Below are 57671 nucleotides of genomic sequence, written 5' to 3'. Positions count from 1 at the left end.
TCGCAATTAACTTTTTTTCAGATAATTTCCTTGGTTCCTTTTGTGAGAATTCCCTCAAGAGATTCATTGCATCCACATGATATCGAACTGCCTCCGAATATCCAGATATCCCTGCAAGTTCGGGATTATCCTCCGTCCCTCTCCAATACGCACTTAAAATTTCTATTGCTTTTTGAGGATTTATTTTAATAGTGTTTAAGTATAAATCCATGAACATTATCATATACTGCTTGACTGTATTCTTTCCATATTGCTCTAAATCTGAGTTCCATCCTTGCAAAATCTTGACAAAGTATTCTTCCTGCGACAGAAAATCCCTCTCTTTAACGAGTGAGCGTACATCTTCGCCAAAAAATCCTTCGAATGTTAATTCGTCTAACTCATCTGCTACCTCTATAAAAAAAGAGTACTTTTCTTCCATTTATCTCTTTCCTTTCGTGTCTAAACACCCTATTTCTTCCATTCTACTCCTGCTTACATTAATTGAAAAGACTAGCAAATTCAAATAAAAATAGCCCTCCCCGGAGTCTATATCCGAAGGAGGGCTATCTCTTTTAGAATGCAGCCAGTATTACCTCAAGTGCCTGCTGGATAGCCTTGGCTTGCTCATCTGTCAGTAACCCGTACCCCGCTCCTACAATTGCAAGCGTTCCCCCTATGATCATCAAAATTCCTTGTTTCTTCTTGTTTGTTTTATCCATGATCTCATCCTCTCAGTATTACTGTTTTTGTGCTTCCATCCCATTCCACCTGTAGGCCAAGTGCTGCAGCAATCTCCCGAGCTGGTGCGTAAGATGTGCCTGCTTCGATTGTGACTGTCAGTTGCTTGCTGTTAACTGTCACGGCCTTGTTGTCTGGGCACCATCCTGGCGTGACTCCTACAGCCTCAGCTACCGCACGTACTGGCAAGGTTGAGACGCCATCTTTGAGGTAGCCTTGCATTGGCAGAACCTTTCCGTTAATCTCGATAGAAACTTTATCCATAGGTTTATCAACAGGCTTTGCCTCTGGATGTGGATTTTCTGTAGGAGACTTGTAAGGAACGCCAATGAAGTCGCAGAAATATTTCACAATTGACTCTGACCATATCTTCCAGTCCCTCTGAATTTGCTCTACATCATCCTGCTTCGAGTCAATGAATCCATATTCCACAATGACTGTTTCAACATTTCCGGTTTGACGATGCATAAAATAATAGTCGTAATTCGGCTTACCCTGTCGAGAAAAAACACGTCTGACATTTTGTCCAGACGTGCTAAGAGCTTCTGCTAATTTATTTGCAAGTTTGCCATCGGAATGAATGGAGTAGATCGTCTCAGCTCCATCGCCTCCGCCAGCGTTTATGTGATTTGAGATACAATACTTGGCTCCGCTCTCTCTTACCAGTTTTGTTCTTTGATCCGGCGTCAGCACGATATCGGATGCACGTGTAAGAACAACCGGTACGCCTAACGCCTGAAACCTTGCGTATTGATACAAACTAATTTGTAAGCTGAGGTCTTTTTCTTTGAGTCCATTTGCACCGACTGCTCCGGGGTCGCTTCCACCGTGTCCCGGATCAATAATCAGTATGGGAAGTGGCATGGTTTGTCCTCCTTGTGAATCGTACTGATAAAGCTCATATTTCTCGATTCGCTTGATTAACTCTTGAGCATAATTCGGATCGGTTGCATATCCCGCGTCTTGCACCGCGTGGCAAGTCGCTATGTAGCTTGCCCCCAACACCTTCGCGTATTTGGGTTCCAACAGTTTGGCTGTATGGTCCTCTATGCTTTCCTGCCAGTTGTTGTACTTCCGGAAATCTGATAGCTTTTCGATTTTTTTATGGTCTACATATTCGGTTGAAACCTTCTGATAGATTCCAGCAGGACCCGTTCCTTTGATTCCGAACAGATTGTTCGCTTTGGTCGCTAGTTCAGAGGTTCCCCATCCTGATTCAAGGATGGCCTGTGCAATTGTCAAAGAAGCAGGCACACTTGTGCGCCGCATTTCCTCTACAGCTGAAGTTGCGATCTTGGCAATAAACTCTTGTGGGGTCATCGTTGCGCCTCTCCCTTCCCTTTTAACACTTCTACAGCACGTTTGATTAACTCGGGGACAGGCAGGCCAATTCGTCCAGCGTTCTCGATGATGGATAGTAGTTCATTTGCCAGATAGAAAAAAATCGTTGCATCACGAATAAAGTTTTGGTCACCTAAAGCAACGTCCACAAGGTGTGCCACTGCAACCATACCGAAAATGAAAACCTTACGAGCAATACCAATAAGTCCGACTTTGCTTTTTAGCTTGCCTTCAACCCCAGCAGCTATTAGCCCACTTACAAAATCGAAAATGACGAACGCAACCAGGACGCTGAGCAACGCCGACCAACCACCAAATAAGAATGTAACTGCTGCACTTCCACCTGCGAACGCTACCTTGTAAAAAACATCCATATACACTTTCCTCTCTGCCTCATCAGGCAATAAAAATAGCCCCGATAGGTTCGAGGCGGACTCACAGTCTTGATGATAAAAAACACCCCCGGGATTTCCCGAGGGCCGTCGATGGGATCTCAAAATGGACTACTAAATGGAGTTTCATACGTAATGTTCCCACTTTTATCTTTTACTGACCCGGAAACAAATTTAACTTGATAGGAAAACCCAGTATGCCAAGTATCAGGATTATAACCCATGTAAATCTTGAGAATGGGCTTTACAGGATCAGTTGTATCCCATTCGATACTTTGATTGGCATTGGGGTGTTTTAAATTTGCTCCATTCTGATTGTTAATGTGGGTAATCAACTGATTCATATCAGTAATAGATAAGGTATCATCTGATAATGCTTCATTAAAGTTAATTAGCAAAATGCTCGCATTAACAAGAGTGATTGTACCAACTGCTGGGGTTTCATCGCTATTCTCGACTTATTCCCTTCTATTGAGGGCTTTCGTTCGAGCCTACACCGTGCAGGCGACTTTCAACGCACACGGCGTTCCATCAACGGATAAGAAGTTTTTTTTTACAACGGGCAATTTCATGGTAACCAAAACACACTTGATTGAACACTAACTAAAGTTAGCTGCTCCCCTATGAAACCCTTATTTTTTTGAACCTTCTTGTTCAAGTTTCTCGATTCGTTCCTCTAATTCGCTCATTTTTTTCTTGAAGCGTGTTCGAATGAGAAAATAAGTGATTACACTCACTGGCAGCCATACGAAAATGATTAACCAAAGAAAACTTCCCCAGTCCCATGTGAATCCAATATCACCATTCATGTATTGTCCTCCCCTAATCATTTTTAAAAGATAAGACGCTCTGGGTTCTGGGAAAGTCTCGAAGGAGAAAGAACAGCTCCCCATGGAAAAACGCCCTCCTGTTTAGGAAAGGCGTTATGCCAAAGGCTTGCCGTCTATACCCAGCCCTAATGCTTCCAGGTCAGATTTTACATCTGGTTGGAGGCTCACTGGAATCTGTGCAAAGGTACGGCGACCGTTAATGATCAAGCTCACGCATACTGTTACCATCGTTGCTTCACCTCCTTTCAGGCATAAAAAAAGAAGCCATATCCATAGTCGTTTCAGCATCTCTGCTCCCCCTATGCGGGCTTACTTGGGTTGTGGTTGTGAAACCATTTCGTATAGTTGTAAGACAGCTTCTTGCGTATCCAGATTGGCTTGTTTATTTTCAGCGCTGACCTTTTCCATTTGTGTTATCCGCTCCTCAATTGGTGCAGGAACGTCGACATACTCATACCACAATTCCTTGGTTTGCGGATTGAAATATAGCTTTGCATCTTTTCCAGCTTTCCGCTCTACTGCTGGTAATCCCTCAATCAATAAGCCTGTCCGTAATAGCTCCTCTTGCGTCTTTCCTAATCCTTCTGTTGGATCGAGAGGATTGTAGTGAATGAAGGTTACAAAAGCCCGCACTTCCGTTTCTTTCTCGAATTGAATGTAAATCATGAAAAGATTCCTCTCCTTTGCTAGCCCACTGTAGGCCAAGATAGATCGAAAAATCTAATGACGTAATTGTTGTAAAGAATCGGATATCCGTTGCCCTCTATCCCAATTACAGATGAATGAGCTACTCCTGGTATTTTATATGTAGCTCTCCTTGACATGTCTTTGTTCAAAGCAATTAATACCAGATTTTTAGTGTCGTCGTCGGCGATATACAAATTGTCATTGGCGTCTTTTACGAGATTTGAGCCATATCTGAAACCTTCCATCCCGTATGTTTGTGTGAATGTTAGTAAATCTTTGTCATACTTAACGATCGAACCACCATTTGAGAAGTAAATACTGCCATCTTTTGTAACTACGCCCTTACCTCTAACGTCGCCGATTGATCTACTTGTGATTAGGCTACCATTTAGGCTTATTTTATACGCTTTGTCCGTGAATACATACAACGCGTCAGTGCCTAGTGCACTTCCAAAAAGGCTTGAACTACCTGTTGAGTATTCCCACCGTTTGCCCCCCCCCACTGGTCATGCTAACAGCCTTTCCATTTGAGCCAAGTATATAGAGATTATCATTGGCATCTATGTGAATATGTAGGCCGCCTCCCATCGCTGTGTAGTCTGTGAAATTACCATAAGAATCGAATTTCCGTACCTTGTTATATGTGAGTACCCATAAATTTTCTTTAGAATCTACTACCGCATCCTGTATCCCGTCTGACATTTCAATACTCCATTGGAGGATGCCCCTAGTCATTTCCCTTTTTTCCAGTACGCTCGTGCCATTGGTCATATACAGGTAAATGTTATCCTTACTTGGTACAAAAAACTTTGTGTAACCAGCCGTAACGCTCCAATAATATTTTTCTGTCCATATCGGATTACCTAGATTCATGTTTCGCAAAACCGCTGTACCATTGACACCGAAAATGTTCTTTCCGGCTACGATGTTACCAGATACTAAATCAGGATCGCCTTCAACAGAGAATGCTTGATAGTACCCACCTCCAAAGTTCTGTCTTGCAGTTGTGGGCATGATTACACCTTTTGCCCCGTGGTTTGGCATTGTTCCTGTTTGTTCGCCAGCATCGTTTGAAAAAGTTTTCCCTACTAAAACATCACTTGGGATTGCGTTACCTGTCCCCCCTTCACCCTGTAGAATAAAATTTCCTGTTGTGGCGTTGTATCTAAAGGTGTAAATACCATTTGCTTTCAGGTTGGTTGCATCATTTCCGTTAGCCTTTTTTAATGACTTCACTCCGAGATTGTTGATATTGATTGTCGAAGCTCCTGCCTTCGAATCCGAGTGGAGTTTTAGTACAACTTCCATTCCATCCGTATATCCGCTAGGTTGTGGGGAGAAAGAAATCACATAAGCATTGGCTGTACCTGTTGTGACTCCATATAACGGGTGCTTTTTGTTGTCATTAACGTGATTGTCAAAATTGAGTTTAGCAGCAGCCTTTTCCTGCAATTCTTTCAAAGCAAGATAGGCACGATGAAACAGCCAGTTAAAATAATATGCTGGCGGCTTATCAGCTGGAGCCCATCCACTTACTTTTTTGCTTTCTGGTGGCTCCGTTCCAGGAGCCAGCCACTCTGGAAGTTTTTCATTGAACGACATTGGGAATCACTCCTTTAAATCGGCAGATCAGAATCATCGGAAGGAGTATAGGCATAGCCAAGTGTTCCGCCGATAGTTCCTTCTAAATTGGAGAATCCGCGATTTTCATCTACTTCTGTCTCGCTTCCGCTTGCAAATTCAAACGTTCCTGTGAGCTCGATTTCTCTGACGCGTACCCCCGCAACTACTGTTTTTTGAACCAGCCGGACAAATTGCCCTGGCGGCATTCCTGCCTGATTAATAGCTTCGATAGGTAATCGGATGATACTGATTCCAGCTGGCTCGGGATCAACAGGATCATTCCACGTCTCTTTGATCTCGATCTTACTAGGGTCAGTGGAAAGCGCCAGCGCTAGGATGCGGATGATCGTATTAATGTCCCCCGTGGAAAGGTTGCGAGCGATTTTCGACTTCAACAGGATACGGTAAACCTCATCCGTGGCCACTCCACGGGGTTGATTGACGATGGTTCCAATATTGTCTAATGTGGTGCCTTGTGCCTCGTCAATGTCTCTCCATGCTTGTATCCGTTCATGCGTCTCTTCAACCTGCCGGATCTGCTCAGCCAAAATGGCAAAGAGTTTGCCGAAAATGCTGTTTGGGGTCTTCGCGAACACATCCATTAGCTTTTGAAGAAAATCCTTTGAGGTAGTCATGATTGGATCACCACGCTGATTTTATCGAAAGATGTCTGGGCCACTTGGTGCGGAGCAATTGCGATGTTTCCTTCCGTCCACGTAGTGCCGTCTTTGCTCAGCTCAACGATCAAATCCGTGATTCCTTCCACTTCTGTTCGAACAGCGACGAGAGCAGAATGGATGACTGGCATACCAAGGTTTAGTCCTGTGTAGATGATTCCATCCTCGTCTTCGCCACCGATGTATTTGATTGCAGCTGTTTTAAGCAAAGAAGCCCCATCGGAGGGGAAGCTCGTAGATCGAACCACCGTCATTCGCAACTGAATAGGCACTTCAATGGCATATCTGAACCTTACGATGTGTTCAAATCCTGCGTCATCTTTTACGGTCTCGGTCTGATTGCCATACGGTTCGATCCCTCCGGCTTTGTTTTCAAAAATCGCCTCGGCAATCTCTTTAGGATCTCCACCAAGCACGTATATTTCAATTGATTTCGGAGGACGGCCATCGCTGTCAGTAACATTTTTGTAGTTCTCAACGACTGCTGCAGCTCGTACGCCCGTAACTTCCAGCATCGCCTTTCTAATGGCCGGAACCGTTGCTTTCCCGCGCCCCTCAGAAGATATAGAGAAACGCTCTCGAAATTCGAGAGGAGTCTCTAGGTTGCTATTTTAAGCAGCTTCTCCAAGTCTTCTTATGAGCACAGGTTCAATGCCTGTTGCTTCGAAGAACCTCCTCTTGATGACATCACAGAATTTCGTATCAAGTTCCATGGTTCTACAGCTACGCCCCATTTGTTCGCAAGTCATGAGTGTTGAGCCGCTACCGCCGAAGAGATCTACAACGATGTCACCCTTTTGACTACTGTTACCGATAGGAATTGCCAACAATTCGAGTGGCTTTTGGGTTGGATGAACGTACTTGCTGACGTCACCACGTGAGATCTCCCAGACTGAATCTGGCTCTTGTTGCTCACCTAGTAGACCTGACCGCCAAACAGTAGTCTGCTTGCGATCCCCATACCATGCCGGTACTTGTCCTTTCAAATACGCGTAGAATACTGGTTCATGTTTGAATTTGTACTGAGCAAATCCAAAGGTAGCTGCATTCTTTACCCAGACACATTGCGTACGGACCACAATACCTGCTTCGTTCATTTTCGTTTCAAACTCACGTTGATAGCTGGACGGATGGAATACATAAATAGCCGCTTTGTCATCCATTAGCTCCGAATAGTTCTGAAATGTGTACCCTAGAAACTCCTCAAATTTCTCCATTGGCATATCATCGTTCATGATGCTCGCCCTGCCATCTGCAGCAAGCTCTGAAGAATCACTCTTGAATGCAACGTTATAGGGCGGGTCAGTTACAACCAGGGCGGCCTTTACTCCATCCATTAATGCTTGGACATCATGTCGACTGGTAGAATCTCCACACATCAGTAGATGCCTTCCTAGTCTCCATATATCTCCCTGTTTTGTCTCGGGCTCCTGGATCTCACCTAAAGCCTGCTGAACATCGAAATCATCGTCAACGACCGGCTCCTCTATATGGATATCCAGGTATTCACTAAGTAGTTCCGTGACTTCTTCATCGTCAAAACCAGACAGTGAGATATTCAAATCACTTTCCTTGAGATCAGCCAGTACATAAGCTAACTTCTCCTTATCCCAATCCCCGCTGATTTTATTCAATGCTAGATTGAGTGCTTTTTCCTGGTTGTCATCCAAATCAACGACTGAGACCTCAACCTCTGTGGCCTGCTGTTCGTTAATGAGGATTTTTAAACGCTGATGGCCACCAACGAGGTTTCCTGTTCGTTCATTCCAGACAAGAGGCTCAACATAGCCAAATTCCTCGATGGACCGTTTCAGCTTTTCGTACTCAGGATCACCCGGCTTCAGGTCGATGCGTGGATTATATTCTGCAGCTCTGATCATAGAGACTGAAATTTTCCGTATGTCCATGCTATTCAGTCCTTCCTTAAGACACAGTAAGAATGAAAAAGCCAGCCTTAGCGAGTGACAGCTTTCTGAGCCGTCGCTTTGCCTTTTGGCTGGCTTTGATCTTCACGAATTTTGAGCTGCGGCCTACAGGTCGAAAAACTTTTACAATCTCGTCAGACCGGCGCAGCACTTCCTCCGTGTAGTATATTTCTCCAGTAGTTGAGTCGACATACTGGCGCACTACATCTCACCCACCTCCATAAAAAAAGCACAGCTAAATTGCTGCGCCAAAGTTGTACACACACTGTTAATTAACTACAACATACAACATAGTCTGCTTTGTCTTTCTCATTTAACCAAAGTGATCCGTCTTTTTCTACCCTAACATCTAAACCGTTTTCCTTAAGGTACTTTACATATTCAGGGGGAGCAGTTTCAGACAACTTATAATATTTCTCCTCTTGGTTTAAAAAAAGATAAGTTAAGCTGCCAAGGAAAAAGAAAACTAATGTAAAAACGATTAATTTTCTCACAATGTTCCCCCTCATAATCCTTTTTTCTATGTGTTTACTCTTAATTAGTATCTTGGATCGTTTTCATAATCAGATGATTTACCAGTGAATCTAGTTAAATCTAGCTTATTCCAATCCCGTGGGTACTTATCCCAGTTTTTCAGGTATTTCAGCTTTCCGCTCTCATATAGTTCATGGGCTGATTCCCTCGCATCAGTAAAGTGATCATTAAAATCCAATCCATCTTGAGCAGCTTTATATCTGCCTTCATCATTGTTATGGAGGTCCATTTTCACATGAGGGTTATTTTTTGAGTAGTCTGCTGCCCCTAATTCATGGGCAGTCGCCCAATCATCAGCCCACTGATCATTAACCAACATTACCATTGTGATGTTCCAGTACGCGTGTCTAAAGGCATCATTTTTGCCTCCAGGCCATTTTGTGCTACCAAATAGGTAATCAGTATAATCGTAAGCTTCCACTCCAGCCGCAATAGACCAATATCCTCTTTTCGGATTATCATCAAATAATACTTCTTCGTATTCATTTAATTTAGGGATATCGTAATCCTCTAATTCATATTCACCATCACTTTTAGCAATCCTTGTTTCTGATCCTTCTTTACTATACTTTTTTGCAGTTTCCATAAAAAATTCATTTAATTCTTCTTCCGTTGCATCAGGATTATCTTTTTGATAATTACTTAGTTCTTCCCCAATGACTTTAAAATTTCTTTTAAAGTTCTCATTCTTCAAATAATTATGTGCACCTTCATAGTCCTGATCATCTTTGCTCAATGCTATGTAAAGATAAGAATCTTCTTTATCATTATTTTCTAGTAAGCTGATGACTTGTTGCTTCTTTAGCTTTTTACCTTTTGAAGAATCCGTCGTTTCTGCAAAGGCACCTCCTGAAAGTATAGCCATGCTGGCTGTAGCAAGTGACAAACCTGCCAATAACATTTTCTTTCCTGACATAAAAATACCTCCCTTTGATTTACGGTACAAATTTACTATAAATTCCATTTTTTACATGTAAAGCATTTTCCTACAATCCACACATTAGTAACAATTTATAATAGGTTTCCACACAGCAACATTTAGTTTATTTGATATTGAGAGGTACTGGACAAGGGGCGAGAAGCCGAAGCTTTACATCTCGCATGTAATCCCCTGTCCGGTATATCCCAGCAGAGTAATTCGCGATTTTCTAAAGCTCCGAGAGGGGTTCCCAAAACTTGAAAACCGCTGTAACACAATGCAAAAAAAATAATTGCATGGTTCCCTGCTACGCTCGTCGCAACTGGTGCGTTCAGGCTCAGAATGTCCCCCTCTCGTAAGGTCACATTCGTCATCACCCATAGATTCGCTCAGGTACGCCATTGATAAGGGATAGACGGTGTCTCCCAAGAGCAGTTGATGCTTGCTCTTGACTCAAGATTACCGATTCCACCATTTCAAATCGTCCTGCCTTTTATCCCCGGTTTTGTCCGGGTTTTATCCTACCATTTGTCGAGGTTTTTTAAGAGCCTCACCTATATTTGATCTACAGTCAAAATAATAACCACCTCAAAGGTGGTTATTTGCGCTACTATATTCAGCTATCGAGCTCCGTTAGGTCAATGACCAGATTGGTTGTTATGTTTAGCGTTTAATAAACGGTTCATAATCCTTTTGGAACGATAATTTTGTTTCCTCGTATGTCGGAATCTCCAGCAACTCTACATTGTCTATCTCCATATGCAAAAATTCTTTCACAATTATTCTTACACTTTTTTTAATCCCATCGATGTCCCAAGATGTTGACAGCTTGGACCACATATCAATGTAAATTGGTTTGTGACCATTTTCATTTATTGGAGCAAAGTGGTTAACTTGATGTAAAACATCCTCAGAATCTCTTGGATATATATAGCTGTAATGAACATCGTTTTTACTATTTAAGAACTCCTCAATTTCATCACAGTATTCCTTATCCTCAGTCTTATCAAGTTCCTTTTCTAACAAATTTTTTAGGCACTTTTCGGTTGTAAGCTCGAAATACCCTAAAAAATTTTTTTGCTCTTCATCAGCATAAAGTGTAATTTCATCGTTACAACTTTTATCACATAATCCGTATACTCCATACCAAAAAAGGCAGTGTCGAACATGAACATATACAATATCTATAACTTTCCCAACCCTTCGTTTGTTGTCGAATCCTGCCCGTTAGCTAAACAAAAGCTGCCGTTAAAACCTTGGAGCCTTCTCAATTTCTCTCTTATTCTTAGCTTGTTTTTATTCTATTCAATTTTAGAAGGAAATGATATTTTCTCTTCAAAAACATCTTGATCATTTACGTTAAATAGAAAATTACGAATGATTTCCGGCTCTTTATAATCATCCAAAGTAACATATTGTTTTGCAATTTTTTTAGAATCCTTTAAATTCTCATTTGTTGGTTCTAGGAAACTACAATCAATATAAAAATCCCTAATCTCAAGTAGACACGAAAGTTCATAAGACTGGACTCCGTGTACTCCGTTCTCAAAATCCATTTCACATTTCATCGACATTCTTATGTAGCGTTCCGTTCTCTCACCAAACTCCATGTTAGAAATAAAGACTGGACTATAATAATAAGACAACAAAACTGATGCATCAGGCATTGGAACTTCGTAATCCTCGAAAGCGATGTCGGTAAACTCGTAAGCCTTATTCTCCAAATCCCTCCAGCTCCGAACACCTGGTAATTTAAGAAATGCAATATTGATCGTTGTATTTATTGGGTTCTCTATACATTCATTTCCTTCAAGTTCAAAGGGACTTAAATTTACATCGATTGAATGATAAAACTTCCCATCATATAAATATGAGGAATACTTACCGTTTAGTGCTACTAATTTTACAGGTTTCATGAATACCCCCAGCATTTTCACGATATTTTTTTTGCAGTAATTAGTTTGATTCTACATCCAAAAGTTGGATTTTTCATCAGATAAAAAACACTCATTCTGGCTAAAAAATGAAAATTTAGCGCAAAACTGCCTGTAGAGTAATATCGTTAGATAGCCGATGCACACTTGTTTAATAAAAAAAGCACTCAGATCATCCCGAGTGCCGTAGCAATTTGCATAATTGCCTCTTTCTTTTTTGTATAGAATTGGTCTTTTGTCAGACCTAAGTCAAGATATACGTTGATGTCTTTTACTCGTGATGTGCTGAGATACTTCTCTTCAATGATCTGACGCTCTACTTCATCCAACGAGTACTTCAATGCCCTTTCAATCTGTCTTGCTTTCAACTCATTCGTGGACTCAGACTTTTGAAGCCGTGGAAACAGTTGATCGATACCCTTCTCCTGTCGCTCCTGTTTATTTTGTACAGCAACACGAAGGGCCTTATACTCTTTTAATGCTTTGACAACAGCCTTTCTGACTTCTTTTTCATCTACTGGTTCCAGAAATGACAGTTGCTCTTGTGCGCTCATCTTTCCAATTCCCCCTCGTTGTTAGCCCATGATATAATTAGATTAGGCGAACATATATACGGGCTCCCGCCTGGGGGCTTTTTCTTTTTTACTCCCGAAATATTGTGTTAAGCATACTATTCTAAGTTCAAATCAACATTATATCGTGGTCTCGGATTACTCCTCCCGATCATGTATGCCTCGTAAATTGCCCTATCAACTGCATCTTCTACATAGATAATTTGTATTTGTGAGACTTCTTTATGCCATGCCATCGTATCTTTGTTTTTACCCGTTGTGTGACTTCGTACCCTTCTGCGTAAATTTCCCGATTTGCCTACCCATAAGAGTTGATCGTGTTTGTCAAACAAAGCATAGATCCCACCTCGATGCCTTGGTATAACTCTAAGACTTTTAATGTCTCTGTAGATAATAATTTCTTGATAATCAGGCACTGTGATGTTGATCATTTTAGTCTCCCTCCTCTTCGCAATTTCTCTTATGTTAAGCAGTCTGGATAAACTCGGGGTTGTCGTAGATGTTTTCCAATCTTCTTTACTTCCTTCCGCCCACCACCGCATCTAGTGCAGCCTACACCGAAAATACATTTACATTTTTGGTAAAATTTGTAATAATACAATCGTATCACAATAAAGTTATTTAAGGGAGTTGTCACTATGAAGAAAATGTCCATTCTCTTAGCTTCACTAATGGCAGTTACTTTGCTCGTTCCCACTGTATCGTCTGCAAAAGCAATTTCAAACCCTACATCATCAGTTATCACTCAAAATACTCCGCCCGATGTAGAGGTTTTCTCCCCACCATCAAAGGATCCGTACAACCCTACAATCCTAAAGTACGGAGACCCAATTTTAATAACGTGGTCTCAAACAGATCCTGATCCAAATACTGTTTTTAAAACCTTCTGGGTTGAGGTCATTGATAATGATACCGGTCGTGTTTATAGTTCAGGAGTTCTACCACAAAATACAAGCAATAACTTTCAATCCTTTGTGATTCCAAAAGACAAATTACCAAGTAATAGACTTCTGTACGTAGGTGTTAGCATACAGGATGAAGCTGGTAATTGGAATTATGGTTCCAGTGTGAACTATTTTAAAATTCAACAACCATAAACCGATTTTGGTAACTTTATTTTTGATGCCTTTTAATGCCAATTGACAGGCTTCCTTTTCAGAAGTGTCAGGCATACGGAGCTTTCTCCCATACTCCAGTTTGTAAAAGAAAAGATATTTATATTTTTTGTAAAAATTAATGCAAATTACACACGTGTTCTTTACTAGATTTTAGGAGGTTACATTTATGAAGTTAAAGAAACTGATATCAATGATCGGACTGACAACCTGCCTACTTTCCATGTCTTCTTCTGCATTCGCTTTAGGTACTGCCATAGAGCCTGATAGTATCGACTCACCGAATTATTTTCAAGGAATTAATGATGATTTTGAAGGTACTCTTTACAAAGCATATCCAGAATTTGAAAAACCAATGGATCGTGATTGGTTTCAATGGACAAACGACACAGGCCAAGGAAAAGCATTTTATATTAACTTCGACACCTATCAAAATCGCAGCCTAGACTACCAGATTCAAAGTTTGTATGTTGGTGGTCAATCACAACAAGTTTTAAAAGATACTGGACGCGAATCCTGGTACGTATATTTGCCCGCTGGCGAAAAAATTAAAATACAAGTTTCTTCCCAAGATGCAATGAGAGTGGACCCCAATGTGAAATACCGCATTTCCTTAAGTACGCATCCATTGGCTTATTAAAGAAATGTTAGATTTGCTGTAAGATTTAGAGGGCTGCTAAAAAACGTGGTATATACAGCCCCTCTAAATCACTTCCTTTCCAAATCCCTCTTCCTTTAACATACCTTCACTTGATTTATCACAAGTAATGAAGTGTTAAGTCCATACCTCTTTGACACGAATGCTTTCAGGATCGATGTCTTCGTTCTCGCACAGTTCTATCAAATCAACCGCTATTCCGTTAGATAAAAGCGTTACGTCGAGACCACCATCGTCCAGAGCATATCGACCGATCAAATCTTCGAATTCTTTGATTTCGGTGAAGTGTAGCAAAAGGAGCAGCTTGTCGCCGCGCCAATCCAATTCCTTGTCTTCACAAAACTTGCGCAGATCTCATTCCGGCATTTGCCCCACTCCTTTACAAATCGTGTGTTGTGTTACCCATTTGGAAGTACCAGCTTCACCATCCTTACTCTCTACAAAACTAAATATCTATTAATGTACTTTACTAAAAACCGTTATTAAGTTACCATTTATTGTAAATAAAACCATATTATCAGGAGGGACTAACAATGCAAAAACAAGATTTGTTTGATTTAGATGTACAGGTTAAATTCGTAAATCAAGTTAAAGATGGATTTCCATTGTCTGAGTATGGTTGTACTGGTGGATGCCCAACTTTTTGGCAATGCCCAAATTTTTCCTACAACGGCTACTGCTAAGCAAATTATAAGTTTTAAAATATTAACTCACTGGCGACAGTGGGTTATTGTTTTGTCTTAAGTAGGTAATTGAACCATTTTCCTCAATTACCGTTGTGTTAAGCAGCCACTTTTATAGCAGCTTGGCAGATCGATATTGGTAATGACTTGCACTCCTAGTATTCGATGAAAATAAAGTTTGAGACTGAAGACAATTTACCTTAACGGGCAGGATTGATTTTTTTATTTCACGAATACCTTATTATGGGAATTGCAGTATGAAAATTAAGTGAAACTGCAAACAACCAGATAAGGAGTTCACCAAATGAAGAAACCAGTAATAACTTTCTTATTAGCCATGATTCCGAGTATAGTTACCATACTCTTATTGATCGAATACTTTCCTTATACAGGTCTTGGCAGAATTGTAAGTATTCCAATAACATTAATTTTAAATATTGCTATTTTGTTATTCTCTCTGCTTCTCACTCAAAAATTAAAATCAAGAGGATCCAAAAGTTTTATTTGGATTGCAGCCATAACCATAAGTGTGTTGATTGCAGTTCTTATGCATCCACAAGAATACTTACCTAGTGTTTTAACGCAACTTCGAGATCTGATAATTTCTCAGTTAACTACAGTGTTAATATAGTTGAATATTTCCAAAAAGCAGGTGCTCTAATGAACGATCTAAAAGCATTGTTAACACAAGATCAAATTTCAGAAATCGAACTTTCTAAAGAGATGTGTAACGGAATGAGTGTAGATGGTGAACCAATTATTTGCTTCGAAATTCTCTCCAATATCCTTCACAACAATTTGTCTATTCGAGAATTGTCAAAAGACGAAATCCATACTGTGCTCGTACAGTTAAAAGGTTACAAAGACTTTTGGAAAGATGCTATATGGTTTCAAAGCAGTAATATTAATCAGATATACGTTGTCTTTAGGGAACTAGTAAAAAATACGCTTCGTGAAGACAACCTAACTTGAACACTGTACACATTTTGTTAATTGAAATTGCTTCTACTTTCAATCAAACCTGTTTTTATTTAACATTGAACCATCGTTATTGTTGTACTTTCGGAGTTTCAAAAAGTAGGGATAGGGACAAGAATTATGGACAATCTCATGTCCTATCTTAAACGGAATGCTCCTGATAAAGCTTTTATAGGTCACTTTTCTTCTGTCGAAGGTAAACATCTGTATGAGGAATACGATTTTAAGAAGGACCCTGCTTTGACAGGAATGTCTCGAGTAGCGCCAGTTGTTGGTGGTGTATCAGGACCTGGGGCTCGTCCTATGTAGGAAGAAGGGCTTCGTTATATCTTTCAATTTTTGGGGAATCTTAATGGTTCCCTTTTCTTGCGCTAAGCTCTTGATGCACCCTTTTGACATTACTATCTCATTCTCAATACAACGCGCAGCATACGTAGCCAGCTTGGTGCCCTTATCCACCTGATAACTCTCGATTGCTTTGATCAGGCCGATGGTACCGATGGAAATCAGATCTTCACTGTCCTCACCCGTGTTCTCGAATTTCTTCACAATATGCGCCACCAAACGCAAATTGTGCTCAATCAGCTTGTTGCGGGCGTAAGGGTCGCCTTTGGCCATGAGTCGGAGGTACTTTTCTTCTTCGGTGTCCTGAAGCGGTTGCGGGAAGGCATTGTTCTTGACATAAGCCACAAAAACAAGAAGTTCTTTAAAAACAAGGGAAAGCGCCGCGATAATGCTGGACATGGCTGCCACCTCCACGTCTGGAATAGCTTACTTCTATCCTTATGTGGGCGGTCGCCTATATGTGCATGTACGCTAAAATAACCGAGTGAATAAGCGAATCCTTCTTTGTACAAAGACGTACTCGGTTAGTGGCTGATTAAACGAAGGTAAATGAACACGAGCGAGTCAGATATTCCAAAAACCGCATGGTCATCCCAATCGTCTTTTATCGAAATAATTTCAAGATTACTTAATTGCGGTTGTAAAAATTGAATAAACTCCTCAGACACACCATCTTCTCTCAGTTCCTTATTCTACCATCGACAATTAAAACGCTATCCAATGGGAGATAAATGACGTAAATCTCCCTCTGGCTTAGTTGAAAATGTAACCATTTTTCGGCGAACACCTCTGTGTATTCAACTAAGTTTTTTATGTTGTCGGGCATATGAGCCTCCCTATCGTTTTCGTTACAATATTTTTAAAAAATTATATTTTTTGGTACAATAATCCAAACGAATTGGCATATCTAAACCAAACTTATTGGAGTGGTCACCCATGCTAGATTTTGGCGCTGTGTCGATCGAATGGGGTACTTTACTCATTCTGCTCTTTGTCTTCCTCATGCCTTTAGCCCTTTTCATTGCTTGCTGCATTTTCATCGTAAAACGCACAGGAACCAAGCAAAAAGCCTTCGACGAGCTGGAAAAACGCGTCGCAGCACTCGAACAAGAAAGAAAGCGTCCGAAATTATAACGGACGCTTACCTTTCCCCTATTCAAATAATGCCATCATCTCTTCGTCTTCTCTCTCGCGCGCTATATCGTATGGTGTTTGCCCCTCTATGTCCTTTTTGTTAGGATTCGCACCTTTAGCCAGCAGCAACTCTACCACATCCACACGCTCCTCTCCATCCGCTACCTGTGTGTGCAGCGGGGTACTTCCATCATGAGCGCTGGCATGTATGTCTGCACCGTGGGCGATGAGCGCCTCTGCAACCTCTGGATAGAGTGCAATATGCAACGGGGTAATGCCCTCATCGTTTTTCGCATGAACATCTGCTCCCTGTGCCACCAAGTACGCAATAAGGTCGACATCGTCTGTCATCACAGCTCCATGCAGTACGGAAAACTCATACTCATCCTTTTCATGCAGCAATTCCGGCTGTTGCGTGACGATCTTCTTTACGAGCTCAATATCTCCCAGTTCAGCCGCATCGTATAAATCTGCGAATTTGTAAGCCATGTCTGCCTCCCCTAACTTATGTATTCCTCCCTGTTCCTTACCGCTCCTCTGTTTCAAAGACAAGTTTGGCGAGCAGGACCAGCGGTGAGTCTTTTTCTTGCCCATCCTCAGTGAGTTCGAACAGTTTTTCGTTAATCGGACCGTACCTCGATTCATTGCCGTACAGCAAAATGACATGTGGGTACTTGCCAATCTCCTCTGTTAGCTTTTTCGGCCATTCTTTTCTGTCGAGTGTTGCATTCATCGCATATTCGTTTTCCAAATACGTCAAAAAGTCCGCTCTGGCCTCTGCATCCTGTACCTCATGCACTTCAAAAAAATCCTCGTCTACCCATTCAAGACCCGATGCTGTTAAAAAGCCAGACGGTATCACTTCCCCGTCCTCGTCGTAAACCGGAGTCAGAAAATCCGCTAGCTCATCAGAAGACTGCAAGGTTGTTCCCCATACCGTTACCACATTTCTCATTGTAATTTCCCCCCTCGTCTACTGCTTTACTGTTTCCAAGGAAGAGCGAATGCGATCTACACGCTCCTTTTCCTTGCGCAGAATGGCTTTCTCGTACGCTACATCCAACAACCGATTAATTTCTTCCCAATTCGCCTCACCGGAAGGCGATTCACCGCTTGTCAGCATTTTGCCCCAAGCACTTAATGCAATCTGCCGCTGTGCTTCATTTCCGTCCAGCCAACGAATCAGATCATCCCATTGTGGACGTGACACCGCGAAAAGCTCATCCCAGCCTTCAATCGGGTACGCCACATGCGGTTCCATCCATAAAATGACTTCTCGGGAGCGAAAGTGATGCAAATGACTGTTGGCAGCATATCCTACCAAACATTCTTTTCTGGCAACGACTTCATCCATTTCAGCCAAAACTCGCTGTAACCCCTCTTCTTCGGGCAAACAAGCTGCCGTTACATATGCACGCAAGGTTGAGCCTATACGTTCATAATGTGGCCCGGACTTCCATAGCGAGCGCACCCAGCCCTCTGCCTTCTTGCCTACTGTCTCGACAATGAGCTGGCACCAAAGTAACAGATTGCTTGATGAGGTTTCCTGCTCGATTTGCGTTACCCATTTTTGTAAAACTGGCTCCCAATCGTACTGAGTAAATGCCTCTTGGATACGCGAATCTCCTGCACCATGCATTTTGGCAAACAAGACTAGCTTTTCGAAATCTTGTGCTGCCTCTTCAAAGGTTAGCGTCCGATAGATTTGCAGCCATTCTTTCCACTCTTGTGCGACTTGTCCCTCGACATCGAGTCCATCTGCACCGGCGAGTGCTTCATAATTCCAGCACTCTGCCCCAATACAGCCCAGCTCCGTGACCCGCTCTATGAACTCTGTGAAGCTTTTGCCGAGCAATAGGAATTCGTCTGTCTCATGCCCCCAGGAATAAACGGGCGGGTCATCCACGCCTGTCGACAAATCGATGAGCAGCATGTCGCCATTCCCGCCGACGTGAAAACAGAGATACCTTTTCTCGTCCTCACTCTCTTCGTCCCCACCAAAGTACGGCCACTCAAACGCATCCAATGACCATCCCAAATCCCCACTCAGCGAAAAAGGGTCTAACGCTCGAGATGGCAACGACCAATTTATTTGAACCTGACTACTGCCCGCAAGCAAAATAGTCCGGATCGTCGCGGGAAATCTGATCCCGAGACTTTCCTCTCTACTCTCGATTTCTTCCAGCCTTGCTGGTGGTTCTATAGTGAGCGGCCAAACCTGAGCACCTTGTCGCTCCATATCATGCATAAGTAACTTCCACGTTTCAAACCACTTTTCCATTCGCTGCTGCATTGGCATAACGACCTCTCTCGTCTGTCGTTTTCTATCTTAGGAATTCTATATCTATTTTCGTTATCTAAAATTCGATTTCATATCCTACTAAAGCACCAATTATATCCATTTTTTTCATGGTAAAATTATCTACAAAGTAACTATTTTTGCCGATATTAGTAGAAAAAACTCGGAAATGAGGACCTAGCTGATGACCACCATAGGAATTGATTTGGGCACGACGAACAGTCTGGTGGCCTACTGGACTGAAAATGGACCCGTGCTCATTCCAAACGCGCTCGGAGAAACACTGACTCCTTCTGTTGTCAGCGTCGATGAGAATGGCGAGATCTTGATTGGAAAAATCGCCAGAGAGCGTCTCTTGACTCACCCAGATCGAACAGCTTCTACCTTCAAACGGTTTATGGGGACAGAAAAAAGATACCAACTGGGGAGATATTCCTTTTCTGCCGAAGACCTTTCCTCCTTTGTGATTAAATCTTTGAAGGCGGATGCAGAGGCTCATTTAGGGCATCCCGTTCACGAAGCGGTTATCAGTGTGCCTGCCTATTTCAACGACACACAACGCAAAGCAACCAAGCGAGCAGCAGAGCTTGCTGGACTAAAAGTGGAGCGCTTAATCAGCGAACCGACTGCTGCCGCGATCTCATATGGGCTCCATCAGGAGGAATCGGAGACACAATTCCTAGTATTCGATTTAGGTGGCGGAACGTTTGACGTTTCTATTTTGGAAATGTTCGAAGGTGTGATGGAAGTAAAATCAATCGCTGGAGACAACTTTTTGGGCGGCGAAGACTTTACCGATCTGATCGCCTCTTATTTCATAGAAGCCCATCGACTCGATATCAACACGCTGGACAGTAAAGCGCGTTCGTCCATTCACAAACAAGCTGAGTTGTGCAAGCGTGCCTTGTTTGTGGACCAAGAAGGGAAAATGAGTGTCAATATCCAGGGAGAGCTGGTTGAATCGACTCTCAGCCGGAATCAGCTGGAAGATCTCGCGTTTCCCCTGCTGCAACGACTGCGTCAGCCAATCGAGCGCGCTTTGAGAGACGCCTCCATCTCACCTCGGGAATTGGACGCAATCGTGCTTATTGGTGGTGCGACGCGGATGCCGCTTATCAAGTCCATCGTAAGCAAAATATTTGGGCGACTGCCCTATTCCCATATTAATCCCGATGAGGCTGTTGCATTGGGAACAGCGATTCAAGCAGCACTCAAGGAACGCAACGAGGCGTTAAACGAGCTAGTTTTAACAGATGTTTGCCCATACACACTCGGTACGGGTATTGTACAAACCATGGCAAACGGCAAACACGAGGATGGCTACTTCTTTCCGATCATCGAGCGCAATACGCCAATCCCGGTCAGCCGGGTAGAACGGTTATACACCGTTCTCGATTATCAACGCTCCATTCTCGTTGACGTGTATCAAGGCGAAAGCCGACGGGTCGAACATAACCTCAAACTTGGCGAACTGGATGTAAAAGTTCCCCCTGCCAAAAAGGGCGAGGAGTCTATCGATGTTCGTTATACATATGATATCAACGGGATTCTCGAAGTCGAAGTGACTGTCGTATCTACAGGGGTCAAAACCAAGGCCGTCATCGAAAAAAACCCGGGCAGCCTTTCACCAAAAGAAATTGAGGAGCGTTTTCAAGCCCTCCAAAACATTAAGATCCACCCCAGGGAACGAACCGAAAATCGATTGCTTCTGGCAAAAGGCGAGCGTATGTATGAAGAAGCGTTGGGCGAAAACCGTATGATCATTGCGAATTGCTTACGCCGATTTGAAAGTGTCCTGTCCACCCAAAATGATAGAGACATTGCCAAAGCAGCAGAAGAATTGAAGCAACAGCTGGACATGTTTGAAGGGTGGAATGAGTATTAATGGGGATTTGGGAGATTCTCGGGATTGAACCGACGGACAATCCTGCCCAGATAAAAAAGGCTTATGCCAAAAAGTTGAAGGTGCACAATCCGGAAGTTGATCCTGAAGGATTTCAGCGATTGCGAGAGGCATACGACCTCGCCCTGAAGTTCACGGGCAATGACAAGCGGAATCGCAGGATCGAAGAAACGCCCCTACCTGAAAAAAGACAGCTGGATAGTGAGGAAAATCATGAATCGCAAGAAGAGACGATTCACCTCCAGCCGCCGAGACGACAATATGAGCTGTTGCATTCGAAACCAGCAGAAGAAGAGCAGCCTACCTACGATCCACCGCAGCGGCTCACACTGTTTGACAGGTTTTTAGAGGAAACAACGCAAGAAGTAGTCTCTGTAGAAGAAACCCCTATTCCCAAGCGGTACGATTTCACGGAGAGCTACGATCATTCCGAACGCTCCATGAACCCCGATGATATGGTGGAGCGTTTTTTCCGCCGTACGCAAATGTTGTACGACAACTATCACGAGCGTATCCAGCTTGAAAACTGGCGTGAGTTGCTGAATGACGAGGCGATGTGGAATGTCGGCTGCCATCAACTCATCGATACGCGATTTCTCCACTTTTTAGAAGAACACTATCACTTGCCTCATGAGGTGTGGAAGTTGCTCGATTCCCATTTTCAATGGCGGGAGAAATCGGAAAAGCTCGCAAGCCAGCTCTCAGGACGTTTTGTCGCGTACCTGAACGGCCAGCTCAATCAGACCTTCACGCTGCGTTACCACTCTTTTGACAATCGCGATGACCTGGATATTGAAGCGTTTCTAGAATGGCGCAGCGATGCGTTATTTGCCCTCATGGAGAATGATTGCGAATCGGCTCAGAACTATTTGGCAAAAGCACATGCTCTGTACGCGCTTGACCCCGATTTGATCCGTTTACAGGGCGAATATTTTTTGCGAACCGGAAATAAGAATCGAGCCTTTCATACCTTTGATCAATTGATACGTCTTGACCCAAATAACATCGATGCGTATTTGTGCCGAGCCCGACTTTTCCTCGAAAAGGGAGATGCCGCCGATGCGATCAAAGATTGCGAGGAAATCCTCACTCGCATGCCAGAACTGTGGGACGCTCGCAGCTTGCTAGGGAAAGGTTATCTTCAGCTGGGCGAATGGGAGAAGGCTCAAGTGGTTTTTCAGGAGATGCTTTCGCATAATCCCTCCGATATCGACGCAAAGATAGGTTTGACGCAAATACATTCTCCGTTTAACAAGAGGTCCGAACCGGCTGTGAACAAGCAAGCCAAAGCCGCTAGAAGAAAAACGTTGAAAGCCCTCGGGCTTCCTGGCAAGCTAGCAAGGTTCAAGCAATTTTTTTCCCTCTACACGAGACGTAACATTTGGACGATTATTTTTCTCCTTCTGCTCCATTACGCTATGTTTGCTGTCGTATCCATGAAGCTGGAGATGACTTCGGAGCAGATGTTTGACTCCTTGGTCAATAAATATAATCCTGTCCAATTGAAGACGATGGATGAGTTGAAACAAACTCGACTTGGCTACCAGGTGGAGTTTACATTGACCAAAGCATCTTATATCAATTTGCTCCGCGTCTATGACACAGAGAAGCATCCCGAGCCAAAAGCTGAGTTCATTCCTGCCGCCAAAGCCGAAGAGCGAGATCTGTTAAACTCTGAGACAGGCTATGTAAATATAGGTTATCTGGATCAACAAGCGATCATTGTCATTACGGACTACGACCATGCCAAGGAAATTCATGACAAGCAATCCATAACGATGCGAGGCACGCTGAAGGCGATACCGGATGGGGAGATGTTGCCTGTCATTGTGAATGCTTTGGAAAAACGAAAGCACCCCTACCAGTCGATTCTTTTGACTGATATGTATATCAATGCCAAGCCTGACTTGGAGGAAAAAGGATGGACGGGATCATGGCTTCTGGGCATTCTCGCGATGATTTCCATGTTGTATTACATCCGCATCATTCGTGAGATTCCCAAAACTCGCAAAGCATTGACATTCCACTAAAGGAGGCAGAGACGACTTCCATGACAAAAGAAGCAGAAAACGAAAAAGAGATCGACCCAAAGTTAAGCCGCTACTTGCATGCCCTCTCCTCTGTTTGCCTAAATCAGAAGCGGCTCGCCTATTATTTGGCCATCCACGAATACAACCGCCTGCGCGATACGTTTTTGCGGCTTCGTATTGATAACAGATGGGATACCGGGGACGCCGTGAAAACGAAAGAGCGCTTAACTTGGTTTTTAGAGCATGGGCGAAGAATTGAATTTGATCGGCATCGCCACGTATTATCTGCACTAAGCGCTGCCAATCGCTCCAACTACATCGCGTCCTTAAAAAAAGGGGATATGGAGTCAGCCCGGCAGTTGATCGTGTACGCGTACATGAACAGACTCCCACATGCCGGCATTGCCGCGTTTGATTATGCCTGGTATCTCATTATTTGCAAAGCAGGCGCCCAACAGTCCTACCTTCCCAAGGCAGATGCCGTAGAAGGCATGCTGGACGTAGCCAAGCGAATCCAACTCGCTTATTCAAGTTGGGAAGAGTATTTATTTGCCTATGCATGTGGCAATCTATACGATGAAGCAGGCGCGTCTAAAAACACGAGTAAAGCAACCGAAGCTCATATTTTGAAGCTCCTGACGGGTAAGTACAGTCCCATCCGTGAATTTGACTGGAAGTTTGATCTCACACCTTACCTGCCCTCACCCCAAGTACAAAGCGTGCCTTCTTTTAGCAGTTAAGCTTACGAAAAACGTTTCCCTCGGACTTTAAGCTCTATGTCCAATGGGAAACGTTTTTGGTTCTTGTATCAAGCCTCGATAGAGGTCTTCTTACGCCTTTTCCGAAATGTCCTTCACCATATGGCTCAATTTATGGCCGCTTACGATCACTGTCCCATCCTCACGATAGCCGAGCGATTCATACAGCTTGCGCGCACGCGGTTTTTCCTCGTCAACGAGCAAAGCGATTCGGTCATGCCCGCGCTGAATTGCTTCTTTTTCAAAAGCATCCAATAGAAGTGATCCGATCCCCTTCCCTCTGCATGAGGAATCAACCGCGACAGAATCCAAATAAAATTCGTCATCCTTTGCTTCTTTTACAAGCGTAATCGTCTCGCCAGTCAAACGTTGGACATGCTCAACGAAGGGACGATCAAGCACCTCTGTTTGGCTCCCATGATAAAAGAGCGCCAGGCCTACCGGTACATCTCCATCCATGGCAATCACCGCGTTTTCGTAGCTCAGTCGGTTATTTTCCTTCGCAAAAAACTCCTCCATCATGCGAATCGCTTCCCCTGCCTCCGTCGCACCTGTCAACGTATGCGCGATATCTCCAATGGCATCATAAATTAAGGGCGCAGCAAAAGCTGCATCTGTGGGTTCCGCTTTGCGTATCATGTGTTTCCTCCTTGCGTTTCGAGCATTCGCACGACACGTTTCTTTTCGTTTCTTAGACTACCAGATACTCTATCATTGTGTCACAATCTGCCAGGCTAATCGAGCTTTCCCGACGATCGTTCACAGATCAGCAACAATGAAACCGCTCTCATTTTTCAAGAGCGGTTTCATCTTTTTCGCATCGATTTTCTATCCAATCATTTTTTCAATCGTCAGCTTGCGATCATGCCGCAAATCGAGGAATTCACCCATTCTTCTTACCAATGGACGCATCGGTTCATCTTGATGAATAAGAATTACTTCGACTTCTTCCCCGCTACTCAATCTCGCCTTTGCCCCTACGTACAGCAAAGCAATGTAGCGGACAAACTGCGCAACGATCTCCACGTTCAACGTTCCGTTACATGCTTCCTTCCAGAGGAGCTGTGCCGCCTCGAATGGGGACGACCTTCCTTTGTACACACGATCAGAACAGATCGCATCAAACATGTCGGCAACGGCGAGCACCTGACATTCGATTGGTATGCTATCGCCTTTTCTTTGCTCCGGATAGCCAGACCCGTCGAGTCGCTCGTGATGCAGTAAGGCACACAATGCCAACAGCTCAGATCCACCCTTCATCTCACGGATCATCTCATAGCCGAAAACGGTATGCTTCTTCATGATCGCAAATTCCTCTTCACTTAGCTTGCCTGGCTTCAGCAATATTTCCTTAGGTACCCTCATTTTCCCAATGTCATGCAAAAATCCGGCTGTCCCCATGAATGCTACTCGCTCTTCATCCCATTTCATCAAGCGAGCAATGAGCGAGCAGAGAATGCCTACATTTAATGAATGGCGGTATGTATAGCTGTCTGCTCCTTCCAGTACGTACAAGTTCCGGAACAACCCCAAATGCTTCCTCGATTTTTCTGCTACATCAAAAAAGATGTTGGAAAAATGATCAAGACTTGGTGCCCCGCCAACTGTCAGTTCATCGAAGAGTAGTCTCGTTTTGTCGAGGGCTTGTACATAAGCTGCAACGGTCTCAGAATCTGCCTCTAGTTGGAATAGTTGAGAAGTAACTTCCTCACCAGTTCCCTCTGTAAGACTCTGTATGATATCAACCTCACGGACTCGTTGCTTTTGCAATAGGATCACATGGGCAGGCGTAATCGTCGTGTTTTGTCCCAGCAGCAATATTCCTTGTTCGGTGTACAAATCAACCGCTAATACTTGCCCAATCAGTGAGAGATCAACAGGTGCCAAAGGCATACAATCAACCTTTCCAGTCTCCGTCTTTTTAGAGGTTGTTCAAAAAGCCGACTTTTTGAACTCACACTTTTACTCAAATTATAGAAAGGAAGAAGGTGAGTTACAATCCTTTTTTCGACAATTCCTAACTTTGCTGGCGCCGGGACATTTCACTATTCGCGTACATATGATATCAAGCAAATGTCAGTGGTTTTATCAAGGAGGGACGAATGTCTCATGACGACGCTGTACATCACACCAAAAGCGTGGAAACAAATTGAGCAGGCCGTACGAAAAAAACCCTCGCTGGAAACAGGAGGGATCATGATGGGATACCCACTTGGAGAGGATAGATGGGTCGTAACGTATGCAAGTGAACCAGGCCCAAATGCGATTCACCAGCCACATTCTATATTTTTCGATGACATACATCTCAAAAAGCTCGTCCGCAAATTAAGCAGGCATCGACAATGGAAATACATTGGTGATTGGCATAGCCATACGGTAAAGCGCCTATCTCCCAGCAAAGGTGATAAGAGAACCATTTGGTCAAAAGCGTCACAATCCATGTACATGTCCTCCTCTCCCCTCATGCTGATCGTTGGACTAGGTAAAAACAATCAAATTAACGCAAGAGGATTCATCCTCGGAAATACTCTTCGCGAGGTTGGGAAGATTGAGCTGTATGATCGGCAAGCTCAGCGACAACCCGGTGAAAAAGCTCCATAGCCTGGTTTTTTCCCCAACTCGGCTGATTTTCTGCCACGACACAAATGGCGTAGCGCGGCTCTTCTAACGGAGCATACCCGAGAAACCACAGATGATTGTTTCCATTCGCATCCCCGATTTGCGCAGTCCCGCTTTTGCCTGCCACCTGCCAAGCGGAATTCATGAGCATCTGTCCTGTTCCCTCTGTGACAACTTTACGCATCATTTTTCGCAATTTGTTGGCTGTGACGTAGTCAATTCCGTCCAAAGAGAGCTCCTGCTGGGGAAATGTATGGAACGACTGACCATTTCGGTATGCGATCTCCTTTACCAGTCGTACTTGAGAGCTTTGCCCGCCACGCAAAATCGTTACCATCATATTGGCTGCTTGCAAGGGGGTAATGCGTACATCCCGCTGACCGATGGCGCTTTGAATCAGGACGCCTTCATCGTCGCGGGATATCCCCTCTGCAAAGACTCTACCCGGCTCTTCACCATCCAACTGCTTGAAGTTTTTGAGTTTATACAGATTGGGAGTAACATGCCCCACTTGAGTGGTCAAGCCCAGCTTTTTTGCATATTCCTCCAACTTTTCTCCGCCTACCATCTTGGCGATATGGGCAATCGCAATGTTGCAGGATTGGGCATACGCTTCTTCCAATGTCACACTGCCGTGACCTTCTTTTTTCCAGCAGGAGAATTGATACTTCCCGTACTCCCCTGTACATGTAAAACGGTCAATGGGCGAAACGATTCCTTCCGCCAGGGCTGCTGCCGCAACCACTGTTTTATAGACAGAACCAGGCGGGAGTTGTTTGAACGCGCGATTCTTCCAATCGCTCGTGTTTCCCGTGACATTTGTTTGATCATAGGTAGGGCGACTCACAGCTGCAAGAACGTCGGCTGTTTGTACGTCCAAAACGACGATACTGCCCTCTTTGAGACCTACTTGATCGGCTGCTGCTTCCATGCTTCTCTGGATTGCTGCATCCAAGGTCGTCGTTAATGAAAGCGGATAGTATTGATTCGACTGTTTTGTATAGCGAATATCCAGTCCTCGGAGCGGTTGTCCGTGCCCATCTACGTAATAGGACAAGACAGACGGCTCTACCCCCTGTAAGAACCGATCAAAGCTTCGCTCCAGACCCGATGCCCCCAGCGTGCTCTCGGCATTCATTTTGCCGCTGGTCCATTCATCTGGATACAGCTTTTGCACCATATCGGGATTTTTATGGATAAAACCAATCAAATGCTTGGCTACCTCATCAGCTCGGTATCTCTCTGTCACCGCCAATGCCACAACTCCCGGGATGGCAAGGGCATTGATTTCCTCGGCCTGCCGCTCGGTGAGCATCACCAGCTTGCCGGACGCCTCTCGCATGAGCAGCGGTGCTTTCGCCTTTTCCATGGTCTCCGACAACCGTTCCTTGGATTCTCCGGTTATTTGTGCCACCCGCTGCAAGCCATCTGTTCCTTGCAGGCTCCCACGCGCCAACGGGAACAAAATCAAGGCGAGATGCTCTTCTCCGGTAAAGGCGTACCCATTCCGATCCACGATATCGCCACGACCGCTATGCAGTACAATGCTTTGCTGTCTTTGCTTTACTGCTGCCTTTACCAAATCAACGCCATGCCGAGAAAACCGATGGGGCGATCCGAGTTGAATCCACCACAAGCGCACGATCAAACCGAGCCATAACAACGACATGGATAGCAATACAAGAAAGTGACGTCTTTTGATTCGTCGATCCAGCTGCATCGAATTCCCTCCCTGGCTTTTTTCACCAGTATTGCCGGAATGTACGCGACAGAAACAACGAACAAAGAAAAAAGCACACCGTACGTCACGGTGCACTTGTAAGTGTTTATGATTGATTGGAGAATTGTTGCTTCTCCAATAAAATATTGCTGATTTTCGTGGATAACAGATCCAATGCTACACGGTTGTAGCCGCCCTCTGGAATGATGACGTCTGCATATCGCTTCGTCGGCTCAATAAACTGCAAATGCATCGGTCGAACGACGTTTAAGTATTGCGTCACCACTGAATCGAGGGAACGACCGCGCTCTTCGATGTCACGTACGATTCGGCGTGCAATACGCACATCCGCATCGGTATCGACGAACACCTTGATATCCATTAAATTACGAATCCGCTCATCCTCCAGAATCAGCATTCCTTCCAGAATGATGACATCCTTCGGGTCGACCTGGATTTGCTCCGGCTTGCGGTTATGCACCTTGAAGTCGTAGATCGGTTTTTGGATCGCTTTTCCTTGCATCAGCTCCTGCAAATGCGCAAGCAACAAATCATTGTCAAAAGCGAAGGGATGGTCGTAGTTTGTCAACGCCCGCTCTTCTGGGCTCAAATGGCTTTGATCCTTGTAGTAGGAATCCTGCTCAATCATCGTTACACTATCATTTTGGAACTGGCGGTACAGCTCCTTTGCTACAGTCGTTTTTCCGGAACCACTGCCTCCCGCTACCCCAATCAATACGGGGTTACCCATGCTTCATGTCCCCTTCCTCATGATGCTTAACACCTATACGACCCTAAGTTTTTACCTCTTTTTCATACTGATAGCCAGCCCGTCTCCCACTGGAATAAATGTCGTTTCTAAATCAGGACGCTCCATCAGATGTGAATTATAAGAAAGCAGCTTGTCCACCATCGGACGCTGGCGCTTGCCCGCTTCTTCTGGGGTCGCCACCAGTCCTCGGAACAGGACATTGTCGCTGATTACCAAACCGCCTTCGCGAAGTAGCGGTAGATACAAATCGAGGAATACTCGATACTGACCTTTGGCCGCATCGATAAACAAGCAGTCAAATTGATACGACTCCGGCAGCCCTAAAGTAGCGTCACGTGAGAGTATTTCCACACGATCTGCACAGCCTGCTTCTTTTATATTTTCCCGTGCTCTCACCAATCGATCTTCATCTATGTCCATCGTGACAATTCGCGCTTCCGGTGCAGCTTCTGCAAGCCAAATAGTGGAATAGCCAATTGCCGTACCCACTTCAAGAATCGCTTTGGGACGATGCAGCAATAACAACATCCGCATGACTTGAGCGGACGGGAGCTGCACAATCGGAATGTTTTCCTCTGCCGCCTCCTGCTCCAGTCGCTTGAGCAGCAAAGAACGCTCGGGAACCAGGCTTGACACGTAGTCGTCAATTGCCGGATTGGTAATCATGATTTCACTCCTCTTTCGTTACAACCGAATTATTATAGCACACCTTAGGAAAACTTGGCTACGTCAAGCACTGTTGACCGTATGCAAAAAAAAGAGGAAACCTGGTTAGTTTCCCCTGCTTTTCTTATCATTTGCTTCATGCTCTTGCAGTGTTTTGGAAAAGTAATGCTCGGACGTTCCGTCTTTTTTCGTCACGTAGAAAAAGTAATCATGCTTCGCCGGATTGACGACGGCTTCAAGCGAAGCTCTACCTGGGTTGGCAATCGGCCCTGGTGGCAATCCAGGATTTGTGTACGTGTTGTACGGGCTTTTTACTTTTAGGTCCTCAAAGGTCAGACGGTCTCGTTGTTTGCCGAGAATAAATTGGACGGTAGCATCAGCCTGCAATGGCCACTTGTCACGAATCCGATTGTAGTACACGCCTGCTACAAGCGGACGCTCCTTGTCTACTGTTACTTCACGCTCGACAATCGATGCGAGATTCACTGCTTCATCCAGTGTTAAGTCGCGCTGCTTCAACTGCTCTGTCCACTCTGGCTTCCATTCCTTTTGGAATTGAGCGAGCATACGCGAGACGACATCATGTGCCGTAGCGTCTTTGCCCACCTCATACGTTTCCGGGAACAAATACCCTTCCAGACGGTGTTTTCGGTCTGCATGCTTCGGTATGGCTGCGACAAAAGGATAGTCCGGGAATGCTCCTTCATTTACTTCTTTTAAAAATGCCGCTTTCTCTACAATGCCTTCTTTATCGAGATGATCTGCGATCTGTTCGACATTCCAGCCTTCCGGGATCGTAAATCGGTTCGCATTGATCACCGTGTTTCCTTCCACCATGGCGGTTAGGATCTCGTCAATGGCTTGGCCAGTCGTAAATTGGTATTCTCCCGCCTTAAGATCAGGAGCCATGCCTTTATACTTCACGTAGTAATTAAATACATCGGCATTTCGGATCAGACCTTGTTCTTCCAGTAGTCGACCGATTTTTTGTACGGAGGAACCGGACGGAATCGCTACGTTCTTCACCGTCTGTTCACCTGCAACGGGCTGCAATTGCTGGTACACGTACCACGCTGCTCCCCCTGCAGCCAAAATGATCAATAACAAAAAGGTAACCAGCCACATCACAATTCGTCCGCCGCGTCTGCGTCGATGCGTCACAGGGCGGCCGGGGTTAAAATCAGGCTTCGCTGACATTGGTTTCAAGCTAGAAATCCTCCCTTTAGGGTCTCTTTATCTCCATCCCATTCATTATACTAGAGGCTTATCTACCTGTCACTTCATGGGTGATTTTGGCGAAAAAAGACAAAAAAAGAGCCCGCCAGTTGCGGACTCTCTTTCCACTCGTCTATTAAATTCCGTCTTTCTCCAAATCAGCAATCAATGTTTCGAAGGTAGCTTCTACTTGCTCCCACTCTTCGTCATCCTCGATTGGCTGGAGCATGTCTGTACCATCATAACGCAGGAAGTGAACCTCGTACTCTTCTTCCTCTTCCTGATCTACTGGTACGAGCACCAAATAGCTGCGGTCTTCAATGTCAAAAATGTACATGATACGAAAATCTCGCGGTTCCTCGGTACCTTCTTCCGTCAGCGCGATCACATCGCCCACTTCGAACTCTTCCATCATCTCTTCACTCATTGTGGTCACCTCGATTTCGCGTCCAAATATCCTTGGAGGATTAAAGTGGCCGCCATTTTATCTATCACTGTCTTTCGCTTTTGACGGCTAACATCAGCAGAGATCAGCATACGCTCTGCCGCCATTGTCGTCAAGCGTTCGTCCCACATGTGGACAGGAAGAGACGTGCGTTCCTCCAAAAGCTTGCCAAATGCTTGACACATTTCAGCACGCGGGCCTATGGTTCCGTTCATGTTTTTGGGCAAACCAACGACGAAAGCCCCAATTTGATACTGCGAAACTAATTCGCTCAGGCGGGCAAGATCCTTTTCCTTGGATTGTCGCTTGATGGTCTCTACTCCTTGCGCAGTCCATCCCAGCTCATCGCTGACAGCCACTCCAATCGTCTTGTCGCCTACATCCAACCCCATCAATCGTGTCATCGTTAAGGTCTACTTGCGCTCTGACAAGTAAACGGTCACCAACTCTTCTATAATTTTGTCCCGTTCCAATTTGCCGATCAGGCTCCGCGCGTTGTTGTGGCGTGGGATAAACGCCGGGTCGCCAGAAAGCAAGTAACCTACGATCTGGGTGATCGGGTTGTATCCTTTTTCCTGCAGGGCTTTGTACACCTCTGTCAATGTTTCTTGCACATCCGCCGCATTCGCTTCCTTGGGCACCGTGAATTTCATGGTATTATCCAACGAACTCACAATCAACACCTCGATTTCCTTTTGAGACTCTTTTGGTTACATACTCTTTTTTGTATTCGACTCGGATTTCGTTTACTCCTGTCGATTATACAAATTTCTCTTGCAATCGCACTATTTCGCTACTACTTGACTCTTCACGAAGTCAACCACAGCGTCCAGAGCTTCTTGCAGCTTGGATGGGTCCTTACCACCGGCTTGTGCCATATCAGGACGTCCACCACCGCCGCCACCGCAACGAGTTGCGACTTCCTTGATGATCTTGCCAGCGTGAATGCCTTGATCCATGAGATCTTTGGTTACACCTGCAACGAGGTTCACCTTGTCGCCATCGACCGCACCCAACACAATGACAGCGGAGCCGAGTTTGTTTTTCAGCTCATCTACCATGCCGCGCAGGTTGTCCATATCGACAGCGGAAACACGTGCAGCGAGTACGTTCATACCGTCTACTTGTTGGAGTTTATCCGTCAACGACGCTGCCTCGATGTTCCCCAGTTTTGCACGCAGGGACTCGTTTTCGCGCTGTACTTCTTTCAATTGTTGTTGCAGACCTTCTACACGTGCAGGTGCTTCTGCCAAAACTGGTGCCTTGAGTGCTTGCGCCACTTCTTTGAGCGTAGTGAACTGCTGGTTCAAGAACTGATAAGCGCCGCGCCCTGTTACTGCTTCGATCCGGCGTGTGCCTGCGCCGATACCGCTCTCGCTAACCAGCTTGAACAGACCGATTTCCGCGGTATTGTTTACATGGCATCCACCGCACAGCTCCAGGCTGTATTCGCCCACTTTTACAACGCGTACAACGTCGCCGTATTTTTCACCGAACAACGCCATTGCGCCCATCGCTTTTGCCTCAGCCAATGGTTTGTTGGAGATCTCGACACTCAGGTTTGCCCACACTTTTTCATTCACGATCGCTTCGATACGCTCCAGTTCTTCTGGAGTAATGGAGCTAATGTGAGTGAAGTCAAAGCGGAGACGCTCTGGTGCTACCAAGGAACCTGCCTGATTGACATGCGTTCCCAGGACATCCTTGAGTGCTTGATGCAGCAAGTGAGTCGCTGTATGGTTTTGCGTGATTGCCAGACGTGCTTCACGATTCACTTCCGCGCGAATCTCGTCGCCTTTGCGCAGGGTACCTGCATCGACGATAACAGAATGCACATTTTGTCCCATTGGTCCTTTTTGTACATCTGTCACGCGTGCTTTCACGGTATCAGAAATCAGGAAACCTTCGTCATTGATCTGACCACCGCTTTCTGCATAGAAAGGAGTTTGGCTCAGAACGACTTGTACGGTTTGCCCCTCTTCTGCTTCTTCTACCAGCTGGTTGTCCAAAATAATCGCTTCCACTTTACCTGTTGCTACCAATTCAGTATAACCAACAAATTGGCTCGTAACCGTCAAATCAGACAATGGACCGCCTTGGATTTGCATGCTGTCTACATCTTGACGTGCTGCACGTGCGCGCTCACGCTGTTCTTCCATCGCTTGATCAAAGCCATCGCGATCGACAGTCAGCCCTTGCTCGTCTGCGAAGTCTTCTGTCAAGTCAACAGGGAATCCATACGTATCGTACATTTTGAACACATCTTGCCCAGACAGTTGCGTCTTTCCGCTTTCTTTTGCTGCTTTTACCATGTCGGACAGGATCGCCAGACCGTCGTTCAGTGTCTCGTGGAAGCGCTCTTCCTCGGCACGAATGACTTTTTCGATAAACGCACGCTTTTGGACAACCTCTGGATAGAATTCGCCCATCATCGTGCCTACTGTTTCAGTCAAGCTGTACAGGAATGGCTTCTCCACGCCCAGCTTTTTCCCCATACGTACGGCACGGCGAAGCAGACGGCGAATGACATAGCCACGCCCTTCATTGGATGGAAGCGCACCGTCACCGATCGCAAACACAACCGTACGCGCATGGTCAGCGATAACCTTCAGGGCTACATCCATCTCAGGGCTTGTTTTATACTTCACACCGGAGATTTCCGTGGTCTTTTCGATCAGCGGGAACAGCAAGTCCGTCTCAAAGTTGTTGTCTACGCCTTGGATGACAGAGGCCATGCGCTCAAGACCCATCCCTGTATCAATGTTCTTCTTAGGCAACGGCGTGTAGGTACCGTCTGGATTGTGGTTGAACTGGGAGAATACCAGATTCCACACTTCCAAGTAACGCTCGTTCTCTCCACCTGGGTACAGCTCAGGGTCGCTCGGGTCGTTTCCGAATGCTTCTCCACGGTCATAGAAAATCTCTGTGTTTGGTCCGCTCGGGCCTTCTCCAATATCCCAGAAGTTGCCCTCCAGTCGGATGATTCGCTCTTCTGGAACACCGATTTTCTTGCTCCACAGCTCAAATGCTTCTTCGTCCTCCGGGTGAATGGTAACGGAGAGCAACTCTGGATCAAAGCCGATCCATTTTGGGCTTGTCAAAAACTCCCATGCCCATTCAATCGCTTCTTCCTTGAAGTACTCACCAATAGAGAAGTTACCCAGCATTTCAAAGAAAGTATGGTGGCGAGCAGTACGTCCCACATTTTCAATATCGTTCGTACGAATAGACTTTTGCGAGTTCGTAATACGCGGGTTGTCTGGAATGATGCGGCCGTCAAAGTATTTCTTGAGAGTCGCCACACCACTGTTGATCCACAGAAGGGAAGGATCGTCGATTGGAACCAATGGAGCGCTAGGCTCAATGCGATGTCCTTTTTCTACAAAAAAGTCGAGGAACATCTGGCGGATTTGATTGCCTGTCAGTTTCTTCATCTAACATTCTCCTCATCTAAAAATAAAAAAAGTCCCCATCCCCTCAGGGACGAGAACTGATTTCTCGCGGTACCACCCTGCTTACAGGCTCGCTACACGTTTCTGAGCCAAGGCCTGTCGCTTAAGTGGCGTCTAACGGTGCCAAGCCGCCGGGTTTTGCCCGGTCTTAGGAGTAGCCTTCTGCTGCTCTTCTTTTGGTCGCCCTCTCAACCATGGAGCGTCCTCTCTGTAAAAGGTCTGCAACATACTCGTTCCCTCATTGATTTCACATAAATCACTTTGTCCATATTATAAATATTTTACCTGATCACTGTCAACTTTCATGCATCATGACAGCGATTCGGCTAACGATCACTTTGCAAACGGCAAGAATCGGGACAGCAACGATCAACCCGATGATCCCCCCTACCGTCTCCCCTACAAGCAGTGCCAGGATAATGAGAAGCGGATGCAAATGCAAGGAACGACCAACGATGTTGGGAGACAAAATGTTCCCTTCTACGATTTGAATGATGAGATTGACAACGACCACGAGTAGCAGTGTCTTGGTGGAAATCGTAATCGCGATCACAACTGCTGGTGCCGCCCCAATCAATGGTCCGATGTACGGAATAATGTTGGTGAGACATACGAATGCAGCCAGTACAAAAGGATACGGCATGCCGATCCACCAGTAGCCCACGTATGCGAAAACGCCTACGATCAAGGCGACCATCATTTGTCCATGTATGTATTTGCCCAAGGATTCGTTTATATCCCGCAGGACGATCAGCACTTGCTTCCGATAAGCCTTTGGAACAATCGACATCCCTGTCTCGTGCAATTGCTTCATATCCTTCAAAAAGTAAAAAGCGATAAACGGCACGATAGCAAATGCAAACAGCTTTCCCATCGAATGCCTGGCATTATCCACGATTTTCGATACAGAATGAGACATTCCCTCATTCGACTGGATGATCACCCGGTCCACACCCTTGGAGATGCTATCCGGCAAGAAATATTTTCGTGCCTCCCACTCACTCATCCATGTATGGTACCAATCCATCAGGCGGGGAATATCGTCTGACAGCTCCACCAATTGTTTCGTGAAAACTGGGATGGCGTTTATAATCGCAATGGTAATCACCAATACAAATGATCCATAAATGAGCAGGACTGCCATCAAGCGCGGAACCCTTCTTTTTTCCAGCAATTGCACGATCGGATGGAGCAAGTACGCAATGACGAGTCCCAATATGACGGGAACGAGCACTTCCTTTACGAGCGAAAACAACTGGGACAGGACTGGGCGGAGCAGCCAAAGCAGATTGCCGATGACCAAAAGTGTGATGACCCAAACAGCAGCAGCAAATAGACGACTTCGCCGAAGTTCATCCACGTTCCCCAACTCCTCCCTATTTGCCTACATCTTTTTTAGCTTGTCTCATTCACATTAATTTCATGTAACCTATTGACACACAATTTCGTGTTCAGTAGTATGTAATTACAAGAGGATATCTCCAAAGGGGAGTAGCTTTTTCGCAACATAGTCGTCATTACGGGATTTTTCCCCGGCTATGTTGGCAACATTTTCGTAAATGTTGTAAGCAAGACCTTTGCCGACCAGGTAAAAGGTCTATTTTTGTTTTTTAAACGACCTTTTCCTGCATCGGGAAAGGTCGTTTTCTTTTTCGCCCCTTTACACACACTATGGGAGGTATCAAGAAAACGGCCAGCGGATTATTCGCTTCCAAAATGGATTAGGAGGAGGAAGAGAAATGGATTTATTGTTAAGCCCTGAGTTTTGGACCGCATTACTTTCTATCGTTATCATCGACCTCGTGCTGGCCGGGGACAATGCCCTCGTCATCGGGATGGCAGCTCGTAACCTGCCTGCTCATCAGCAAAAGCAAGCCATCATCTGGGGAACGGTTGGTGCAATTGTCATTCGTGCATTGGCGACACTTGCTGTTGTTTGGTTGTTGAAAATTCCTGGTCTGCTGCTTGTAGGTGGTTTGATTCTCATTTGGATCGCTCTCAAATTGCTGATTCAAGATAATGGTCATGAGAATATGAAGGCAAGCGGAACGCTTGGAGCAGCGATCTGGACGATTATCGTAGCCGACACGGTAATGGGCTTGGATAACGTGATCGCGGTTGCTGGTGCAGCACATGGTGATTTTCTTCTGGTAGTTATCGGTTTGATCATCAGTGTTCCGATCATGGTATGGGGTAGCACATTGATCTTGAAGCTGATCGAGAAATATCCGGTCGTTATATATATCGGTTCTGCAGTATTGGCGTATACTGCTGCGAGCATGGTAACAAGCGAGAAGTTCCTCACACCATTCTTTGCCGCTTACCCTTGGGTAAAATGGGTATTCATCGTAGCTGTTGTGGTTGGTGTCCTGTTGATCGGACGCATGAAAAGCCAACAGCAAAAACGCTTGGCAGAACAATCTTAATACAAAGCAAGGCTCCGTCGTTTCTGCGACGGAGCTTTTTCATGCCGGTCGAAAAAAAGCACCCGAACACAGTGTATGTTCGGGTGTTTATTTACGTTCCAATTCACATTTTGTGTTAACGAGTGACGGCACGCATCAGCTTGCGACCTGATTTCCACATACGTGTTACATCACGCATGGAAAAGGGCAACTGATTCCAATTCAATGAAAACCGACTGCGACGTCGCGGAGCCAACCAATAGCCAATGATCGCCACAATTCCGCTTGTGGCCAGAACCCGCAACAGGCTTCGAGTGAACAAGCGTGCCACCTCCATTGGTTTTGCCGCTCAAATCCACTACATATTCAAGTGAGCGGTTACTGTCTGATCCTCAATAAACAGATCGTTGAGCGAATGCAAAGATCCATCTTCCTCAACTTGGTAGACAGAAGCGATCTGCTCATTGGAAACGCTCATTTCTATAAAGCAGTTCCAGCAATAGTATTGATTGGTTCCAATCTTCCCTACGTCTTTGGAACTGCAATTCGGGCATATGACACGCATCACGCTTTTCCTCCCTTTCACGCCTGGCCACGAACTAGTCCGGCACGATCAGGTTTTCTTCCCCGATGATCACGGATGCTGGTGCAGGGAGGCGCTTTCGACCTTCCGTAATATCTGCAAGCCAGCCATTCGATAGTTCGTACCCTACAAGTTTCTCCCAGTTGGCTGAAAAGTAAACATCTTCCAGCCTCCCCAAACACTCTCCGGAAGCGGTAATCACCGCTTTTCCTTTTAACTTCGTCTTTCCCGTCACAATGCCGACAGGCTCTAGTCCGGCGAGATGAGGTAAGGGCGTGATCGCGTCTTTTCCCGATACGGTAAGGCAGGACTCCCCGACCGCATGAATATGTTCGGCAGGAATATAGGTACCTGATTGGAACCAGCCCTGTTCGCTCAGCAAGACTCCTCGTACATGCCAAGTGGAGTCGCAAAGAATGTCACGCACGGTTCCCATCGTCTCTCCTGTTTGGAGGCAAACAACTGGTAATCCGACTGCATCCATTGCCTTGCGCATGTGGGACATCCCCCTTCCGCCTTGTTAGTATCAGGCGAAATGGATACGTCCATTCGGCGCAAATGGTTCCAAATTCACTCTTGCTTTAGCCGTTCCTCCAGGTAACTGTACCGTACCCCCTCCTCATCAGACTCTACAGCAGCACGGAACGCATCCGGCTCTCCACACATGATGAGGAATGATTTGCTCCGGGTAATCCCGGTATAGACCAACTTGCGTCTGAGCATACGGTAGTAACTTTTGACAAACGGCATGATCACAATCGGAAATTCGCTGCCTTGAGACTTATGAACCGAGCAGCAGTAGGCAAGCGTCAGCTGATGATAGTCCGAACGCTTGTACACCACTTCCCTGTTATCAAAAGCAGCGACCAGCATCTCCTGGTTCTCCGCATTTTCATTCGGGAAAAAGATGGCGACGATCTCACCCATGTCACCGTTAAACACCTGTTCTTCAGCATTGTTTACCAATTGCAGAACCTTGTCTCCTGTACGGAAAGTCGTCTCTCCAAAAGTAACTTCACGCTTTTGCGGCGTTTTCGGATTAAACAGCTCCTGCAATTCTTCATTCAACCGGTTCACACCGGCATTACCTTTATAGATAGGGGCTAATACCTGAACATCTTTTGCCGTATATCCTTTTTTTACGGCTCCGAAACAAATTTGTTTCACTGCTTCCGGAACTTCTTGTGGCAAACTTGTGAAGAATCGCCGATCCGGGGTGGTGTGAAGCAAATCTGCCGGTACATTCCCCTTGCGTACATCATGGGCCAACCGAATAATGGTAGACTCTTCCGCTTGCCGATAAATTTCTGTTAGCTGCACTAACGGTAGCAATCCAGATCGGATCATATCCAACAGGACGTTGCCCGGTCCTACAGAAGGCAGCTGGTCAGGGTCACCTACCATGATGATCTGCATGTCGTCTGGGACCGCACGAAACAATTGATTTGCGAGCCAGATATCGACCATGGACATTTCATCCACAATTAATAGCCGACCACGGATTGGGTGCTCCGCATCATGCTCGAAGCTCTCCCCTTTGTAACCGAGCAAACGATGGATGGTCATAGCAGGTAAACCCGTAGTCTCTGTCATACGTTTTGCTGCACGTCCAGTAGGAGCCACAAGAACAATCGGGAACGGATTTTCTTCGTTGTATTTTTTCAAGTCCAGCGACAATCCATGAAGCTGGGAAAAGACACGACATATCCCACGAATCACTGTCGTTTTCCCCGTACCAGGTCCCCCTGTCAACAGCATCAGACCTGCTTTGATCGCCTGTTCAATGGCATCACGCTGCGTCTGGGCATACGTAATCCCCAGTTCATCCTCGACAGCCCCTAACGCACGGTAAAATTCCGATGTCGGGAACGTACCGAATTCATCACGCGCAGCGAAGTGACGCAGTCTTTTGGCTAGACCGAGCTCAGCAAAAAACAGAGAGGGCAAATACACCCGCTCATCTTCCCAGGCAATTTTGCTCGACACAAACAGGGCTTCCACTGCCAGTCGAATATCGTCACCAGAAAAGACGTGTCCCCCGCACTCTTCGAGAAGGCGCAGCGTTTTTTCACAAAGCTCCTCCACAGGCAAATAAACGTGTCCTTCTGAATACGAAGCCTCTTGCAGCCCAAAGAGTGCCGCTGCCTTCACACGTTCTTCCGAGGAAGCCGCGATACCAGTTGCTCGTGCAATGTCATCCGCCCGCTTAAAGCCGATTCCTACGACATCCTCAATCAAACGGTATGGCTCTTCCTTCAGCACTGTCATCGTTTCCAGCTTGTAGGTCTGATAAATACGCAGCGCCATGTTTACACCAATGCCGAAGTCGTACAAGAAAACCATGGCACTTTCCAAAGAACGATGCTCGACTACAGAATCATAGATCGTTTTGGCACGTTGTTCAGAAATGCCTGGTACCTCAGCCAATCGCTCCGGGAAGTCCGCGATAATGGACAGCGCATCTACCCCGAGCTGCTCTACAATTCGTTTGGCCATCTTCTTTCCGATCCCTTGAAATAAGCCACTGGCTAAGTATCGCTCAACCCCGGCCAATGTCTTCGGTGTTTCACGTTCATAGCGCTTTGCTACATACTGCTGCCCAAATCGAGGATGTGTTTTCCATTCACCGTAAAAGGTGTACAGCTCATCTGGATGTGGACGAGGAAAATTACCGACAATAATGACCTCCGATTCTTTGGTCGATTCGGTAGTCTCTTCTATCTTTAGACGGATAACTCCGTACCAGGTTTCATCATTGTAAAAAATTTCTTGAGAAACAAATCCTCGAATGTAGGTTTCTGCAAACAGCGAGATTGACTGCTGCTCGTCCATCTAAACGCCTCCTTACATAAAAACCGTTCCAGAAAGGAAAAATCCACTTCTCTTGAAAGTGGATTTCTCATATGCTCGTCTTAAATTGTAAATCGTTTTACTTGTTCTGACAACTGCTCGGCCATTTTCGCCAACGTTTCGGATGCCGCTGTCATTTCCTCGGACGTTGCTGACTGTTCTTCGGACGCTGCTGCCACTTCCTGTGTATCTCTTGCCGCTATTTCCGCAAGCCCAGCAATTTTTTCGGAGTGACTCACCAATTGGACTGTATCGCGATGAATCGCTTGGGCAGCATCGTTCATGCGATGTACTTGCTGGCTGACGTCTTGAACGGCCGCCAAGATTTGCTTAAAGCTGTCCCCTGCCTGGGCCACTCCTTCGCGTCCATCCTGGATAGCGACAGCAGTCGTTCCCATTTCCGATACAGCCGCGAGAATATCTGTATGGATCGTATGAATCAAGCCTGCTATCTCTTCTGCTGCCTCACCCGATTGCTCAGCCAGCTTGCGTACCTCTTGGGCCACAACCGCAAATCCGCGTCCCTGTTCCCCCGCCCGGGCAGCCTCGATGGCGGCATTCAAAGCCAATAGATTCGTTTGGTTGGATATTTGACGAATGGTCGTGATGATTCCGATGATTTGCTCGGATTGAGAGCCAAGCTCGCGGATAACCTGCTCTGTTCGACGGGCATGATCCGTGATTTGATCCATCTCTTGTACGAGCTCTTTCAGCTTGCCTTCACCAACCTGTGCCAATTGATTCGCGTCTGTCGCATCGACATTGACTTGAGAAGTCGAGGCCGCAATAAGTTGAATATCTCCACCGATACGAGACAAAAAGCGCACTGTATCCGTCACCGTTTGTTTTTGTTGTTCGGAACCCGTCGCGATTTCCGAAGAAGCCATGGAAATCTGTTCGGAAGCACGTGCACTTTCTGTCGCACTCGCAGTTAATTCTTCCGAAGCTGCCGCGACTTGTTGGGCTACTCGCTGCACCTCGTTGACCATGCTGCGAAATACCCCCATCATCTCATTGTACATCGATGATAATTCCCCAAGCTCGTCCCGGGAACGAACAGTCACTTGCGTGGTCAAATCTCCAGTCTCTGCACGCTTCATTGCTGATACCAGCTCTTTTAACGGTCGTACCAGCTTGTTGACAATAAAAATACCCGTGACCAGCGCTAGGCTGGCACTTATGAGGCTGAGGAGAAACATCATCGGACGACTGCTTTCAATCGTCGTCAGCAAATCATTCTCGTAGCTGCCAATGACAAGAATCCACCCGTTCGGCAACTGCTTATACGCCGCCACTTTGGTAGAGCCTCCGAATTCATATTCGATCCAGCCGTTTTTTTGAGCGAGCATGACTTGCGTGAATTCCTCATTCGCCAAAGAGGTACTCTCCACTTTCGGATCTGGATGAAAGACGGCGATTCCACTCGCATCCAAGATATAGGCGTAGCCAACCATGCCATTTGGCTTGTAATATTGTTCGGCCACCTCGCGTGTTATTTCGTTAATTTTCTGTCTGCTTCCCTCACGAATCGTTGTATCTTGAGCGTAAGCAGCCAGCTCACGCGCCTTCATTTCCGTTATGTATTGCAAGTCAGATACAGCCAGCTTGTAAAGCGCGCTGCGCGCATTTTCAAATTGGATATAGCCGACGACCATTAATGGGAGCATGGTTAGGATGAGTATCGTAAACACCAGTTTGTAGCGAATGGAGTATCGTCTGGCCAACATGAAAGTCCTCTCCTTATCGGATGATCCGAATTGTATAGTTCTTCAGGATTAGTACTACAGCATCATTTTACCATCCTCTTCCACTATTCACCACAAACTCCAATAAGAAACCCGCTTTAGCTCAAAGAAAAAACCGCTTGGCTTCATCCAAACGGCTTTCATCCTTCGCTATTCACGAACCAAGCGAATTACAATCGCAGCAACCGCTGTAGCAGCCTGTTTCGCCTCTTCCACCGTATTCGTAATCCCAAAGCTAAAACGAATAGCTGAAAGAGCAATTTTATCGTCCAAGTGCATCGCTTTCAGCACATGTGACAGCTCTAATGATCCGGATGTACAAGCTGAGCCGCTCGCAGCTGCAATCTTGGCGATGTCCAGATTCATCAGCATGGTTTCTGTATGGGCGCCAGGGAATGACACATTTAAAATATGTGGCAAAGTCTGCTCGCGATGTCCATTCAGGCAGAACGTAATTCCCGCTTCCTGCCAGACTGCGATCATCGCTGCTTTCATCTGCTCATACTTTTCAACCCGCTCCGCCATTTCCTCGCGAGCGACCTTTGTCGCTTCGGCAAACCCAACAATCCCAGCCAGATTTTCCGTTCCCGCTCTGCGTTTACGCTCTTGTGAGCCGCCGTGCAAAATCGGGGAAAACGGAACCTTACGCGCTAAATACAAAGCGCCGACTCCTTTTGGCCCATTAATTTTATGGGCGGATACCGAGAGCATATCTACAGGCAGCTTTCGTGCATGGACAGGCAGTACACCAAAAGCCTGTACGGCATCCGTATGAAAAACAATCCCTTTTTCTCGCAGAAAGGTGCCGATTTCCTCGATTGGCTGGATCGTTCCTACTTCATTGTTGCCGTACATAATGGACACTAGGACCGTATCCGGGCGAACCGCTTGTTTCAGGTCTTCCAAATGAACCATGCCTGTCTGGTCAACAGGCAAGTATGTCACTTCAAATCCTGCCTGCTCCAAAAACTCACAAGCATGCAAGACCGCATGATGCTCGATCTGCGAAGTAATGACGTGACGACCACGTTCGCGCTGTGCCATTGCAGCGCCAATGATTGCCATATTGTCGGCTTCTGTCCCGCCACTCGTAAAGATAAGCGATTGCGGATCAGCATCCATAAAGTCTGCAATCGTATCTCTCGCATGCTCCAACGCTTTTCGCGCTTCGCGACCAGCACCATGGACACTGGATGGATTCCCGTATACTTGCGTCAAATAGGGAGTCATAGCAGCAACTACCCGCGGATGAACGGGCGTAGTAGCTGCATGGTCAAAATACATTCGATCTGACACTGCTGTCACCTTCTACCAACTTATAGTACGTGTTCAAAAAGTCGGCTTTTTAGCACCGAGAAGATGGCGAGCACCGGACTTCGGAGGTGAACGCCATATTCGATGTCGAATTAGCTTTCTGAGCTACTTCGTGATCAAAAGACGACTTTTTGAACAACCTCTTATATTTTAGATGTAAAACATATAATTATCGGCAGGACCATCGTCTTCAAAGCTGATCAAGTCTTGAAGAGAGGTCGAATCCAGAACAGAAGAAATACTATCCCGAATACGCAGCCATAAAAAACGCTTAGCCGGATCTTCTTCCTCTGCAAATTCCACAGGGCTGATCGGTCCTTCCAGCACGCGAATCACATCTCCAGCAGAAATCTCATCCGGCTGCTTTGCCAGAACGTAACCTCCATATGCGCCACGAATGCTTTTGACCAAACCCGCGTTACGCAGAGGTGCAATCAATTGCTCCAAATAATGCTCGGACAAATCGTGTTTTTGGGCGATGCTCCGCAGGGAAGTCGGCCCTTCACCGCAACGGTTGGCCAATTCCATCATGATCGTCAGCCCGTAACGTCCTTTCGTTGAAATCTTCACGTTAACAACTCTCCTCTTTGTATCGGTAATACGCGCCCGCCCCCTACATGTCTTCAGTATCGCGGGACACACTAACATCTTAGGGGGTGATATGCAAATGACAACGAACAAACGCTCGGAACGAGGTCGCAACCACCCGTCCGATACCTTGTACGACCAACCCGCAGGCACGATTGCTCACAAAGCCCGTTATGGTGCGAGTGAGCAGAGCAAACAGCCGAATGAAAACGGTGATTTGCCCAATAAACCAGGCGGAAATGTCCGCACTTAACATGTTAGCTCCCCCATTATTCGGGGGAGTTTTTCCTTGGCAATCCACGTTCATCCATCTTCTGTCTTTCTTCCTGGAAGCGGCGAATGTGACGCTCATAGCCGTGATCCTTTGGCTGGTAGAACGAGTAGTTTACACCGTCAGGCAGATACTGTTGAGGTACATACCCATATGGATAGTTATGAGGGTACAGATATCCCTGACCGTGTCCCAGCTTCGCAGCTCCCTTGTAAGCAGAATCTCGCAGATGAATCGGCACTTGCTTGTGACCATCCGTTCGGATACGATCCAACGCAGAATTAATTCCGTTGTAAGCGGCATTGCTTTTGGGGGCGGTTGCCAGGTACGTCGTCGCTTGTGCTAAAGGGATACGCCCTTCAGGCATCCCCACCAATTCTACCGCCTGAAAGCAGGAAATCGCAACTGTGATCGCTTGCGGGTCAGCATTTCCGATGTCCTCTGAAGCCGAAATGACCAAACGGCGAGAAATGAACCGCGGATCTTCTCCAGCATCAATCATCCTTGCCAACCAGTAAAGAGCTGCATCGGGATCAGATCCACGAATGGATTTAATAAAAGCAGAGATCGTATCGTAATGGTTGTCCCCACTCTTATCGTAGCGTACAGCCCTGCGCTGAATGGATTCTACGGCGACGTCCAATGTCACCGTAATTCTTCCATCCGCTCCTGGTTGCGTCGTTGTCACCGCCAGTTCCAATGCATTGAGCAATCGCCTGGCATCCCCTTCAGCGTATTGAATCAAATGCTCAGCCGCTTCCGGTTCTACGGTGACAAATAGCTCCGCCAATCCATTTTCTTCATCAGTAAGGGCCCGATCCATGACCTGCTTCAATTCCTCATGAGAAAGCGATTGAAGGGAAAATACTTGTGAACGCGACAAAAGCGCCGGATTCACCTCGAAAAAAGGATTCTCCGTCGTAGCGCCGATCAAAATAATCGTGCCTTCCTCCACATAAGGAAGAAGGGCGTCCTGTTGCGATTTATTGAAGCGGTGTATCTCGTCTACGAACAAGGTTGTCCGCTGACTATCCATGACGAGCCGTTCCTTTGCCGCATCTACCACTTTGCGAATGTCAGCGACACCAGCCGTAACGGCATTTAACTCGGAGAAATGCGTACGTGTGGTTCGGGCAATGACTTTTGCCAGTGTTGTTTTCCCTGTTCCTGGAGGTCCGTAAAAAATGACAGAGGACACTTGATCTGCTTCAATCGCGCGTCGGAGCAGCTTTCCAGGAGCTAAAATATGCGATTGCCCGATTACATCCTGAATCGTTTTCGGCCGCATCCGCGCAGCCAATGGCTTCTGTTTGCCGCCACCCTGCTGGTCATAGGCAAACGTGAATAAATCATCCATGTTCCACTATCCTTTTACAGGCTGCCACTCCAAAATATCTCTTGCCACTACACTGGCCAAAATTAAACCAGCTACAGAAGGCACGAAAGCATTACTTGCTGGAGGCATCCGCACTTTACTAATCGGTGAGTCCGGGTTGGAAACGATCTGTTCGCGTACATCTACACGTACGGTTACGGGAATCTCACGGGAATATACCACTTTTACCCCTTTGTAGATACCGCTTTTCCGCAGCTCACGACGAATGACCTTTGCAATCGGATCATAACTCGTTTGGGAAATATCGGCAACCTCAAAACGGGTCGGGTCCATTTTGTTCGCCGCACCCATGCTAGAAATAATAGGGATATTGCGACGCTTCGCTTCCTTAATTACATGTAGCTTTGCGGACATGGTATCCATCGCATCCACGATGTAATCCAGTTCATGCTCAAACAGCTCATGCGCTGTTTCTTCATTGTAGAACATATTCAGTGTAACGACCTCGCACTCTGGATTGATCGTCGCAATACGTTCCTTCATGAGCTCAGCCTTTTTTTGACCGACTGTGTTCAGCGTCGCGTGGATTTGGCGGTTGATGTTTGTGATGTCTACTACATCCTTATCTACCAAAATGAGCTTGCCTACACCTGTACGCGCGAGTGCTTCTACTGTAAAGGAACCGACTCCGCCAATCCCTAATACAGCAACGCGACTATTTTTCATTTTTTCCAAACCTTCGGGACCGAAGGCCAATTCACAACGAGAAAATTGATGAAGCATATTTCGTGTCACCTTTCACAAGCGAGTTTATAGTCAATCGGAAAAGTAGGATTGAAGTAGAAAAAAGGAGCCCCATTATGCCGTGTTGCTCCTTAGTTTTGAACCTGCTCATCGCAGGTGGGTGTCTTGCCGAACTGTTACAGACGTCCACTCTAAGGAGGCATGCCTTTACAATCACGGACGAAAAACTCCCTAAACAAACTTTGTGGCTCAAAACTATCGGATGTCACGGGCATCGCAGGGCTTTCATCATAGTATTACCAATGTATCAAAGAGCAATGCAGTTGCGCAAGTCGATTACGCTTCTACCTTTTCTTCTTCTGTGACAATTGTTGCAATGGACAGCTCTTTCAATTGTTTTCCGTCTACGACATCTGGTGCGTTTACCATCAGGTCGCTCGCACTTGCTGTTTTCGGGAATGCGATGACTTCGCGCAGGTTGGTGCGGCCAGCCAAGAGCATGATCAGACGGTCCAATCCAAGAGCGATTCCACCGTGTGGAGGTGTACCGTACTCGAATGCATCCATGAGGAAGCCGAATTGTTTCCGCGCCTCTTCTGGTGTAAAGCCAAGGGCGGTAAACATTTTTTCTTGGACTTCGCGCTTGAAGATTCGCATGGAACCTCCGCCGAGCTCGTATCCGTTGAGAACCATGTCGTACGCTTGTGCGCGCATTTGACCTGGATCGGTGTCGAACAGGTGCAGGTCTTCGTCTTTTGGACGTGTGAACGGATGGTGCAGGGCAACGTAACGTTTTGCATCCTCATCCCACTCAACCAGCGGGAAGTCTACTACCCAGAGGAATGCAAACTGGCTTTGGTCAATCAGACCAAGTTCAGCACCCAGCTTGGAGCGAAGAGCACCCAGCGCATCTGCTACTACTTTTGGTTTGTCAGCAACGAACAGGAGCAAGTCGCCTTCTTCTACCGCCAAGCGTGCTTTCATCTCGTTAAGCTCTTCTTCTTTAAAGAATTTCGCAATTGGCCCTTTGACCTCTCCGTCTTTGAAGCCGATCCAAGCCAAGCCCTTCGCGCCATAACGGGAAGCGAATTTGCCCAGGTCGTCTGCTTCTTTACGAGAATAGTGTCCGCAACCTTTTGCGTTGATCGCTTTTACTTGTCCGCCGCCAGCTACTGCTGCTGCAAACACCTTGAAGTCGCTTGTCGCAACCAGATCAGATACGTCTGTCAGCTCCATGCCGAAGCGTACGTCTGGTTTGTCAGAACCGTAACGCGCCATGGCATCCGCATACGTGAGACGAGGGAATGGAGTCGGTATGTCTACCCCAACCGTTTGCTTGAACACGTGAGCGACCATCTTTTCCATCATTGGCAGGATTTCTTCCATAGACAGGAAAGAGGTTTCAATGTCCACTTGGGTAAATTCAGGCTGACGGTCAGCACGCAGGTCTTCGTCACGGAAGCAACGAGCGATTTGGTAATACCGCTCCAAACCGGATACCATCAAAAGCTGTTTGAATAGCTGTGGCGATTGTGGCAGTGCGTAGAACTCGCCTGGGTGTACACGGGAAGGCACGAGGTAGTCACGTGCGCCCTCAGGCGTGCTCTTCTGGAGAATTGGTGTTTCGATTTCTAGGAAGTTGTTCTCATCCAGGTAGTCACGGAAAGCTTTTGCTGCTTTACTACGCAAAAGCAGGGAGCGCTGCATTTCCGGACGGCGCAAGTCGAGGTAGCGGTATTTCAGACGAACTTGTTCATCTACATCGATCTCATCTTCAATCAGGAACGGAGGCGTTTTTGCATCGTTCAAGATTTCGATTTCAGAGATGTGCACTTCTACTTCACCGGTTTTCAACTTCGGATTGACTGCTTCAGGTGCACGGTTTACCACTTTCCCTTTTACAACCAGTACGTATTCGCTGCGAACCTTGTCAGCCGCTTCCCAAGCTTCTTTGTTGTACTCCGGGTTGAATACGATTTGGACGATGCCAGTGCGGTCACGGAAGTCGATGAAGATAACGCCTCCGAGGTCGCGACGCTTTTGTACCCATCCGTTCAGTACGACTTCCTGTCCAACGTGTGCTTTTGTTACTTCTCCACCATGTACGGTGCGATATTGCCAAGACATGATCATTTCCCCCAATGATTTGTTTTATTGATTTACTTTTGCAGCGAGTACAGCAATGAGTTCCTCGCGTTTCACTTCTTGTTGCTCGCCTGTTGCCATTTCCTTTAGAACAACCGTGCCATTCGCTAATTCAGACTCACCGATGATCGCAGTAAAGCGAGCCTGTAAACGATCTGCTTGCTTCAGCTGTGCTTTCATTTTCCGATCCAGATAATCCAGCTCAGCCGCAATCCCCGCCTGGCGCAATTGGTCGACGAGTACGAAGGCTGTTGTTTTCGCTTCTGGTGTCTGCACCACTACGAAGCAGTCGATGCCACCCGAGATTGGCAGTTGAACGCCTTGCTTTTCCAGAGCCAATAGCAGACGCTCGATACTGAGTGCGAATCCGATGCCCGGCATATCGTCGCCGCCCAGCTCTGCAACCAGTCCGTTGTAGCGCCCACCGCCACATAGCGTTTCTACCGCACCGATCTCCGCCATTTTGATTTCAAATGCGGTCAGTGTGTAGTAATCCAAGCCGCGAACCAGGCGCGGATTTACATGAAACGGAATATCCAGCGCGGTCAAATAGTTTTGTACGGCTTCGAAGTGTGCCGCGGATTCCTCGCTCAAGTAGTCCAAAATGGACGGAGCATCCATCGTCAGTCTTTTGCATTTTTCATTTTTGCAATCGAGCACGCGCAACGGATTGCGATCGATACGAGACTGGCAATCCTCGCACAGCTCGGAGCGAACACCGTTCAAATGTGCGAGTAAATGCTCACGGTGACGCGCCCGGTCTTCTACCGTACCTACGCTGTTCAACTCCACAGAAAGTCCTGTCAATCCGAGCTCCTGATACAGACGTATCGCAAGGCCAATGACTTCTGCATCGATCGCTGGATCGCTTGAACCTATCGCTTCTGCACCGAACTGGACGAATTGGCGATAGCGGCCTGCTTGCGGACGCTCGTGACGGAACATCGGTCCTAAGTAGTACAGCTTGGTCGGCTGATTAGGCACACCGTACAGCTTGTTTTCCACGTAGGAGCGCACAACACCCGCTGTCCCTTCTGGGCGCAGCGTGAGGGCATCCGTACTGCGCGGATTGGCTACACTGTACATTTCTTTTTCCACGATATCCGTGGTCTCGCCTACACCCCGTTGGAACAACTCTGTGCTCTCAAACAGCGGTGTACGAATTTCCGCGTAATTGGAGCGGCGACACAGATCGCGGGCCTTGGCCTCCACGTAGTGCCACAGCTCTACAGTACCAGGCATGATATCCTGCGTACCGCGTGGGATCTGGATTCTTGTCATTCCTCTCGAACCTCCATGTCTTTTCAAAAACTCGGGCTAAAGCCAAACCTTCAGGATCAAGGAACTTTTCTTTATGACCAAATAAAAAAGCCCCTCGTCTCCTGACATTTAGCAAATCGCCGCATGTCAGGGACGAGAGACTGGTTATACTCCCGTGGTGCCACCCTGTTTGAATAGCCTACAATTACAAAAGGCTATCCCACTTATTAGCCGTTAACGCCGGCACACGCCTGCCAGTTACTGGGGAAAGAGATTTCTTTCAGCCGTTCACTGCGGTCTTCAGGGATGTCATTCACCAAGCCGTTATACGAAAGCACTCTCAGCCACGGCGCTTTCTCTCTGGGCATCCGGTTCCTGGATACTTGTTCCCGTCATCAGATCATTTCTTATTCAATAAAAAAGCTTAATGTGAATCATAGCAAACCCGCCAACAGCCGTCAACAGGCGCTCGAATAAAACTTTTTTTATTAAGAACAAGTATATCCATCACTTACTTCCCAGATACCTGTCCAGCCGTTCTCGCGCCAGAATAGATTTCATCCAAATCACGGAGCTTGTTATCCACCAGAACCTTGTACGTGTCGTTGTACGTTTTCGGGTCCTTCGGATTCGGAAAGCGCGTCAGCTTGCCGCTTCCTGGGGCCATCAGCTTGGATACCGCACCACAGCCGAGACCAAGGATCGTTTGTACCTCTTCCATGATCATGATGTTGTAGATGCTCTCCTGCCCTGGCTTGGCATACCCGACATTCTCCAGATTTCCCAAAATGTTTTTCTGACGATACAAATAGTACGGGTCATAACCGTTCGCTGCTGTCCACTCGGAGGCCATCTCCATCATCTTGCTAATTTCTTCGCGACTGGCGACCTTGTAGCGGTCTTTGTTCTGCGTCATCTCAGATGCTCTTTTGAAAGACAGCGTATGAACCGTCAGAGAGGCGGGCATCAGCTTTTCTACCTCTTGGAGGCTGTGTGCCAGCTCGGCTACGCCTTCGTTTGGCAGTCCGATGATCAAATCCATATTAATGTTCGTCAAGCCCATCTCCATAGCCAGATGGTACTTCTCAATCGTCTCTTCGACGGTGTGATGACGACCGATTGCCTGTAGCGTCTCCTGCGTAAACGATTGAGGATTAATGCTGATCCGATCCACTTCCCACTGCTTCATCACATCGAGCTTTTCGCGAGTGATCGTGTCAGGTCTTCCCGCTTCAACCGTCAACTCACGCACATCTCCCATGTGTGGAAACGAACGATGCATCGTCTCAAATAGCTGGTTCATGTCATCTGCGGTAATACTCGTTGGGGTTCCACCGCCGAAATAAATGGACGTGATCCGTTGATCATTCGCGCGAAGCCACTCTCCCATCCGCTCCATCTCGTAATGGAGACCTTCGAGAAACGGATTAACCGAAGCCGTATGACTGCGAATCGCGTATGCTGGAAACGTACAGTACGCACACTTCGTCGGACAAAATGGGATGCCGATATATACCGATAGCTCGCGGTCAATCTGATACAAATCAGGCACGACGCTAAGCTGCTTGTCTACGATTTCTTGCAAAAGCTTTAGCTTGTATGGTCGCAAAATTACATCCTGCTGCAATCTCTTATGTGCTTCCTGTCTGTCTACACCAGCGGCGTTCAACTGATGCAGCAATTTCGTCGGACGTATCCCGGTCAAGATTCCCCAGCCTTGCTCCATGCCTGTATATTCTTCCAGCATCAATAACAGCGCATAACAAAGAGCTTGCTTGGCTGTCTTTTTCATCGCTTTCTCATCACGTGCTACATAGTTTCGCTCCACCTGATGGGAGATGCTTCGCTTGCCATCGTATAACTCTCCCGATGCTACGACTCCATTTTCATGCACGGTCAATGCCAGCTTGATTTTCAAATCTGCCCCATCTGTCCACTCAGGTACAAAAGTGAGCGCTGGATCTTCATAAAATAATGCGAGAATTAAGGAGAGTTCCCGCTCGAATGCGTGTCCCTCACATATGATCTGTATCATGGAGTTCACCTGCTTTTTTCAAAAATGCCACTCCTCATCATAGCCGACGAGAATTACTCGGGTCAACTAGACAAGTTGTGGCATCATGTGCAAGGTGGCAAAAGCGGTCATTTCCGTTTTTGCCTGGGGTGTTGGATATCCCGCAAGCCCGGATGAAAATCTTGGGCCATTTCTGCATTTTGTAGTGACGTTTCTTTCTCTAAATCGTCTTGAAAATCGACAGATAAAAACTGCCGATTCAATCCTTGCGCGAATGTTTCCTTCTTTGACTGTCTCACGATGAATTCCTCCTGATAAGCTACGTTCGCTAGCGTCTAGTAAAATCTAGTATTGCCTTGGCTACAGAAAAGCAATCAGGGAAGTCATGCAGAACTTTGTCGTTTTTTGCAGGAAAAGGCAGGAGAAAGAGCGAAGTGATTATTTTGGTAAAAACATGCAAGAACGCTATGAATTCAAAAAGCTACGTATATCGGAAAGGATGTCTATCGTGTTTGTTCGTCAAAAGATCCTGAGGAGTCTCCTGACTGTCGTCTGTGCCATTTCCCTCCCCGTTTCTGCAGCCTGGGCCGCCGGTTCTGTTCAGGTCACAGTGGACAAGCTCAATGTCCGTTCAGGTCCCAGCCTCCAAGACGCTATCGTCACTACACTGCCGAACAAAACTGTGCTGCCTGTCATCTCCACCAAAAATGACTGGATTCAAGTAAAGCTTCCGAACGGTCAAAGCGGTTGGGTAGCGAACTGGCTCGTCAGCGCACAGCAACAGCAACAGAAACCACCAGCTGTATCTGCCAAGCAAGTGGAGAGCACCACAACGAATCTCAATGTTCGTTCTGGGCCCGGTCAGACATATGCAGTCGTACAAACGATCAATCCAGGTACGCGCTACCCTATCGTGCAAACGAGTGGCGAATGGCTCCAAATTCAACTCAACGCAGGAACAAAAGGCTGGGTAGCAAACTGGCTTGTAAAAGAAGTAGGTACGGGACAAGCAGTTTCCCCTCCCTCTACAGGTAGTACTCCCCCAACGACCAATCCAGCGGGAACAGGCTCACAACAGAAGCCTCCTGCTGTACAAGGAGCCAGCCTAACCTTGGATTTCGCTCCGTACGTATACGCTACGCCGGATGCCAGTACACCTGCTATCGGTCAACTACATGCGGGCGAGAAAATCACGGTCTTGAACAAACAAAATGGTTGGATTCAATTCCCTTACGATGGAGTCAATGCTTGGCTCTCCACCGATCAAACCAACCCGAATACAGGTCAACCGACTCTACCCGAAAATGGAAATGGAAACAAACAACCTCAGACTGGGCAACCATCCTCTTCCAGTCAAACCGCCACAGTAAAAACGGACGGATTGAATCTGCGAAGTGAACCGAACACAACCAGTGCCATTCAAGCTACACTATCAGTCGGAAGCAAGCTGACTGTTTTGGAAAAACAAGAAGATTGGTACCGCATCAACACGGCGGACGGAAAAACTGGCTGGGTGGCAGGCTGGCATATTACGGTGAACCAACCAAGCATGCCTACTCCGACTGGCCCATACGTGACGATCATGAATCCAGATACCAATGTTCGTTCTGGTCCGAGCACCGATCACGATGTTATCAAACAGGTACAACCTGGCGAGAAATACGGGATTGCCAATAAATCAGGCGAGTGGTTCCAAGTAAACTTCCCTGATGGCTCCACAGGCTACATTGCGGGCTGGCTCGTTTCTGCGAATGGTGCGCCAGCAGTGGTGCGCAGTAATGATCTTGCCGGCAAAGTCATCGTCGTCGATGCTGGACATGGTGGCACAGATGGCGGTTCGACGGGTTCCAGCTTCTCTACTTTAGAGAAAACAGTCAATCTGCAAGTATCTCTGCTCCTGCGCAACAAGTTGGAATCGGCAGGTGCCAAAGTCATCATGACACGGGCTGATGATCGCAAGCTGACCCTGCAACAGCGCGTCGACATCGCGATTCAAAATCAGGCTGATATTTTTGTCAGCGTCCATCATAATACGCATCCAAACTCTGCAACGAATGGCTCGATTATTTTCTACTACAGCCAAGGTAACTCTAGCAAGCTCGCCTCCCTGGTTCAAACGGAACTGGTCAAAGCGACAAACTACAAGGACATGAATTATCGGTACGGAAACTATTTCGTTCTACGCGAAAACCCGGTGCCATCCATTTTGGCCGAGATCTCCTTCTTATCAAACTACAACGATGAGATTCGCGCACGTTCTGAGAAACAGCAGGATCTTGCGGCAGAAGGTATGTTCAAAGGGATTGTCCAGTACTTTAATACACAAAGCAATCAGGGAGGCTGATCCCTCTCTTACTAAAACCTCCATGCGAAAAAAGCTGGCTCAAGCTCACTCGTATGGAGGTTCTTTTATGGCCTATCCAATCGCATTAAGGCAGGACTGGCAGGAATTCCCAAATGATTTGCGAATATCATAAGGCATCGAAAGGAGTGATGACGGATGAAAAACAATCACAATATCAGTAATCGCACGGTATGGACGCAGGTGATCACAAGTTAACCTTTGAAAATGGAGTGATTTCTATTAAGACCATGTTTGAGTACAATTGGATGGTTCGTGAAGAATGGCTGAAATGGTGTGAGGATGTTCCACTGGAAGAATTGCTTCGTCCGCGCCTCGGAGGTGTCGGAGGTATTTTGCATACACTGTTCCATGTCATTGATGTAGAGTGGAGCTGGATTCAAGTCATGTTGGGAAGGCCTGATTTTCAAGAAAGCTTCAACCTTTACAAACGGTTGGAAAAGGTTCGTGAGCTGGAGGCAACTTTCCGCCCTGATGTGCTTCAATTTTTGCGCAATTGGGATGAAAGTATGGAAACAAGAGCCTTTCAGGATACGAAACCAGACGGTAGCATCGCTACGTACACATGGGGTGAAATTATGCGGCACATGATTGCTCATGAAATCCACCATGTCGGACAACTTTCGATATGGGCACGAGAAATCGGGAAAAAACCGATTTCTGCAAACCTAATTGGCAAAAATCTAATCCTCCCAACAGCCACTTACATTCACTGACCCGATTTCGTACTGAAACGACAAAAACGATTGCATTCGGCAATCGTTTTTTGTATTTGACTTCGTTATCTGGATGAATAAGCGGGGCGTTTTTCCCATGGCTCGACCTGACCAACGATTATTTGTTGTTCATTTGTTTGCAGAGCGTTAATCACCCCAGCCGCAATTTCATCATTCGTCAGCCAGCGTGAATGTTCACCTGAACATGTAAACCCGAGGATGACCCGTCGATAATGGCAAACTTCCGATGTAGGTTCTTTCGGTGAATTTTTCCAAGCACCGCTCCCACACACATGCAGCAATTGCCAGTGCTTCTCAGGACGCGACAGTTCTTCCACGATCACCGAGAGTGCATGCGGTGCAGTCGAATGAATCCATGCGACAACCACATCCATCGGCCCTCTCTTCTCTACGAGCTCGGTCATAGCCTGACGCAAGCTGTCTGTCTGATGATAGTCCTGTGGCAGCAAATGAATCGACTCCGGATGAATGGAACCGTCTCTAATACGACTTAATTTGACTGGATCCCGACCAAGGACAGTTACTTGATAGCCTTGGCGAGCCAGCCATCGGGAAACCTCTGCAAGCATGCCACTCGCACCGATAACCAATGCTTCTTGCGCCATGATTTCATCCCCTTGGTTGTGTTTATGATTCCACAATCAATGTGACAGGGCCATCATTTAACAGACGCACGTCCATCATTGCACCAAAGCGTCCTGTTTCCACATGGAGCCCTTTTTCCCGCAACTTGGCGTTAAACAGCTCATACAGCGGTTCAGCCTGCTCAGGTCGTGCAGCAGCCATGAAGTTGGGTCTTCTGCCCTTTCTGCAATCCCCATACAGTGTAAATTGTGATACGGACAAAATTTGACCACCCTTGTCTAAAACAGAGAAGTTCATTTTGCCTTCCTCATCTTCAAAAATACGCAAGTTCGCAATTTTGTCTGCGACAAATTCGACTTCTTTTTCTGTGTCTTCATTCGTAATTCCTACCAGCAGCATTAAGCCGTGATCAATTTGTCCGACGATCTCTCCTGCTACGGTCACACTCGCTTCTCTCGTTCTTTGTACGACAACTCTCACACTGATTCATCCTTCCCCTTCGCTAAACAAGAACACCTAATCCACGAGGGATCAGGTGCTCAGTATCCGGCGAACCGAATATATATCTTTGATGCGCTTAATGCGCTCTACTACTTTCAACAAATGATCCACATTGCTAATCGATATGGTCATATGAATCGTTGCCACTCGGTTTTTATCGGACTTGCCACTGACAGCCGCAATATTCGTCTTTGTCTCAGCGACAACCTGCAATACATCGTTTAACAGTCCGCTCCGATCATTGCCTGTGATCTCGATCTCTACATGGAAATTATGTTTGAAATCGGTATCCCATTCGACATCAATCAGACGCTCTGTACATTCATCAGTCAGTACGTTCGGACAGTCCAGTCGATGCACCGATACCCCACGACCTCTCGTAATGAAACCGATAATCTGGTCTCCTGGGACAGGTGTACAACAACGAGAAATACGGACGAGCAAATTATCCAAGCCACGGACTTTGACGCCAGACTCACTCTTGGCAGAACGATTTGCTGGATTCGGTTTGACCTCAGGAATGGTCGGGTTTTGTTCTTCGCGCTCCCGACGAAGTTTGTCCAGGAGACGAGTCGCAATTTGCGAAGCCGTAATGCCGCCATAGCCGACTGCGGCAAACATGTCTTCTGCCCCTTGGAAATTAAAACGGGCTGCCGCTTCCTTCAGGTTCGTTTCCGTCATCGCTTCTTTTACATCAAAGCTGCGCGATTTGATCTCCGCTTCCACCATCTGCTGACCTTTGGCGACGTTCTCTTCCCGCTTCTCTTTTTTAAACCACTGTTTAATTTTATTTCGGGCATGCGCGGATTTGGCCATCTTGAGCCAGTCCTGACTAGGACCGTACGAGTGCTTGGAGGTTAGGATTTCGACGATATCGCCTGTTTTCATCGCGTAGTCGAGCGGTACAATCTTGCCGTTCACTTTGGCGCCAATCGTTCTGTTTCCTACCGCAGAGTGAATCCGATAGGAGAAGTCCAGCGGTACAGAGCCTTTTGGCAGCTCAACGACATCACCTTTTGGCGTGAAGACGAAAACCGTATCGGAGAAAAGATCCTGCTTGAGGCTCTCCATGAATTCTTGCGCGTTCGGAGCTTCTTCTGACCCACCTTCGATAATCTCCCGCAGGCTGCCCAGCTTCTCTGCAAACGAGCCTTGCACGATGCTTTTGCCTTCCTTGTACGCCCAGTGAGCCGCGATCCCGATCTCTGCTGTCTGGTGCATATCCCACGTGCGGATTTGCACTTCCAATGGCTCACCTTTTGGCCCAATCACTGTCGTATGAAGG

The 57671-nt window shown here is 46.5% G+C and carries 65 protein-coding genes, 1 other RNA gene and 1 other annotated feature (2 of these 67 running past the window's edge); of the genes, 15 read left to right on the top strand and 51 right to left on the bottom strand.

Features of this window, described 5'->3' with window-relative positions; genetic code table 11:
* From HP567_RS12760 to HP567_RS12680, 18 genes are all read right to left on the bottom strand, one after another.
* A protein-coding gene (locus tag HP567_RS12760; protein WP_173608397.1) for a hypothetical protein crosses the window boundary here: on the bottom strand, positions 1-421 show its 5' portion. The gene continues 455 nt to the left of window position 1, outside the view; only the first 421 of its 876 coding nucleotides appear in the window; its start codon is at positions 419-421; its stop codon lies beyond the left edge, outside the window.
* Between the two features lie 133 nt (positions 422-554).
* Entirely contained in the window at positions 555-701 is a 147-nt protein-coding gene (locus tag HP567_RS12755) for a hypothetical protein (protein ID WP_173608398.1), read from the bottom strand.
* A 4-nt stretch (positions 702-705) separates the two neighbouring features.
* A complete protein-coding gene (locus HP567_RS12750) occupies positions 706-2040 on the bottom strand; it encodes a glucosaminidase domain-containing protein (RefSeq protein ID WP_229088004.1) in 1335 nt (444 codons plus the stop codon).
* Complete coding sequence (locus tag HP567_RS12745; RefSeq protein WP_173608399.1) at positions 2037-2435, bottom strand: phage holin family protein; 399 nt, start codon at positions 2433-2435, stop codon at positions 2037-2039. The genes HP567_RS12750 and HP567_RS12745 overlap by 4 nt, the downstream gene beginning before the upstream one ends.
* 650 nt (positions 2436-3085) lie before the next feature.
* On the bottom strand, positions 3086-3262 hold the full coding sequence (locus tag HP567_RS12740) for a hypothetical protein (RefSeq protein WP_173608400.1): 177 nt from the start codon (positions 3260-3262) through the stop codon (positions 3086-3088).
* 114 nt (positions 3263-3376) lie between these two features.
* Positions 3377-3511, bottom strand: a complete 135-nt coding sequence (locus tag HP567_RS29830; RefSeq protein WP_255675641.1) for a CD1375 family protein — start codon at positions 3509-3511, stop codon at positions 3377-3379.
* An 81-nt stretch (positions 3512-3592) separates the two neighbouring features.
* Positions 3593-3949 (bottom strand): hypothetical protein, encoded by a 357-nt coding sequence (locus HP567_RS12735; protein WP_173608402.1) that lies wholly within the window; start codon positions 3947-3949, stop codon positions 3593-3595.
* A gap of 486 nt (positions 3950-4435) precedes the next feature.
* On the bottom strand, positions 4436-5572 hold the full coding sequence (locus HP567_RS12730; protein WP_173608403.1) for a hypothetical protein: 1137 nt from the start codon (positions 5570-5572) through the stop codon (positions 4436-4438).
* 14 nt (positions 5573-5586) lie between these two features.
* Entirely contained in the window at positions 5587-6228 is a 642-nt protein-coding gene (locus HP567_RS12725; protein ID WP_173608404.1) for a hypothetical protein, read from the bottom strand.
* Positions 6225-6785, bottom strand: coding sequence for a hypothetical protein (locus HP567_RS12720; RefSeq protein ID WP_173608405.1), 561 nt, complete (start codon positions 6783-6785; stop codon positions 6225-6227). Before HP567_RS12720 ends, HP567_RS12725 begins: the two co-directional genes overlap by 4 nt.
* Positions 6786-6881: 96 nt before the next feature.
* Complete coding sequence (locus HP567_RS12715) at positions 6882-8177, bottom strand: site-specific DNA-methyltransferase (RefSeq protein WP_173608406.1); 1296 nt, start codon at positions 8175-8177, stop codon at positions 6882-6884.
* Between the two features lie 16 nt (positions 8178-8193).
* Positions 8194-8397 carry a hypothetical protein gene (locus tag HP567_RS12710; RefSeq protein WP_173608407.1) on the bottom strand — a complete coding sequence of 68 codons (204 nt, stop codon included), beginning with the start codon at positions 8395-8397 and terminating at the stop codon, positions 8194-8196.
* A 70-nt stretch (positions 8398-8467) separates the two neighbouring features.
* A complete protein-coding gene (locus HP567_RS12705) occupies positions 8468-8689 on the bottom strand; it encodes a hypothetical protein (RefSeq protein ID WP_173608408.1) in 222 nt (73 codons plus the stop codon).
* 44 nt (positions 8690-8733) lie between these two features.
* Positions 8734-9645, bottom strand: a complete 912-nt coding sequence (locus HP567_RS12700; RefSeq protein ID WP_173608409.1) for a DUF6973 domain-containing protein — start codon at positions 9643-9645, stop codon at positions 8734-8736.
* A 666-nt stretch (positions 9646-10311) separates the two neighbouring features.
* Positions 10312-10674 carry a hypothetical protein gene (locus HP567_RS12695; protein ID WP_173608410.1) on the bottom strand — a complete coding sequence of 121 codons (363 nt, stop codon included), beginning with the start codon at positions 10672-10674 and terminating at the stop codon, positions 10312-10314.
* A gap of 275 nt (positions 10675-10949) precedes the next feature.
* Positions 10950-11564, bottom strand: coding sequence for a hypothetical protein (locus HP567_RS12690; RefSeq protein ID WP_173608411.1), 615 nt, complete (start codon positions 11562-11564; stop codon positions 10950-10952).
* 185 nt (positions 11565-11749) lie between these two features.
* Positions 11750-12136: an ArpU family phage packaging/lysis transcriptional regulator gene (locus HP567_RS12685; protein WP_173608412.1), complete on the bottom strand. Its 387-nt coding sequence runs from the start codon at positions 12134-12136 to the stop codon at positions 11750-11752.
* A 116-nt stretch (positions 12137-12252) separates the two neighbouring features.
* Complete coding sequence (locus tag HP567_RS12680; RefSeq protein WP_173608413.1) at positions 12253-12585, bottom strand: nucleotide excision repair endonuclease; 333 nt, start codon at positions 12583-12585, stop codon at positions 12253-12255.
* A 207-nt stretch (positions 12586-12792) separates the two neighbouring features.
* On the opposite strand from HP567_RS12680, the gene HP567_RS12675 reads away from it, so the two are divergent.
* Entirely contained in the window at positions 12793-13251 is a 459-nt protein-coding gene (locus HP567_RS12675; protein WP_173608414.1) for a hypothetical protein, read from the top strand.
* A gap of 187 nt (positions 13252-13438) precedes the next feature.
* Complete coding sequence (locus HP567_RS12670; RefSeq protein WP_173608415.1) at positions 13439-13909, top strand: hypothetical protein; 471 nt, start codon at positions 13439-13441, stop codon at positions 13907-13909.
* Positions 13910-14044: 135 nt separating this feature from the next.
* Here HP567_RS12670 and HP567_RS12665 read toward each other — a convergent pair whose 3' ends face one another.
* Positions 14045-14251 carry a hypothetical protein gene (locus tag HP567_RS12665; RefSeq protein WP_229088002.1) on the bottom strand — a complete coding sequence of 69 codons (207 nt, stop codon included), beginning with the start codon at positions 14249-14251 and terminating at the stop codon, positions 14045-14047.
* Positions 14252-14460: 209 nt separating this feature from the next.
* Here HP567_RS12665 and HP567_RS12660 point away from each other — a divergent pair, with 209 nt between their 5' ends.
* The 4 genes from HP567_RS12660 to HP567_RS29980 all read left to right on the top strand — a co-directional run bounded on the left by HP567_RS12660 (position 14461) and on the right by HP567_RS29980 (position 15897).
* Entirely contained in the window at positions 14461-14610 is a 150-nt protein-coding gene (locus HP567_RS12660; RefSeq protein ID WP_173608416.1) for a hypothetical protein, read from the top strand.
* 304 nt (positions 14611-14914) lie between these two features.
* Complete coding sequence (locus HP567_RS12655; RefSeq protein ID WP_173608417.1) at positions 14915-15241, top strand: hypothetical protein; 327 nt, start codon at positions 14915-14917, stop codon at positions 15239-15241.
* Between the two features lie 29 nt (positions 15242-15270).
* Positions 15271-15582 (top strand): hypothetical protein, encoded by a 312-nt coding sequence (locus HP567_RS12650; RefSeq protein ID WP_173608418.1) that lies wholly within the window; start codon positions 15271-15273, stop codon positions 15580-15582.
* A gap of 72 nt (positions 15583-15654) precedes the next feature.
* A complete protein-coding gene (locus tag HP567_RS29980) occupies positions 15655-15897 on the top strand; it encodes a GNAT family N-acetyltransferase (RefSeq protein WP_370648070.1) in 243 nt (80 codons plus the stop codon).
* Here HP567_RS29980 and HP567_RS12645 read toward each other — a convergent pair.
* A complete protein-coding gene (locus HP567_RS12645; protein ID WP_229088001.1) occupies positions 15871-16332 on the bottom strand; it encodes a sigma-70 family RNA polymerase sigma factor in 462 nt (153 codons plus the stop codon). The genes HP567_RS29980 and HP567_RS12645 overlap by 27 nt on opposite strands.
* A 537-nt stretch (positions 16333-16869) precedes the next feature.
* Here HP567_RS12645 and HP567_RS12640 point away from each other — a divergent pair.
* Positions 16870-17067 (top strand): hypothetical protein, encoded by a 198-nt coding sequence (locus tag HP567_RS12640; RefSeq protein ID WP_173608419.1) that lies wholly within the window; start codon positions 16870-16872, stop codon positions 17065-17067.
* A gap of 18 nt (positions 17068-17085) precedes the next feature.
* On the opposite strand, the gene HP567_RS12635 is transcribed toward HP567_RS12640, so the two are convergent.
* Genes HP567_RS12635 through HP567_RS12625 form a run of 3 tightly spaced genes read right to left on the bottom strand, consistent with a single transcriptional unit; the run spans position 17086 to position 19366 of the window.
* The gene (locus tag HP567_RS12635; RefSeq protein ID WP_173608420.1) at positions 17086-17556 is read right to left on the bottom strand and encodes an ankyrin repeat domain-containing protein; all 471 of its coding nucleotides are present in this window, start codon (positions 17554-17556) and stop codon (positions 17086-17088) included.
* A gap of 37 nt (positions 17557-17593) precedes the next feature.
* A complete protein-coding gene (locus tag HP567_RS12630) occupies positions 17594-18022 on the bottom strand; it encodes an immunity 22 family protein (protein WP_173608421.1) in 429 nt (142 codons plus the stop codon).
* A gap of 18 nt (positions 18023-18040) precedes the next feature.
* The gene (locus HP567_RS12625) at positions 18041-19366 is read right to left on the bottom strand and encodes an SMI1/KNR4 family protein (RefSeq protein ID WP_173608422.1); all 1326 of its coding nucleotides are present in this window, start codon (positions 19364-19366) and stop codon (positions 18041-18043) included.
* A 184-nt stretch (positions 19367-19550) separates the two neighbouring features.
* Here HP567_RS12625 and HP567_RS12620 point away from each other — a divergent pair, with 184 nt between their 5' ends.
* The 3 genes from HP567_RS12620 to HP567_RS12610 are packed head-to-tail and all read left to right on the top strand — an operon-like array spanning position 19551 to position 24039.
* Entirely contained in the window at positions 19551-21251 is a 1701-nt protein-coding gene (locus tag HP567_RS12620; protein WP_173608423.1) for a molecular chaperone HscC, read from the top strand.
* The gene (locus HP567_RS12615) at positions 21251-23299 is read left to right on the top strand and encodes a J domain-containing protein (RefSeq protein WP_173608424.1); all 2049 of its coding nucleotides are present in this window, start codon (positions 21251-21253) and stop codon (positions 23297-23299) included. Before HP567_RS12620 ends, HP567_RS12615 begins: the two co-directional genes overlap by 1 nt.
* 20 nt (positions 23300-23319) lie before the next feature.
* Positions 23320-24039 (top strand): DUF1266 domain-containing protein, encoded by a 720-nt coding sequence (locus HP567_RS12610; RefSeq protein ID WP_173608425.1) that lies wholly within the window; start codon positions 23320-23322, stop codon positions 24037-24039.
* Between the two features lie 90 nt (positions 24040-24129).
* On the opposite strand, the gene HP567_RS12605 is transcribed toward HP567_RS12610, so the two are convergent.
* Both HP567_RS12605 and HP567_RS12600 read right to left on the bottom strand, forming a co-directional pair.
* Entirely contained in the window at positions 24130-24696 is a 567-nt protein-coding gene (locus HP567_RS12605) for a GNAT family N-acetyltransferase (protein WP_173608426.1), read from the bottom strand.
* A 189-nt stretch (positions 24697-24885) separates the two neighbouring features.
* Positions 24886-25950, bottom strand: a complete 1065-nt coding sequence (locus HP567_RS12600) for an HD-GYP domain-containing protein (RefSeq protein WP_173608427.1) — start codon at positions 25948-25950, stop codon at positions 24886-24888.
* A 216-nt stretch (positions 25951-26166) separates the two neighbouring features.
* Here HP567_RS12600 and HP567_RS12595 point away from each other — a divergent pair, with 216 nt between their 5' ends.
* On the top strand, positions 26167-26658 hold the full coding sequence (locus HP567_RS12595) for a Mov34/MPN/PAD-1 family protein (RefSeq protein ID WP_173608428.1): 492 nt from the start codon (positions 26167-26169) through the stop codon (positions 26656-26658).
* Here the strand turns inward: HP567_RS12595 and HP567_RS12590 are convergent.
* From HP567_RS12590 to HP567_RS12550, 9 genes are all read right to left on the bottom strand, one after another.
* The gene (locus tag HP567_RS12590; protein WP_173608429.1) at positions 26570-28396 is read right to left on the bottom strand and encodes a peptidoglycan D,D-transpeptidase FtsI family protein; all 1827 of its coding nucleotides are present in this window, start codon (positions 28394-28396) and stop codon (positions 26570-26572) included. The genes HP567_RS12595 and HP567_RS12590 overlap by 89 nt on opposite strands.
* Before the next feature lie 106 nt (positions 28397-28502).
* A complete protein-coding gene (gene udk / locus HP567_RS12585) occupies positions 28503-29147 on the bottom strand; it encodes a uridine kinase (protein WP_173608430.1) in 645 nt (214 codons plus the stop codon).
* A 51-nt stretch (positions 29148-29198) separates the two neighbouring features.
* Positions 29199-29834 carry an O-methyltransferase gene (locus tag HP567_RS12580; protein WP_173608431.1) on the bottom strand — a complete coding sequence of 212 codons (636 nt, stop codon included), beginning with the start codon at positions 29832-29834 and terminating at the stop codon, positions 29199-29201.
* Positions 29835-29939: 105 nt separating this feature from the next.
* Positions 29940-31040: an endolytic transglycosylase MltG gene (gene mltG / locus HP567_RS12575; protein ID WP_173608432.1), complete on the bottom strand. Its 1101-nt coding sequence runs from the start codon at positions 31038-31040 to the stop codon at positions 29940-29942.
* A 145-nt stretch (positions 31041-31185) separates the two neighbouring features.
* Complete coding sequence (locus HP567_RS12570; RefSeq protein WP_005832492.1) at positions 31186-31476, bottom strand: DUF1292 domain-containing protein; 291 nt, start codon at positions 31474-31476, stop codon at positions 31186-31188.
* Positions 31477-31481: 5 nt separating this feature from the next.
* Positions 31482-31898: a Holliday junction resolvase RuvX gene (gene ruvX, locus HP567_RS12565; RefSeq protein ID WP_142063197.1), complete on the bottom strand. Its 417-nt coding sequence runs from the start codon at positions 31896-31898 to the stop codon at positions 31482-31484.
* A 9-nt stretch (positions 31899-31907) separates the two neighbouring features.
* Positions 31908-32168 (bottom strand): IreB family regulatory phosphoprotein, encoded by a 261-nt coding sequence (locus HP567_RS12560; protein WP_007727936.1) that lies wholly within the window; start codon positions 32166-32168, stop codon positions 31908-31910.
* Positions 32169-32279: 111 nt separating this feature from the next.
* Positions 32280-34928 (bottom strand): alanine--tRNA ligase, encoded by a 2649-nt coding sequence (gene alaS, locus HP567_RS12555; protein WP_173608433.1) that lies wholly within the window; start codon positions 34926-34928, stop codon positions 32280-32282.
* Between the two features lie 313 nt (positions 34929-35241).
* Positions 35242-36306, bottom strand: coding sequence for an AI-2E family transporter (locus HP567_RS12550; protein WP_173608434.1), 1065 nt, complete (start codon positions 36304-36306; stop codon positions 35242-35244).
* Between the two features lie 379 nt (positions 36307-36685).
* Here HP567_RS12550 and HP567_RS12545 point away from each other — a divergent pair, with 379 nt between their 5' ends.
* A complete protein-coding gene (locus HP567_RS12545; protein ID WP_173608435.1) occupies positions 36686-37372 on the top strand; it encodes a TerC family protein in 687 nt (228 codons plus the stop codon).
* A 115-nt stretch (positions 37373-37487) separates the two neighbouring features.
* On the opposite strand, the gene HP567_RS12540 is transcribed toward HP567_RS12545, so the two are convergent.
* The 7 genes from HP567_RS12540 to cymR form a co-directional block, all read right to left on the bottom strand.
* Entirely contained in the window at positions 37488-37682 is a 195-nt protein-coding gene (locus tag HP567_RS12540) for a hypothetical protein (protein WP_229088206.1), read from the bottom strand.
* 27 nt (positions 37683-37709) lie between these two features.
* Positions 37710-37916, bottom strand: coding sequence for a hypothetical protein (locus tag HP567_RS12535; RefSeq protein WP_007717618.1), 207 nt, complete (start codon positions 37914-37916; stop codon positions 37710-37712).
* Positions 37917-37950: 34 nt separating this feature from the next.
* Positions 37951-38430 carry a PRC-barrel domain-containing protein gene (locus HP567_RS12530; protein WP_173608436.1) on the bottom strand — a complete coding sequence of 160 codons (480 nt, stop codon included), beginning with the start codon at positions 38428-38430 and terminating at the stop codon, positions 37951-37953.
* Between the two features lie 74 nt (positions 38431-38504).
* On the bottom strand, positions 38505-40766 hold the full coding sequence (recD2, locus tag HP567_RS12525; protein WP_173608437.1) for an SF1B family DNA helicase RecD2: 2262 nt from the start codon (positions 40764-40766) through the stop codon (positions 38505-38507).
* Between the two features lie 80 nt (positions 40767-40846).
* Positions 40847-42511, bottom strand: coding sequence for a methyl-accepting chemotaxis protein (locus HP567_RS12520; RefSeq protein WP_173608438.1), 1665 nt, complete (start codon positions 42509-42511; stop codon positions 40847-40849).
* Positions 42512-42679: 168 nt separating this feature from the next.
* On the bottom strand, positions 42680-43825 hold the full coding sequence (locus HP567_RS12515; RefSeq protein WP_173608439.1) for a cysteine desulfurase family protein: 1146 nt from the start codon (positions 43823-43825) through the stop codon (positions 42680-42682).
* Positions 43826-43993: 168 nt separating this feature from the next.
* Positions 43994-44413, bottom strand: coding sequence for a cysteine metabolism transcriptional regulator CymR (gene cymR, locus HP567_RS12510; RefSeq protein ID WP_012685608.1), 420 nt, complete (start codon positions 44411-44413; stop codon positions 43994-43996).
* 97 nt (positions 44414-44510) lie between these two features.
* Between cymR and HP567_RS12505 the strand changes: the two genes are divergently transcribed.
* Positions 44511-44684 (top strand): hypothetical protein, encoded by a 174-nt coding sequence (locus HP567_RS12505; RefSeq protein WP_162837766.1) that lies wholly within the window; start codon positions 44511-44513, stop codon positions 44682-44684.
* A 16-nt stretch (positions 44685-44700) separates the two neighbouring features.
* Here the strand turns inward: HP567_RS12505 and HP567_RS12500 are convergent, their stop codons facing one another.
* The 7 genes from HP567_RS12500 to HP567_RS12470 form a co-directional block, all read right to left on the bottom strand.
* Positions 44701-46059 (bottom strand): AAA family ATPase, encoded by a 1359-nt coding sequence (locus HP567_RS12500; protein ID WP_173608440.1) that lies wholly within the window; start codon positions 46057-46059, stop codon positions 44701-44703.
* A gap of 6 nt (positions 46060-46065) precedes the next feature.
* Positions 46066-46821 (bottom strand): tRNA threonylcarbamoyladenosine dehydratase, encoded by a 756-nt coding sequence (locus HP567_RS12495; protein ID WP_173608441.1) that lies wholly within the window; start codon positions 46819-46821, stop codon positions 46066-46068.
* 65 nt (positions 46822-46886) lie between these two features.
* Positions 46887-47068, bottom strand: a non-coding RNA gene (gene ssrS, locus HP567_RS12490) — 6S RNA.
* A 50-nt stretch (positions 47069-47118) separates the two neighbouring features.
* Positions 47119-48909 carry an aspartate--tRNA ligase gene (gene aspS / locus HP567_RS12485; RefSeq protein ID WP_173608442.1) on the bottom strand — a complete coding sequence of 597 codons (1791 nt, stop codon included), beginning with the start codon at positions 48907-48909 and terminating at the stop codon, positions 47119-47121.
* Positions 48910-48933: 24 nt separating this feature from the next.
* Positions 48934-50208 carry a histidine--tRNA ligase gene (gene hisS, locus HP567_RS12480; RefSeq protein WP_173608443.1) on the bottom strand — a complete coding sequence of 425 codons (1275 nt, stop codon included), beginning with the start codon at positions 50206-50208 and terminating at the stop codon, positions 48934-48936.
* 125 nt (positions 50209-50333) lie between these two features.
* Positions 50334-50592 (bottom strand) — a binding site (T-box leader).
* 106 nt (positions 50593-50698) lie between these two features.
* Positions 50699-52222, bottom strand: a complete 1524-nt coding sequence (locus HP567_RS12475) for a coproporphyrinogen III oxidase (protein ID WP_173608444.1) — start codon at positions 52220-52222, stop codon at positions 50699-50701.
* A 107-nt stretch (positions 52223-52329) separates the two neighbouring features.
* Positions 52330-52500 (bottom strand): hypothetical protein, encoded by a 171-nt coding sequence (locus HP567_RS12470; RefSeq protein ID WP_012685602.1) that lies wholly within the window; start codon positions 52498-52500, stop codon positions 52330-52332.
* Between the two features lie 155 nt (positions 52501-52655).
* On the opposite strand from HP567_RS12470, the gene HP567_RS12465 reads away from it, so the two are divergent.
* Together HP567_RS12465 and HP567_RS12460 are read left to right on the top strand one after the other, a co-directional pair.
* Positions 52656-54545: an SH3 domain-containing protein gene (locus HP567_RS12465; RefSeq protein ID WP_173609118.1), complete on the top strand. Its 1890-nt coding sequence runs from the start codon at positions 52656-52658 to the stop codon at positions 54543-54545.
* Positions 54546-54784: 239 nt separating this feature from the next.
* Positions 54785-55279: a DinB family protein gene (locus HP567_RS12460; protein WP_173609119.1), complete on the top strand. Its 495-nt coding sequence runs from the start codon at positions 54785-54787 to the stop codon at positions 55277-55279.
* Positions 55280-55344: 65 nt separating this feature from the next.
* Here HP567_RS12460 and HP567_RS12455 read toward each other — a convergent pair whose 3' ends face one another.
* The 3 genes in view from HP567_RS12455 to HP567_RS12445 are tightly spaced (at most 51 nt apart) and all read right to left on the bottom strand, a layout consistent with a single transcriptional unit that may run on beyond the window.
* Complete coding sequence (locus tag HP567_RS12455) at positions 55345-55905, bottom strand: short-chain dehydrogenase (protein WP_173608445.1); 561 nt, start codon at positions 55903-55905, stop codon at positions 55345-55347.
* 22 nt (positions 55906-55927) lie between these two features.
* Entirely contained in the window at positions 55928-56365 is a 438-nt protein-coding gene (gene dtd / locus HP567_RS12450; RefSeq protein ID WP_173608446.1) for a D-aminoacyl-tRNA deacylase, read from the bottom strand.
* 51 nt (positions 56366-56416) lie between these two features.
* On the bottom strand, positions 56417-57671 hold the 3' portion of the coding sequence (locus tag HP567_RS12445; RefSeq protein ID WP_017247578.1) for a RelA/SpoT family protein. The gene runs 917 nt beyond the window's last position; 1255 of the gene's 2172 nt are visible here — the last part of the coding sequence; its start codon lies beyond the right edge, outside the window; its stop codon occupies positions 56417-56419.

This window comes from Brevibacillus sp. M2.1A (genome assembly GCF_013284355.2).
GTDB lineage: Bacteria > Bacillota > Bacilli > Brevibacillales > Brevibacillaceae > Brevibacillus.
This window is presented reverse-complemented; position numbering and strand designations above follow the sequence as displayed.

Coding starts and splice junctions, on each gene's coding strand:
- HP567_RS12755 (WP_173608398.1), bottom strand. CDS start 701: ATGGATAAAACAAACAAGAAGAAACAAGGAATTTTGATGATCATAGGG.
- HP567_RS12750 (WP_229088004.1), bottom strand. CDS start 2,040: ATGACCCCACAAGAGTTTATTGCCAAGATCGCAACTTCAGCTGTAGAG.
- HP567_RS12745 (WP_173608399.1), bottom strand. CDS start 2,435: ATGGATGTTTTTTACAAGGTAGCGTTCGCAGGTGGAAGTGCAGCAGTT.
- HP567_RS12740 (WP_173608400.1), bottom strand. CDS start 3,262: ATGAATGGTGATATTGGATTCACATGGGACTGGGGAAGTTTTCTTTGG.
- HP567_RS29830 (WP_255675641.1), bottom strand. CDS start 3,511: ATGGTAACAGTATGCGTGAGCTTGATCATTAACGGTCGCCGTACCTTT.
- HP567_RS12735 (WP_173608402.1), bottom strand. CDS start 3,949: ATGATTTACATTCAATTCGAGAAAGAAACGGAAGTGCGGGCTTTTGTA.
- HP567_RS12730 (WP_173608403.1), bottom strand. CDS start 5,572: ATGTCGTTCAATGAAAAACTTCCAGAGTGGCTGGCTCCTGGAACGGAG.
- HP567_RS12725 (WP_173608404.1), bottom strand. CDS start 6,228: ATGACTACCTCAAAGGATTTTCTTCAAAAGCTAATGGATGTGTTCGCG.
- HP567_RS12720 (WP_173608405.1), bottom strand. CDS start 6,785: ATGCTGGAAGTTACGGGCGTACGAGCTGCAGCAGTCGTTGAGAACTAC.
- HP567_RS12715 (WP_173608406.1), bottom strand. CDS start 8,177: ATGGACATACGGAAAATTTCAGTCTCTATGATCAGAGCTGCAGAATAT.
- HP567_RS12700 (WP_173608409.1), bottom strand. CDS start 9,645: ATGTCAGGAAAGAAAATGTTATTGGCAGGTTTGTCACTTGCTACAGCC.
- HP567_RS12690 (WP_173608411.1), bottom strand. CDS start 11,564: ATGAAACCTGTAAAATTAGTAGCACTAAACGGTAAGTATTCCTCATAT.
- HP567_RS12685 (WP_173608412.1), bottom strand. CDS start 12,136: ATGAGCGCACAAGAGCAACTGTCATTTCTGGAACCAGTAGATGAAAAA.
- HP567_RS12680 (WP_173608413.1), bottom strand. CDS start 12,585: ATGATCAACATCACAGTGCCTGATTATCAAGAAATTATTATCTACAGA.
- HP567_RS12675 (WP_173608414.1), top strand. CDS start 12,793: ATGAAGAAAATGTCCATTCTCTTAGCTTCACTAATGGCAGTTACTTTG.
- HP567_RS12670 (WP_173608415.1), top strand. CDS start 13,439: ATGAAGTTAAAGAAACTGATATCAATGATCGGACTGACAACCTGCCTA.
- HP567_RS12660 (WP_173608416.1), top strand. CDS start 14,461: ATGCAAAAACAAGATTTGTTTGATTTAGATGTACAGGTTAAATTCGTA.
- HP567_RS12655 (WP_173608417.1), top strand. CDS start 14,915: ATGAAGAAACCAGTAATAACTTTCTTATTAGCCATGATTCCGAGTATA.
- HP567_RS12650 (WP_173608418.1), top strand. CDS start 15,271: ATGAACGATCTAAAAGCATTGTTAACACAAGATCAAATTTCAGAAATC.
- HP567_RS12645 (WP_229088001.1), bottom strand. CDS start 16,332: ATGTCCAGCATTATCGCGGCGCTTTCCCTTGTTTTTAAAGAACTTCTT.
- HP567_RS12640 (WP_173608419.1), top strand. CDS start 16,870: ATGCTAGATTTTGGCGCTGTGTCGATCGAATGGGGTACTTTACTCATT.
- HP567_RS12635 (WP_173608420.1), bottom strand. CDS start 17,556: ATGGCTTACAAATTCGCAGATTTATACGATGCGGCTGAACTGGGAGAT.
- HP567_RS12630 (WP_173608421.1), bottom strand. CDS start 18,022: ATGAGAAATGTGGTAACGGTATGGGGAACAACCTTGCAGTCTTCTGAT.
- HP567_RS12625 (WP_173608422.1), bottom strand. CDS start 19,366: ATGCCAATGCAGCAGCGAATGGAAAAGTGGTTTGAAACGTGGAAGTTA.
- HP567_RS12620 (WP_173608423.1), top strand. CDS start 19,551: ATGACCACCATAGGAATTGATTTGGGCACGACGAACAGTCTGGTGGCC.
- HP567_RS12615 (WP_173608424.1), top strand. CDS start 21,251: ATGGGGATTTGGGAGATTCTCGGGATTGAACCGACGGACAATCCTGCC.
- HP567_RS12610 (WP_173608425.1), top strand. CDS start 23,320: ATGACAAAAGAAGCAGAAAACGAAAAAGAGATCGACCCAAAGTTAAGC.
- HP567_RS12605 (WP_173608426.1), bottom strand. CDS start 24,696: ATGATACGCAAAGCGGAACCCACAGATGCAGCTTTTGCTGCGCCCTTA.
- HP567_RS12600 (WP_173608427.1), bottom strand. CDS start 25,950: ATGCCTTTGGCACCTGTTGATCTCTCACTGATTGGGCAAGTATTAGCG.
- HP567_RS12595 (WP_173608428.1), top strand. CDS start 26,167: ATGACGACGCTGTACATCACACCAAAAGCGTGGAAACAAATTGAGCAG.
- HP567_RS12590 (WP_173608429.1), bottom strand. CDS start 28,396: ATGCAGCTGGATCGACGAATCAAAAGACGTCACTTTCTTGTATTGCTA.
- udk (WP_173608430.1), bottom strand. CDS start 29,147: ATGGGTAACCCCGTATTGATTGGGGTAGCGGGAGGCAGTGGTTCCGGA.
- HP567_RS12580 (WP_173608431.1), bottom strand. CDS start 29,834: ATGATTACCAATCCGGCAATTGACGACTACGTGTCAAGCCTGGTTCCC.
- HP567_RS12570 (WP_005832492.1), bottom strand. CDS start 31,476: ATGAGTGAAGAGATGATGGAAGAGTTCGAAGTGGGCGATGTGATCGCG.
- ruvX (WP_142063197.1), bottom strand. CDS start 31,898: ATGACACGATTGATGGGGTTGGATGTAGGCGACAAGACGATTGGAGTG.
- alaS (WP_173608433.1), bottom strand. CDS start 34,928: ATGAAGAAACTGACAGGCAATCAAATCCGCCAGATGTTCCTCGACTTT.
- HP567_RS12545 (WP_173608435.1), top strand. CDS start 36,686: ATGGATTTATTGTTAAGCCCTGAGTTTTGGACCGCATTACTTTCTATC.
- HP567_RS12535 (WP_007717618.1), bottom strand. CDS start 37,916: ATGCGTGTCATATGCCCGAATTGCAGTTCCAAAGACGTAGGGAAGATT.
- HP567_RS12530 (WP_173608436.1), bottom strand. CDS start 38,430: ATGCGCAAGGCAATGGATGCAGTCGGATTACCAGTTGTTTGCCTCCAA.
- recD2 (WP_173608437.1), bottom strand. CDS start 40,766: ATGGACGAGCAGCAGTCAATCTCGCTGTTTGCAGAAACCTACATTCGA.
- HP567_RS12520 (WP_173608438.1), bottom strand. CDS start 42,511: ATGTTGGCCAGACGATACTCCATTCGCTACAAACTGGTGTTTACGATA.
- HP567_RS12505 (WP_162837766.1), top strand. CDS start 44,511: ATGACAACGAACAAACGCTCGGAACGAGGTCGCAACCACCCGTCCGAT.
- HP567_RS12500 (WP_173608440.1), bottom strand. CDS start 46,059: ATGGATGATTTATTCACGTTTGCCTATGACCAGCAGGGTGGCGGCAAA.
- HP567_RS12495 (WP_173608441.1), bottom strand. CDS start 46,821: ATGCTTCATCAATTTTCTCGTTGTGAATTGGCCTTCGGTCCCGAAGGT.
- aspS (WP_173608442.1), bottom strand. CDS start 48,909: ATGTCTTGGCAATATCGCACCGTACATGGTGGAGAAGTAACAAAAGCA.
- hisS (WP_173608443.1), bottom strand. CDS start 50,208: ATGACAAGAATCCAGATCCCACGCGGTACGCAGGATATCATGCCTGGT.
- HP567_RS12475 (WP_173608444.1), bottom strand. CDS start 52,222: ATGATACAGATCATATGTGAGGGACACGCATTCGAGCGGGAACTCTCC.
- HP567_RS12465 (WP_173609118.1), top strand. CDS start 52,656: ATGCAAGAACGCTATGAATTCAAAAAGCTACGTATATCGGAAAGGATG.
- HP567_RS12455 (WP_173608445.1), bottom strand. CDS start 55,905: ATGGCGCAAGAAGCATTGGTTATCGGTGCGAGTGGCATGCTTGCAGAG.